Source organism: Metapseudomonas cellulosilytica, assembly GCF_049334135.1.
Classification (GTDB): domain Bacteria; phylum Pseudomonadota; class Gammaproteobacteria; order Pseudomonadales; family Pseudomonadaceae; genus Metapseudomonas.
The window spans coordinates 111,264-166,253 of the sequence record NZ_JBHZGN010000008.1 but is presented as its reverse complement, the minus strand read 5'-3'; the positions used below and the strand labels follow the sequence as shown (position 1 = coordinate 166,253).

Annotated in this window: 55 protein-coding genes (2 of these 55 running past the window's edge); 33 read left to right on the top strand and 22 right to left on the bottom strand. The window is 63.9% G+C overall.

Annotated elements, in window-relative coordinates; all coding sequences use genetic code 11:
- Both capA and ACFW0H_RS12680 read left to right on the top strand, forming a co-directional pair.
- On the top strand, positions 1-103 hold the 3' portion of the coding sequence (gene capA / locus ACFW0H_RS12685; protein ID WP_422914254.1) for a caprolactamase subunit alpha. The gene continues 1,982 nt to the left of window position 1, outside the view; the window shows 103 of its 2,085 coding nt (coding positions 1,983-2,085); its start codon lies beyond the left edge, outside the window; its stop codon occupies positions 101-103.
- Positions 104-249: 146 nt separating this feature from the next.
- Complete coding sequence (locus ACFW0H_RS12680; protein WP_422914253.1) at positions 250-1,206, top strand: AraC-like ligand-binding domain-containing protein; 957 nt, start codon at positions 250-252, stop codon at positions 1,204-1,206.
- A 93-nt stretch (positions 1,207-1,299) separates the two neighbouring features.
- Here the strand turns inward: ACFW0H_RS12680 and hisN are convergent, their stop codons facing one another.
- Both hisN and ACFW0H_RS12670 read right to left on the bottom strand, forming a co-directional pair.
- Positions 1,300-2,085 (bottom strand): histidinol-phosphatase, encoded by a 786-nt coding sequence (hisN, locus tag ACFW0H_RS12675; protein WP_422914252.1) that lies wholly within the window; start codon positions 2,083-2,085, stop codon positions 1,300-1,302.
- A gap of 367 nt (positions 2,086-2,452) precedes the next feature.
- A complete protein-coding gene (locus tag ACFW0H_RS12670) occupies positions 2,453-3,010 on the bottom strand; it encodes a cysteine hydrolase family protein (RefSeq protein WP_422914251.1) in 558 nt (185 codons plus the stop codon).
- Between the two features lie 105 nt (positions 3,011-3,115).
- Here ACFW0H_RS12670 and ACFW0H_RS12665 point away from each other — a divergent pair, with 105 nt between their 5' ends.
- A complete protein-coding gene (locus tag ACFW0H_RS12665; RefSeq protein WP_422914250.1) occupies positions 3,116-4,096 on the top strand; it encodes a GlxA family transcriptional regulator in 981 nt (326 codons plus the stop codon).
- Between the two features lie 116 nt (positions 4,097-4,212).
- On the opposite strand, the gene ACFW0H_RS12660 is transcribed toward ACFW0H_RS12665, so the two are convergent.
- On the bottom strand, positions 4,213-4,674 hold the full coding sequence (locus tag ACFW0H_RS12660; protein WP_422914249.1) for a hypothetical protein: 462 nt from the start codon (positions 4,672-4,674) through the stop codon (positions 4,213-4,215).
- 117 nt (positions 4,675-4,791) lie between these two features.
- Between ACFW0H_RS12660 and ACFW0H_RS12655 the strand changes: the two genes are divergently transcribed.
- Positions 4,792-5,448, top strand: coding sequence for a methyltransferase family protein (locus ACFW0H_RS12655; RefSeq protein WP_422914248.1), 657 nt, complete (start codon positions 4,792-4,794; stop codon positions 5,446-5,448).
- Between the two features lie 4 nt (positions 5,449-5,452).
- Here ACFW0H_RS12655 and ACFW0H_RS12650 read toward each other — a convergent pair whose 3' ends face one another.
- Together ACFW0H_RS12650 and ACFW0H_RS12645 are read right to left on the bottom strand one after the other, a co-directional pair.
- A complete protein-coding gene (locus tag ACFW0H_RS12650) occupies positions 5,453-7,123 on the bottom strand; it encodes a sensor domain-containing diguanylate cyclase (RefSeq protein WP_422914247.1) in 1,671 nt (556 codons plus the stop codon).
- A 96-nt stretch (positions 7,124-7,219) separates the two neighbouring features.
- The gene (locus ACFW0H_RS12645; protein WP_422914246.1) at positions 7,220-8,179 is read right to left on the bottom strand and encodes a GlxA family transcriptional regulator; all 960 of its coding nucleotides are present in this window, start codon (positions 8,177-8,179) and stop codon (positions 7,220-7,222) included.
- Between the two features lie 118 nt (positions 8,180-8,297).
- Between ACFW0H_RS12645 and ACFW0H_RS12640 the strand changes: the two genes are divergently transcribed.
- Together ACFW0H_RS12640 and ACFW0H_RS12635 are read left to right on the top strand one after the other, a co-directional pair.
- Positions 8,298-9,296, top strand: coding sequence for an SLAC1 anion channel family protein (locus ACFW0H_RS12640; RefSeq protein ID WP_422914245.1), 999 nt, complete (start codon positions 8,298-8,300; stop codon positions 9,294-9,296).
- A gap of 68 nt (positions 9,297-9,364) precedes the next feature.
- Positions 9,365-9,691, top strand: a complete 327-nt coding sequence (locus tag ACFW0H_RS12635) for a DMT family transporter (RefSeq protein ID WP_422914244.1) — start codon at positions 9,365-9,367, stop codon at positions 9,689-9,691.
- Between the two features lie 29 nt (positions 9,692-9,720).
- Here ACFW0H_RS12635 and ACFW0H_RS12630 read toward each other — a convergent pair whose 3' ends face one another.
- Both ACFW0H_RS12630 and ACFW0H_RS12625 read right to left on the bottom strand, forming a co-directional pair.
- Positions 9,721-10,041: a DUF2025 family protein gene (locus tag ACFW0H_RS12630; RefSeq protein ID WP_422914243.1), complete on the bottom strand. Its 321-nt coding sequence runs from the start codon at positions 10,039-10,041 to the stop codon at positions 9,721-9,723.
- A gap of 175 nt (positions 10,042-10,216) precedes the next feature.
- Positions 10,217-11,539: an MFS transporter gene (locus ACFW0H_RS12625; RefSeq protein WP_422914242.1), complete on the bottom strand. Its 1,323-nt coding sequence runs from the start codon at positions 11,537-11,539 to the stop codon at positions 10,217-10,219.
- Positions 11,540-11,711: 172 nt separating this feature from the next.
- On the opposite strand from ACFW0H_RS12625, the gene ACFW0H_RS12620 reads away from it, so the two are divergent.
- The 14 genes from ACFW0H_RS12620 (at position 11,712) to ACFW0H_RS12555 (ending at position 28,035) form a co-directional block, all read left to right on the top strand.
- The gene (locus ACFW0H_RS12620) at positions 11,712-12,623 is read left to right on the top strand and encodes a LysR substrate-binding domain-containing protein (protein WP_422914241.1); all 912 of its coding nucleotides are present in this window, start codon (positions 11,712-11,714) and stop codon (positions 12,621-12,623) included.
- Between the two features lie 280 nt (positions 12,624-12,903).
- Positions 12,904-14,337: a catalase gene (locus tag ACFW0H_RS12615; protein WP_422914240.1), complete on the top strand. Its 1,434-nt coding sequence runs from the start codon at positions 12,904-12,906 to the stop codon at positions 14,335-14,337.
- Positions 14,338-14,639: 302 nt separating this feature from the next.
- Positions 14,640-16,724, top strand: a complete 2,085-nt coding sequence (locus tag ACFW0H_RS12610) for an LTA synthase family protein (protein WP_422914239.1) — start codon at positions 14,640-14,642, stop codon at positions 16,722-16,724.
- 283 nt (positions 16,725-17,007) lie between these two features.
- Positions 17,008-17,640, top strand: coding sequence for a maleylacetoacetate isomerase (gene maiA / locus ACFW0H_RS12605; RefSeq protein ID WP_422914238.1), 633 nt, complete (start codon positions 17,008-17,010; stop codon positions 17,638-17,640).
- A gap of 142 nt (positions 17,641-17,782) precedes the next feature.
- Complete coding sequence (hppD, locus tag ACFW0H_RS12600; RefSeq protein WP_422914237.1) at positions 17,783-18,862, top strand: 4-hydroxyphenylpyruvate dioxygenase; 1,080 nt, start codon at positions 17,783-17,785, stop codon at positions 18,860-18,862.
- Between the two features lie 178 nt (positions 18,863-19,040).
- Positions 19,041-19,526 carry an adenosine-specific kinase gene (locus ACFW0H_RS12595; protein ID WP_422914236.1) on the top strand — a complete coding sequence of 162 codons (486 nt, stop codon included), beginning with the start codon at positions 19,041-19,043 and terminating at the stop codon, positions 19,524-19,526.
- A gap of 444 nt (positions 19,527-19,970) precedes the next feature.
- Positions 19,971-20,645 carry a thermostable hemolysin gene (locus tag ACFW0H_RS12590; protein WP_422914235.1) on the top strand — a complete coding sequence of 225 codons (675 nt, stop codon included), beginning with the start codon at positions 19,971-19,973 and terminating at the stop codon, positions 20,643-20,645.
- Complete coding sequence (locus ACFW0H_RS12585; protein WP_422914234.1) at positions 20,635-22,104, top strand: AMP-binding protein; 1,470 nt, start codon at positions 20,635-20,637, stop codon at positions 22,102-22,104. Before ACFW0H_RS12590 ends, ACFW0H_RS12585 begins: the two co-directional genes overlap by 11 nt.
- Positions 22,101-22,775 (top strand): TenA family transcriptional regulator, encoded by a 675-nt coding sequence (locus ACFW0H_RS12580; protein ID WP_422914233.1) that lies wholly within the window; start codon positions 22,101-22,103, stop codon positions 22,773-22,775. The genes ACFW0H_RS12585 and ACFW0H_RS12580 overlap by 4 nt, the downstream gene beginning before the upstream one ends.
- On the top strand, positions 22,762-23,568 hold the full coding sequence (locus ACFW0H_RS12575; protein WP_422914232.1) for an SDR family oxidoreductase: 807 nt from the start codon (positions 22,762-22,764) through the stop codon (positions 23,566-23,568). The genes ACFW0H_RS12580 and ACFW0H_RS12575 overlap by 14 nt, the downstream gene beginning before the upstream one ends.
- A complete protein-coding gene (locus ACFW0H_RS12570; RefSeq protein ID WP_422914231.1) occupies positions 23,565-24,209 on the top strand; it encodes a tetratricopeptide repeat protein in 645 nt (214 codons plus the stop codon). The genes ACFW0H_RS12575 and ACFW0H_RS12570 overlap by 4 nt, the downstream gene beginning before the upstream one ends.
- An 8-nt stretch (positions 24,210-24,217) precedes the next feature.
- Positions 24,218-24,880, top strand: coding sequence for a response regulator (locus ACFW0H_RS12565; protein WP_422914230.1), 663 nt, complete (start codon positions 24,218-24,220; stop codon positions 24,878-24,880).
- A complete protein-coding gene (locus tag ACFW0H_RS12560; RefSeq protein ID WP_422914229.1) occupies positions 24,877-26,253 on the top strand; it encodes an ATP-binding protein in 1,377 nt (458 codons plus the stop codon). The genes ACFW0H_RS12565 and ACFW0H_RS12560 overlap by 4 nt, the downstream gene beginning before the upstream one ends.
- 216 nt (positions 26,254-26,469) lie before the next feature.
- Positions 26,470-28,035, top strand: coding sequence for a BCCT family transporter (locus ACFW0H_RS12555; protein WP_422914228.1), 1,566 nt, complete (start codon positions 26,470-26,472; stop codon positions 28,033-28,035).
- A 148-nt stretch (positions 28,036-28,183) separates the two neighbouring features.
- Here ACFW0H_RS12555 and ACFW0H_RS12550 read toward each other — a convergent pair whose 3' ends face one another.
- The gene (locus tag ACFW0H_RS12550; RefSeq protein ID WP_422914227.1) at positions 28,184-28,669 is read right to left on the bottom strand and encodes an SgcJ/EcaC family oxidoreductase; all 486 of its coding nucleotides are present in this window, start codon (positions 28,667-28,669) and stop codon (positions 28,184-28,186) included.
- Between the two features lie 263 nt (positions 28,670-28,932).
- A complete protein-coding gene (locus tag ACFW0H_RS12545) occupies positions 28,933-29,547 on the bottom strand; it encodes a LysE family translocator (protein WP_422914226.1) in 615 nt (204 codons plus the stop codon).
- 68 nt (positions 29,548-29,615) lie between these two features.
- On the opposite strand from ACFW0H_RS12545, the gene ACFW0H_RS12540 reads away from it, so the two are divergent.
- Positions 29,616-30,533, top strand: coding sequence for a LysR family transcriptional regulator (locus tag ACFW0H_RS12540; protein WP_422914225.1), 918 nt, complete (start codon positions 29,616-29,618; stop codon positions 30,531-30,533).
- A gap of 233 nt (positions 30,534-30,766) precedes the next feature.
- Here the strand turns inward: ACFW0H_RS12540 and choX are convergent, their stop codons facing one another.
- From choX to betI, 4 genes are all read right to left on the bottom strand, one after another.
- Positions 30,767-31,708 carry a choline ABC transporter substrate-binding protein gene (gene choX, locus ACFW0H_RS12535; protein ID WP_422914224.1) on the bottom strand — a complete coding sequence of 314 codons (942 nt, stop codon included), beginning with the start codon at positions 31,706-31,708 and terminating at the stop codon, positions 30,767-30,769.
- Between the two features lie 18 nt (positions 31,709-31,726).
- Positions 31,727-33,157, bottom strand: coding sequence for a purine-cytosine permease family protein (locus tag ACFW0H_RS12530; protein WP_422914223.1), 1,431 nt, complete (start codon positions 33,155-33,157; stop codon positions 31,727-31,729).
- 450 nt (positions 33,158-33,607) lie between these two features.
- Positions 33,608-35,026 carry an amidase gene (locus ACFW0H_RS12525; RefSeq protein ID WP_422914222.1) on the bottom strand — a complete coding sequence of 473 codons (1,419 nt, stop codon included), beginning with the start codon at positions 35,024-35,026 and terminating at the stop codon, positions 33,608-33,610.
- Positions 35,027-35,028: 2 nt separating this feature from the next.
- A complete protein-coding gene (gene betI, locus ACFW0H_RS12520; RefSeq protein WP_422914221.1) occupies positions 35,029-35,619 on the bottom strand; it encodes a transcriptional regulator BetI in 591 nt (196 codons plus the stop codon).
- A 552-nt stretch (positions 35,620-36,171) separates the two neighbouring features.
- On the opposite strand from betI, the gene ACFW0H_RS12515 reads away from it, so the two are divergent.
- The 4 genes from ACFW0H_RS12515 (at position 36,172) to ACFW0H_RS12500 (ending at position 39,740) form a co-directional block, all read left to right on the top strand.
- A complete protein-coding gene (locus ACFW0H_RS12515; protein ID WP_422914220.1) occupies positions 36,172-37,386 on the top strand; it encodes a patatin-like phospholipase family protein in 1,215 nt (404 codons plus the stop codon).
- A gap of 352 nt (positions 37,387-37,738) precedes the next feature.
- Entirely contained in the window at positions 37,739-38,131 is a 393-nt protein-coding gene (locus ACFW0H_RS12510; protein WP_422914219.1) for a GFA family protein, read from the top strand.
- Between the two features lie 145 nt (positions 38,132-38,276).
- Positions 38,277-39,110, top strand: a complete 834-nt coding sequence (locus ACFW0H_RS12505) for a tyrosine-protein phosphatase (RefSeq protein WP_422914218.1) — start codon at positions 38,277-38,279, stop codon at positions 39,108-39,110.
- Between the two features lie 138 nt (positions 39,111-39,248).
- Positions 39,249-39,740 carry a GNAT family N-acetyltransferase gene (locus ACFW0H_RS12500; protein ID WP_422914329.1) on the top strand — a complete coding sequence of 164 codons (492 nt, stop codon included), beginning with the start codon at positions 39,249-39,251 and terminating at the stop codon, positions 39,738-39,740.
- Between the two features lie 86 nt (positions 39,741-39,826).
- Here ACFW0H_RS12500 and ACFW0H_RS12495 read toward each other — a convergent pair whose 3' ends face one another.
- The 4 genes from ACFW0H_RS12495 to ACFW0H_RS12480 all read right to left on the bottom strand — a co-directional run bounded on the left by ACFW0H_RS12495 (position 39,827) and on the right by ACFW0H_RS12480 (position 43,545).
- Complete coding sequence (locus ACFW0H_RS12495) at positions 39,827-40,558, bottom strand: TrmH family RNA methyltransferase (RefSeq protein WP_422914217.1); 732 nt, start codon at positions 40,556-40,558, stop codon at positions 39,827-39,829.
- Positions 40,559-40,569: 11 nt separating this feature from the next.
- A complete protein-coding gene (locus ACFW0H_RS12490) occupies positions 40,570-42,192 on the bottom strand; it encodes an NAD(P)/FAD-dependent oxidoreductase (RefSeq protein ID WP_422914216.1) in 1,623 nt (540 codons plus the stop codon).
- Positions 42,193-42,491: 299 nt separating this feature from the next.
- Positions 42,492-43,094 (bottom strand): TetR/AcrR family transcriptional regulator, encoded by a 603-nt coding sequence (locus tag ACFW0H_RS12485; RefSeq protein WP_422914215.1) that lies wholly within the window; start codon positions 43,092-43,094, stop codon positions 42,492-42,494.
- A 4-nt stretch (positions 43,095-43,098) separates the two neighbouring features.
- Complete coding sequence (locus tag ACFW0H_RS12480; RefSeq protein WP_422914214.1) at positions 43,099-43,545, bottom strand: MaoC family dehydratase; 447 nt, start codon at positions 43,543-43,545, stop codon at positions 43,099-43,101.
- Between the two features lie 186 nt (positions 43,546-43,731).
- Between ACFW0H_RS12480 and ACFW0H_RS12475 the strand changes: the two genes are divergently transcribed.
- The 4 genes from ACFW0H_RS12475 to ACFW0H_RS12460 all read left to right on the top strand — a co-directional run bounded on the left by ACFW0H_RS12475 (position 43,732) and on the right by ACFW0H_RS12460 (position 45,933).
- Complete coding sequence (locus ACFW0H_RS12475) at positions 43,732-44,115, top strand: tautomerase family protein (protein WP_422914328.1); 384 nt, start codon at positions 43,732-43,734, stop codon at positions 44,113-44,115.
- Positions 44,116-44,484: 369 nt separating this feature from the next.
- Positions 44,485-44,865 carry a hypothetical protein gene (locus tag ACFW0H_RS12470; RefSeq protein ID WP_422914213.1) on the top strand — a complete coding sequence of 127 codons (381 nt, stop codon included), beginning with the start codon at positions 44,485-44,487 and terminating at the stop codon, positions 44,863-44,865.
- A gap of 11 nt (positions 44,866-44,876) precedes the next feature.
- The gene (locus ACFW0H_RS12465) at positions 44,877-45,104 is read left to right on the top strand and encodes a YMGG-like glycine zipper-containing protein (protein ID WP_422914212.1); all 228 of its coding nucleotides are present in this window, start codon (positions 44,877-44,879) and stop codon (positions 45,102-45,104) included.
- 319 nt (positions 45,105-45,423) lie between these two features.
- Positions 45,424-45,933: a BRO-N domain-containing protein gene (locus tag ACFW0H_RS12460; RefSeq protein WP_422914211.1), complete on the top strand. Its 510-nt coding sequence runs from the start codon at positions 45,424-45,426 to the stop codon at positions 45,931-45,933.
- Positions 45,934-46,200: 267 nt separating this feature from the next.
- Here the strand turns inward: ACFW0H_RS12460 and ACFW0H_RS12455 are convergent, their stop codons facing one another.
- Both ACFW0H_RS12455 and ACFW0H_RS12450 read right to left on the bottom strand, forming a co-directional pair.
- The gene (locus ACFW0H_RS12455; protein WP_422914210.1) at positions 46,201-47,115 is read right to left on the bottom strand and encodes a response regulator; all 915 of its coding nucleotides are present in this window, start codon (positions 47,113-47,115) and stop codon (positions 46,201-46,203) included.
- 4 nt (positions 47,116-47,119) lie between these two features.
- Positions 47,120-48,424: an ATP-binding protein gene (locus tag ACFW0H_RS12450; protein ID WP_422914209.1), complete on the bottom strand. Its 1,305-nt coding sequence runs from the start codon at positions 48,422-48,424 to the stop codon at positions 47,120-47,122.
- Positions 48,425-48,574: 150 nt separating this feature from the next.
- Between ACFW0H_RS12450 and ACFW0H_RS12445 the strand changes: the two genes are divergently transcribed.
- On the top strand, positions 48,575-49,456 hold the full coding sequence (locus ACFW0H_RS12445; RefSeq protein WP_422914208.1) for a neutral zinc metallopeptidase: 882 nt from the start codon (positions 48,575-48,577) through the stop codon (positions 49,454-49,456).
- A 24-nt stretch (positions 49,457-49,480) separates the two neighbouring features.
- On the opposite strand, the gene ACFW0H_RS12440 is transcribed toward ACFW0H_RS12445, so the two are convergent.
- Complete coding sequence (locus ACFW0H_RS12440) at positions 49,481-50,269, bottom strand: IclR family transcriptional regulator (protein ID WP_422914207.1); 789 nt, start codon at positions 50,267-50,269, stop codon at positions 49,481-49,483.
- Between the two features lie 102 nt (positions 50,270-50,371).
- On the opposite strand from ACFW0H_RS12440, the gene hmgA reads away from it, so the two are divergent.
- The gene (hmgA, locus tag ACFW0H_RS12435; protein WP_422914206.1) at positions 50,372-51,667 is read left to right on the top strand and encodes a homogentisate 1,2-dioxygenase; all 1,296 of its coding nucleotides are present in this window, start codon (positions 50,372-50,374) and stop codon (positions 51,665-51,667) included.
- Between the two features lies 1 nt (position 51,668).
- Positions 51,669-52,973: a fumarylacetoacetase gene (gene fahA / locus ACFW0H_RS12430; RefSeq protein ID WP_422914205.1), complete on the top strand. Its 1,305-nt coding sequence runs from the start codon at positions 51,669-51,671 to the stop codon at positions 52,971-52,973.
- 53 nt (positions 52,974-53,026) lie between these two features.
- Here fahA and ACFW0H_RS12425 read toward each other — a convergent pair whose 3' ends face one another.
- Entirely contained in the window at positions 53,027-53,551 is a 525-nt protein-coding gene (locus ACFW0H_RS12425) for a hypothetical protein (RefSeq protein WP_422914204.1), read from the bottom strand.
- A gap of 234 nt (positions 53,552-53,785) precedes the next feature.
- On the opposite strand from ACFW0H_RS12425, the gene ACFW0H_RS12420 reads away from it, so the two are divergent.
- Positions 53,786-54,199: an anti-virulence regulator CigR family protein gene (locus ACFW0H_RS12420; protein WP_422914203.1), complete on the top strand. Its 414-nt coding sequence runs from the start codon at positions 53,786-53,788 to the stop codon at positions 54,197-54,199.
- Positions 54,200-54,406: 207 nt separating this feature from the next.
- Here the strand turns inward: ACFW0H_RS12420 and ACFW0H_RS12415 are convergent, their stop codons facing one another.
- A protein-coding gene (locus ACFW0H_RS12415; RefSeq protein ID WP_422914202.1) for a methionine ABC transporter permease crosses the window boundary here: on the bottom strand, positions 54,407-54,990 show its 3' portion. Its footprint extends 70 nt past the window's final position; the window shows 584 of its 654 coding nt (coding positions 71-654); its start codon lies beyond the right edge, outside the window; its stop codon occupies positions 54,407-54,409.

The window sequence follows — 54,990 nt, the reverse complement described above, 5'->3', positions numbered from 1 at the left end:
CCCCTGCGTGATCGAGGAAGACACCACCAATATCGTGGTGCCCCCGGGCTGGCAGGCGACCCTGGAGCCGTCTGCCACCTACCGGGTGACGCGCGGCGCTTGATGTTACGCAGCACCACGTCGATCATCGGCGTGTTCCCAGCCCGGCAGCCCTTCGCTGCCGGGCTGCTCGACAATAACAAGAGCTGCTTGAGTAGCTTGCTTGCAGTTCCTTTTTTCAATGCTGCCCTCTTTGAAAAAGGACGATCCATGCCCACCGAACTATCGACCCACGGCTGGTCGCAGCCTGAACGCCAGGCGCGCTGGGCCGAGGCCATCAGCGATACCTATTTCGCGCTGAGCCTCGAATTCGCCCCCGAACAGCCCTTCGATGGCCACCTGCAGCGCTGGAGCACCCCCAGTACCGCCCTCAGCCTGTCGCGCCTGCGCTCCAGCCAGCTGGGCTATTCCCGCAGCAAGGCGCAGATCGGCCAGGACCATGACGCCTTCTATCTGGTGACGGTGCCCCGCCGCGCCGACGTGCACTTCGAGCAGGACGGCCGCGAGCTGAGCTGCAGCCCCGGCGGATTCATCATCGAACGGGGCGACGCCCCCTACCGCTTCCACTACGGCGCCGACAACGACCTCTGGGTGCTCAAGCTGCCCGAGCGCGCCCTCAAGGGTCACCTGCGCGGCCCCGAGCGCTATACCCGCTATTGCTTCGACGCGACCCAGGGCCTGGGCCGCATCTTCGTCGAGCAGCTCGACCTCTGCGCCCGGCATTTCGACCAGTGCCCCGAGTCGGCCCGTCACCTGCTGCTGGAGCAGGCTCTCGCCACGCTGACGCTGGCCCTGCAACAGGACGAACGCGTGCTCGGCAGCGAAGGCTCCAACCTGGGCACCCTGCACCTTTCCCGGGTGGAGCGGTACGTGCGGCAGAACCTCGGCGACCCGGACCTCTCGCCGCAGTCCATCGCCAGCGCCTGCGGTCTGTCCCTGCGCTACCTGCACAAGCTGTTTGCCAGCACGCCCTACACCCTGGGCGAATGGGTGCGCCAGCAGCGCCTGGAGGCGGTGCACCGCCAGCTGCGCGACCCGCATTGCCACCTGTCCATCGGCGAACTGGCTTTTCGCTGGGGCTTCGGCGACCAGGCCCAGTTCACCCGCGCCTTCCGCCAGCAGTTCGGCTGCACCGCCCGCGAAGTCCGCGCCGCCCGCCCCCACTGAGCCCGCGCCCCCGATGCCGGCAGTGCATCGGGGGCCTCGCTTCCACCCTGATCGATATCCCGTGTGTCGAGCGTACGTGCATGGCCGCGCGGATCAGCCCGCGCGCAGCACTTCCAGCAGTTGCGCATGCAGGCGCGGATCGCCGCAGGCGATCACGTCGCCGCCGTGCTGCGCATCGCCGCCGTCCCAGCGGGTGACCACGCCGCCGGCGCCCTGGATGATCGGCATCAGCGCCTGGATGTCGTAGGGCTTGAGGCCCGGATCGAGCACCACGTCCACCAGCCCCAGGGCCAACATGCAGTAGGCGTAGCAATCGCCGCTGTAGCGCACCAGCCGCGCCTCGCTCGACAGTTTCTCGAACAGCTCGCTGTAGGGCGGCTGCTGGAAGTGTTCGGGACTGGTGACCATCAGGGTGGCGTCGGAGAGCTTGCCGCAGGCGCGGGTCTGGATCGGCCGGCCGTTGAGGGAGGCGCTGGCGCCATCGCCGATGAAACGCTCGCGGGTGAAGGGCTGGTCCATGAGGCCCAGGGCCGGGCGGGTGCCATCGTTGAGGGCGATCAGGGTGCCCCAGAGGGGAATGCCGCTGATGAAGGAACGGGTGCCATCCACCGGGTCCAGCACCCAGGTCCAGGCCTCCTCGCCCTTAATGTTCTCTTCTTCCTCGCCGAGCACGCCGTGGCCCGGGTAACGCTCGCCGATCAGCGCGCGCATGGCCCGCTCTGCGCCCTTGTCCGCCAGGGTCACGGGGTCGAAGCGCTCCGCCTCCTTGTTCTCCACCTCCAGGGGCAGGCGGAAGTAGGTCAGGGTCACCCGGGCGGCCGCGTCAGCGAGTTCTTCGGCGAACTCCAGGTATTCGGGGGGGAGGGCTTGGTCGTTCATGGGGGCTCCGGTTCACAGGCCAATCAGCAGAATTCCAGCATAGGTCAGGCATATTGTGGGCCTGGATTTGCGGCGAAGCTCCGGTCCAGTCGCTCGCGCCGGAATTGTCCAAGGCGCGGGGCTTGGCCGGCAGCAGGCTGCGGCTGGGGCAAAAGAGGGGGAATGGTACCGGTATCGGCGTTCCACCGGGGCAACAGGCGCCTGCTCGGTGCTCAGCCGGCCGAAATGGCGTGATCGCCGGGGTGCCGGCACGGGTCGTCAAGCAGGGCATCCGCTGGGACCGGGCGCTGCTCTGAGCGACCGGGAATCCTGAAGCCCGACGGGAGCGCGGATACCTTCGCGCCCCACGTCGGGATATCGCCAGGGCTTACCGACCCTGCTGTGCGAGATACTCGTCCGTGGAAACCACCTTGGCGTAGGCGAAGGCCAGGGCGGCCATGAAGGCGGCGTGGACCTGGTCGGCCGGGACGACCCTGCCATTGAACTCCAGGTCCCGCGTGGCGCAGGCATCGTGGATCACGGTGGCCTGGTAACCGTAGTCCGCCGCGGCCCGGGTAATGCCATCCACGCACATGTGGCTCATGTTGCCGACTATGGTCACCTTTTCCACGCCATTGCGGTCGAGCACGGCCTTGAGCTCGGTCTCGCGGAAGGCGTTGACGAAGTTCTTCAGCACCACGTGCTCGTCGGGGTTGTTCTGCACCTTCGGGTGGATCTGCGCACCCTCGGAGCCGGGCCTGAAGAAAGGCGCCTCCTGGCTGGTGAATTCGTGGCGGATATGCACCACCAGGTCACCCGCCTTGCGCGCGCCCTCGATGACCCGCGCGGCATTGTCCGCAGCGCCCTGTACGCCGTTCAGCGTCCAGAGTCCGCCAGGGAAATAGTCGTTCTGGATGTCGACTACGATAACGGCTTGCTTGCTCATGATGTTCACCTTGGGTTGTGGAGGTGGAGACGTGGAGTCAAAAATGCGCTTCCGCGCGCCGGTTGAGGATCGGCGCGACCGACAAATTCGCAGGAAAAACTGACAATGAAGACCCTGCTGGAGATCGGCATCCTGCTCTACCCCGGCGCTCAGCTGGCGGCGGCCCACGGCCTGTCCGACCTGTTTGCGGTGGCCAATCGCATGGCCGCCGGGCGCGCCGACGCCAACCTGCCGGTCCTGCGGGTTCGCCACTGGACGACGGGTGAAGACGGCGGATTCCGCTGCGCCCTCGACAGCCATCCGGAGGCCGACAGCCGCCCAACCGTGGTGGTGGTGCCGCCTTGCCTGGGCACCCTGCCCCCGGCCGAGGTCCTGCAGCCCTTCGCCAACTGGCTCAACCTCCAGCACGCGGCCGGCGTCACCCTGGGTTCGGTGTGCGCCGGGGCCTTCGTGCTGGCCCAGACCGGGCTGCTCGCCGGCCGCGCCCTGACCACCCACTGGAGCCTGGCCAAGGACCTTGGCGAGCGTTTTCCCGAGGTGAAGGTGGACGCCGACAAGCTGGTCCTGGACGACGGCGACATCATCACCGCCGGTGGCGTGATGGCCTGGACCGATCTGGGCCTGGCCCTGGTCGATCGCCTGCTGGGCCCGACCATCGCCGCGGACACCGCGCGCTTCCTGGCGCTCGACCTCACCCGTCATTCCCAGCAGTACTTCCGCCGCTTCACCCCGCAGCTCAACCATGGCGACGAGGCCGTGCTCAAGGTCCAGCACTGGCTGCAACGCCAGGACATCCGCAATGCGAGCCTGTCGGACATGGCCGCCCGTGCCGGGCTCGGCGAACGCACCTTCCTGCGCCGCTTCCAGCAGGCCACCGGCATGCGCCCCACCGAGTACTGCCAGCAACTGCGCGCCGCCAAGGCCCGCGAGCTGCTGGAACTCACCAATCGCACGGTGGACCAGATCGCCTGGGAAGTCGGCTACCAGGACCCGGCAGCCTTTCGCAAGGTGTTCAACAAGATGGTCGGGCTCTCGCCCACGGACTATCGGCGACGCTTCGGACGAAGGAGCAAGGCAGAGGGGTAGAGCCATCTCGTTGCAGAGTGGGTTTTTCTGACCGCCGATGGTGGGCTGAAGCCCACCCTACGGGGCTGCACGTGCCGCGCCCTGCCTTTTGGCCGTGTAGGGTGGATAGCGCTTTTCTATCCACCAGCAAGGCCATGCAAGACACCGATGGTGGAAATCCCCAAAGGGATTTCCACCCTTGCACTCGCTCGGCGCATGTACAGGTAGCCATCGCCACAGCCGATCCCGACGCAGGGCGCTTCCTCCTCCACGCCCTCCCCGTCTCGCACGTCCTCATCCCGATAGACCCCGAGCGCCGGATCGAAGGTACGGATCAGGACCTGCGGCCGTTCGGTGCTGACGCGCGGCAGCTGGGCGTCGTGAAACTGGTGGTACTCCGGCACCACCACGAAAGGCTGCGGCGGCAGGTCGGCGAAGGGTTGCGGCGGTGGCGAGACGTAGGGTTGCAGGGGGCTGCTGCGGTAATAGGTGGTGCCGAGGTAGGGCCCGAGGCCGTAGTACATGCTGCCGTCGCCATAGCCGCCGGCCCAGGCGCCCGGCATGGCCAGGGCCATGAGCAGGATTCCGAAGCGTCCCATGAAGGCACCCTCCGCGATGAATCCCCCAAGGTCTTCAGTTATAGCACCGCCATTCGCACGCGCCGCGGCGCCCGCGGTCAAATGCCTAGTCGATGCCCATCGAGGAGGTGACCCGCCATGTTCCGCACCAACCTGCTGGTCGCCACGCTTGCCGGCACCCTCGCCTACCTGGGCCTGAGCATTCTCGGCTGGGGCGGGTTCGGTGCCTTCTTCGACGAGCCGCCCCTGGTGGCCCTGACCCTGGTGCTCTTCGTCCTCGCCGGCCTGGCGCCCTTCTCCGGTGGGAACCTCAGCAGCGGTGTGCGGGAAGACCGGCGCAACCGCTGGGTACTGCCGGTGTTCGGGGTCATCGCCCTGCTCAGCGCCTTCCTCCCGGCCTATACCGATCGCCTCGACATCTGGACCTTCGGTGGCGACGGTGTGCGCTGGCTGGGCGTGTTCCTCTTCGCCGTCGGCGGCGCCCTGCGGATATGGCCGGTGTTCGTGCTGGGCAACCGCTTCAGCGGCCTGGTGGCGATCCAGCCGGGCCATCGCCTGGTGACCGATGGCATCTACGGACTCATCCGCCACCCCAGCTACCTGGGCCTGATGATCGCCTCCATCGGCTGGGCCCTGGCCTTCCGCTCCGGAGCCGGCCTGGTGCTGGTGGCGCTGACCCTGCCGCCCCTGCTCGCCCGCATCCACGCGGAAGAAGCGCTGCTGCGCACCGAGTTCGGCGAGGCATACGAGGCGTACTGCGCACGCACGTCGCGGCTGATCCCGGGGATCTACTGAGCCCTCAGTCCACGCAGGCCTTGATGCAGTTGCGCCCAGCACCCTTGGCTTCGTAGAGGCCCTGATCGGCGCGCTTCACCGCGCTCTCGGCGTTGCGATCGGACGGTCGCGCCTGGGCACTGCCGATGCTGACGGTGATGCGGTTGACCACCGGCGCCGGGGTGCCCTCGATGGTGGCACGAATCTTCTCCGCCACCAGCAGGGCATCGTCCTGCTGGGTGGCGGGCAGCAGCACCAGGAACTCTTCGCCCCCCACCCGGTAGAGGAAGTCGGTGCCGCGAATGCTGGCGCGGATCAGCAACGCGGTGAACTGCAACGCCTGGTCCCCCACGTCATGGCCGTGGGTGTCGTTGATCCGCTTGAAGTAGTCGATGTCCAGCAGGAGCACCGAATAGGGCGTGCCGGTGCGCTGCAGGCGCCGGAATTCCTCGTCCAGCCGTTCGCTGGAAGCCAGCCGGTTGAGCACGCCGGTGAGGGCATCCTTGCGCGCCAGCACTTCCAGCTGGGCATTCGCTTCGGCCAGTTGGCGGGTGCGCTCGGCCACCTTTTCCTCCAGCAGTTCGTTGGCCTGGGCCAGCTCTGCCTTGCGGGCGATCAGGGTCTCGGCCATGCCGGCAATGGAGCGGCAGAGTATGTCCATCTCCCGGGTGCTGGCGTGGATATCCAGCTGCGCACTCTCGTCGCCCTTCTGGATGCGCCTGACCAGTTGCGCCAGTTGTTCGATGGGCCGGCTGGTGCGCCGGGCGCTGAGCCAGGCGAGGGTCAGCAGGATCAGGGTGGCGCTTGCGCCGAACAGCAGCAGCACGCGTTGCAACTGGTCGACATCCTGGCGCACCACGGCGATCGGCTGGCGCACCAGCACGCTCCATTTCAGCGGCCGGTCGGGGAACACGTCCGGCACAGCGTGCAGGGCGGCCAGGAATTCGCCGTCCTGCGCCCAGCCGGTACGGGCCAGGCGCTTGAGGTCGAGCGGGGCCAGGTGCTTGCCTGAACCCTCGGGATAGATGATTTCCTGCCGCGAATTGAGGATGAACAGCTCCACTTCCTTGTGGTCCTGGCGCACCGCCTTGAGCCGGCCGAGTATCGCGTCCGCCCAGCTCCAGTGGGCATGGGACGCGACCACGCCGATCTGCTGGCCGGCGGCATCGAACACCGGCGCGGCGAAATCGATGAAGCGCAGGGGACCGCCGCCCGACTGCGTCGGCAGCAGCTTGGCCAGCAGCACCGCTTCATGCAGGTCACCGATGAAGGAGCCCACTCGGCCCTGCTGATACCAGGGGCGCTGGGAAACGTCCTGCCCCACCAGCAGGTCACCGCTGGCGGCCTTCACGGTGCCCCGCATGTCCGCGAAACCGATCCAGGAGTAGTAGGCGTAGGACTCCTTGAGGTGGTCGAGCATGGCGGTCAGCTCCTCACTGTCCACCCTGCCGTCCTTGCCCTGGTAGATCGGAGTCCTGGCCAGCAGGTCGATTTCCCGCTGGCGCTCCCGCAGGTTCTCCGACAGCACCGTGGTCACCGCGGTGGCCAGGCCCTTGAGGGCATTGCCACGGTCGGCCACCAGTTGCCCGGCGTAGAAATAGTCGATGTAGAAGTAAAGCGGCAGCCCCACTACCAGGCTGATGCTGCCGATAAGGAGGGCGAGACGGTTCCTGAATGTTCCGGGCAGAAGGGGCATCGATAAGCTTCCTGGCTACGACTGACCAACATGCTCTAGGCAATGATGGCCAATCTAGCACGCCCCGCAAGCCAGTACCGGCGCTTGCCCAGCAACTCAGCCATCCACCTTGAATCGCGACCGGTAGTCGCTCGGCGTCACCCCCAGGCGGCGCTGGAAGGCGCGGCGGAAGCCGTCGATATTGGCGTAGCCCACCTCGTCGGCCAGGCGCTTCAAGGGAATATCCGACTCCTCGGCCAAGCGCCGGGCGGCGTCGATGCGCGCCAGTTCGACGAACTCGGCCGGCGTGGAGCCGGCTTCCTGCTTGAACACCCGCGCGAAGTTGCGCTCGCTCATGCCGGCGCGAGCGGCCAGGGCCGGGACGCTGAGGTCGTCCTTCAGGTGCGCCAGCACATGGTCCTGGATGGCACGGATGACTGAACGCTCGGCGGTCTGCGCCGCCAGGTGGGCGCTGAACTGGGACTGTCCGCCAGGACGCTTGAAGAACATCACCATCTCCCGCGCCACCCGCAACGCCAACTCGCGGCCGTGGTCCTCCTCCACCATGGCCAGGGCCAGGTCCATGCCCGCGGTGACGCCGGCGGAGGTGTAGAGGTTGCCGTCCTTGACATAGATGCTGTCGCACTCGACCCGGGTCTCGGGATTCTCCTCCGCCAGGCGCACGCTGCTGTTCCAGTGGGTGGTCACCCGGCGCCCGCGCAGCATGCCGGCCGCAGCCAGGGCGAAAGCGCCGGTGCAGACTGAACCGATCCGTCGCACCGAGTCGGCCTGCTGCCGCAACCACTGCTGCAATGCCGGATTGCCGGCGATGTCGTCGACGAAGGGGCTACCCGCCACCAGCAGGGTGTCGAGCTTGCCTTTATGGGTCTCCACCGTGGAGTCCACCGCCAGGCGAATGCCGCTGCTGCCCTTGAGCAGTCCGGGCTCGGTACCTATCACCTCCACGCGATAGGCGCGGGGGTTGCCCAGTTGCTTCGCCGCCTCGGCGAAGACGTCGGCCGGGCCGACGATGTCCAGCAATTGCACACGGGGAAAGGCCAGCAGGGCGATGCGCATGGAAGGTGTCCGTCAGTGTCGAAAGGTTGGCCGTAAACGTCGTTACGCGACCATTCAAGCCAAAGCAATCATGGCGGAAACTACCTCCAACGACAAATCCAGCCCACCGGAGTCCGCCATGAACACCGCAACCATTTCTCCGCTCGAACAGGCCCAGGCCAAGCCGACCAGCGGTGCCTCGATCAAGCATCTGCCCGTCAACCTGTTCGGCGCCGTGATGGGCCTGGCCGGACTCGGCCTGGCCTGGCGCATGGCCCACCAGAACTTCGGCGTCAGCCCGCTGGTCGGCGAAGCCATCGGCCTGTTCGCCAGCCTGGTGTTCGCGGTCCTCGGTGTTGGCTACCTGACCAAACTGGTACGCCATCGCCAGGCCGTGGCCAATGAATTCACCCACCCCATCGCCGGCAACTTCTTCGGCACCATCGTCATCGCCATCCTGCTGCTGTCGGTGGTCGCCGCCCCCTACAGCGAGCTGCTGGGCCAGGGCCTGTGGACTATCGGCAGCGTGCTGACGGTGATCCTCGGCGGGCTGGTGCTGTCGCGCCTGTTCAAGGGCAAGCAGGACCTGCAGCACGCGGTGCCGGCCTGGCTGATCCCCGGCGTCGCCACCCTGGACATCGCCGTTACCGGCGGCCAGATGCCCATGGCCTGGGCGGCCGAGCTCAACCTCTTCGCGATGGCGGTGGGCGCGGCCCTGGCGCTGATCTTCCTCACCAGCATCTTCCCGCGCCTGGTGCACCAGGAGCCGCTGGCCAAGGCCATGGTGCCCTCGCTGATGATCCTGGTGGCGCCGTTCGAGGTGGGCTTCCTGGCCTACGCCAACCTGTTCGGGATCGACCGATTCGCCGCCCTGCTCTTCTATTTCGGCCTGTTCCTGGCCGTGGTCCTGGGCTTCAAGGTGTTCCGCCGCGACGTGCCGTTCGCCCCGTCCTGGTGGGCCATCAGCTTCCCCCTGGCCGCACTCGCCAACGCTGCGCTGAAGTACGCCCATGCGCAGGGTGGCCTGCCGCTGCAGCTGATCGCCTGGGCCATCCTGCTGTTCCTCAGCGTTGCCCTGGCGGTGCTGACCTGGAAGACCCTGGCCAGCCTGGTACGCGGCAAGCTGCTCGCCGGTTGAGTTTCCTCCCCGTCTTGCGAGCCCTTCGGGGCTCGTTTTTTTTCCCGCCTCATGCAAGGGATGACCCAATGACTCCGACAAACTCCTGGCTGCTGCTGGTCGTCGCCGGCCTGCTGGAAGTGGCCTTCGCCCTCGGCCTGAAAACCGCCAACGGCCTGCAGCGCCCCTGGATGCTGGCAGGCACCCTGCTGGTACTCGCCGGCAGCCTGGGCCTGCTGACCCTGGCCCTGCGCCACCTGCCGGTGGGCACCGCCTACGCGGTGTGGACCGGCATAGGCGCGGCGGGTACGGCCCTGGCGGGTGTGCTCTGGATGGGGGATTCCGCCTCCATCGGCCGGCTGGCCTGCCTGGGGCTGATCCTGGGCGGAGTGATGGGGCTGCGCTGGTTGCCCTGAGCGAAGAGCCCGGGGCCGCCGCCCCCTTTTCAGAGCCGGCGGCGCTCGGCGCTGATTTCCGGCAGGTCGGTCCGGCGCAGGTAGACCTGCAGGACTTCGGAAAAATTGAGGCGGTCGTTGATGTTCTGTTCCAGCAGGATCTGCAGGCATTCGCGGCTCAAGGTCATCACCTGGCCGGTTTTCGCCGCCCAGACGAACTCGCAGGCCGGGGTGATGCTGTCGTCCGGCACGTCCATGCCGAACGAGTCCTCGCTGAAGCGCACGATGTACTTGCCCAGCTTGCGGTTGAATCCGACGAATCCCTCGAGGGCGTCGGCGGCGTTGCAGATATCGGCGGAGGTGATGCTCATGCTGTACTTCCCGGTCTGGATGGAGAGGGTTGCGCACGCATGGAAGGCAGGAATGCCCCACTCTGGCCGGTGGGTAGGCGAGTCATTCTGCCAGCACCGCCCCTTGCCTGGGATAGTGCGACGAGGGACAGGTTGTCGCACCTCCGGCAGCCGGGCCGGAGGTGCGCATCCGCACTCAGTGCGCCGGCTGGACGATGGCGTTGCCGGGCAGCGCCGGCAACCGCGCCAGGTGCAGGGCCACGGCCACCGCCACCGCCAGCAGGGTGCCGACGAACAGGCCGATGCCTTCCCAGCCATAGTTGTGCCAGAACAGACCACCCAGGGTACCGGCCAGGCTGGAGCCGACGTAGTAGCTGAACACGTACAGGGACGTGGCCTGGCCCTTGGCGCGCTGGGCGCGGCGGCCGATCCAGCTGCTGGCCACCGAGTGGGCGCCGAAGAAGCCGAAGGTGAAGATCGCCATGCCGGCCAGGATCACCCCCAGGTTGCTGAACAGGGTCAGCAGCAGACCGCCCAGCGTCAGCAGGATGGTCGCCCAGAGCACCTTGCGCCGACCCAGCTTGTCGGCCAGGGAACCGACCCAGGCCGAGCTGTAGATGCCCGACAGGTAGACCACCGAGAGCACGCCCACCAGGGTCTGGCTCATCTGGAACGGCGCGGCCAGCAGGCGGTAGCCGATGTAGTTGAACAGGGTGACGAAGGCGCCCATCAGCAGGAAGCCGATGAGGAACAGCCAGGGCAGGCCGGCGTCGCGAAAATGCAGGCGATAGCCTTCCACCAGGGTCGCGGGCTTGAGCGGCGTCGGACGGAAATGCTTCGACTCCGGCAATGCCCGCCAGAACACCAGGCCGGCCACCAGGCCCATGCCGCCCAGCACCGCCAAGACCACGTGCCAGGAGACGAAGTCCACCAGCACGCCGCTGAGCAGACGCCCGCTCATGCCGCCGATGGCGTTGCCGCTGATGTAGAGCCCCATGGACAGACCCAGGTGCTGCGGATGGATTTCCTCACTCAGGTAGGTCATCGCCACGGCGGCCAGGCCGCTCAGGGACAGGCCCACCAGGGCCCGCATCACCAGCACGCCTTCCCAGGTCGGCATGGCCGCGCTGGCCAGGGTCAGCAGGGCAGCGGCGATCAGGGAAACCACCATCATCGGCTTGCGGCCAACGGCATCGGACAGCGGGCCGGTCACCAGCAGGCCGAGGGCGAGCATGGCGGTAGACACCGAGAGCGCCAGGCTGCTCTGGGCGGCGCTGATGGAAAAGGCCTTGGACAGCACCGGCATCATCGGCTGGATGCAGTACAGCAGGGCGAAAGTGGCGAAACCGCCGGAGAACAGCGCCAGCGAGGTGCGCATGAACTGGGGCGTGCCTTTGCGGATGTAGGTGGGGAGTTCCGGGTCGTTGGCGGCGCCGGGCAGCTCGGCGGCTGCGTCACGGGCCGCCTCGCTAAGCGCGGGTTCGTCTTCGGTCTTGAGTACTGCCTGGGATTTGCTCACGGGGCACCTTCGGGAGTTTGCGGCGAGCAGGCACAACGATGCCGTGCCGCCTGAATCTGGGGCTGGGAATTCGTTGTTGGGGTTATGGGGCAAAGGATATAGAGCGGTTTACATTATCTCCAATATATTGTTCGACACATTTGATACTCAAAACATATCAATAGGCCGCCCCATGGAACTAAGACACCTGCGCTACTTCATTGCCGTCGCCGAGGAGCTGCACTTCGGCCGGGCGGCCGAACAGCTGGGCATCTCCCAGCCGCCCCTGAGCCAGCAGATCCAGGCCCTGGAGGACGAGATCGGCGCCCGCCTGCTGGAGCGCACCAACCGCAGGGTGGAGCTGACCGAGGCCGGCCGCCGCTTCCTCGACGAGGCCCGCCAGGTGCTGGCGCAGGTGGACAAGGCGGTGCAACTGGCGCGCCGCGCCCATCGCGGCGAACTGGGGGAACTGAAGGTGGGCTTCACCTCTTCGGCGCCCTTCACCTCCACCATTCCCCGCAGCATCCACGCCTTCCGCCAGGCCTATCCGGAGGTGCACCTGGAGCTTCACGAGATGAGTAGCGCCGAAACGGTCAAGGCTCTGCTGGCGGACAGCCTGCAGGTCGGGGTGATCCGCCCCCTCGCCCTACCGGAGAACCTGGTGGCGGTAGAACTGTTCAACGAACCCCTGGTGGCGGTGCTGCGGGCCGATCACCCCCTGGCCCAGGGCAGCGAAGAAGGCATCGCCATCGCCGCCCTGGCCGAGGAACCCTTCGTGTTCTTCCCCCGCACCTTCGGCACCGGCCTCTACGACCAGTTGCTCGCCCTCGCCCGCGAGGCCGGCTACACCCCGCGCATCGCCCAGGAGGCCAGCGAGGCCATGACCATCATCGGCCTGGTATCCGCAGGGCTGGGGGTTTCGGTGCTGCCAGCCTCGTTCCGACGCACACGGGTGGACGGCGTGGTCCACCGCACCCTGCTGGACCCGGGCGCCACCACCGCCGTTTGGCTGGTGCGCAAGCGCGCCGAACGCTCGCCCCTGGCGCTGGCTTTCGTCGACCTGGTGACCCGCGAGGCCGCCGCTCTCCGCGACCGCAAACCGTAGGGTGGATAGCGCTTTTCTATCCACCTTCCCGGTGGAAATCCGCCTTGCGGATTTTCACCCTACGAAAGTCTCCAGCCCTTTCCGACGACGACGGCAGGGTCAGCTACCTCGCCATCGTGCGCAATCCGGAGGCTGGCGCTGCCCCGCTGAGTCCGGGGCCGACGGTCGGCCAGGCGGTCGCGAAGGCCTCGTCTAAGCTTTTCGCACGTTTGCGTTGCGAGTCCCGAGCGGGGCTGTCGTCGCCCGTCGCGAACCCTTGCAACCCATGGAGAGGCCCGAGATGACCAAGAAACTGACCAATGCCACCGGCGCGCCGGTGGTGGACAACCTCAATATCCAGACCGCCGGCCCGCGCGGCCCGGCGCTGTTGCAGGACATCTGGCTGATCGAGAAACTCGCGCACTTCGACCGCGAAGTGATCCCCGAACGGCGCATGCATGCCAAGGGTGCCGGCGCCTACGGCACCTTCACCGTCACCCACGACATCACCGGTTACACGCGCGCCAGCATCTTCTCCAAGGTGGGCAAGCAAACCCCGCTCTTCCTGCGCTTCTCCACCGTCGCCGGCGAACGCGGCGCAGCCGACGCCGAACGCGACATCCGTGGCTTCGCGGTGAAGTTCTACACCGACGAAGGCAACTGGGACATCGTCGGCAACAACACCCCGGTGTTCTTCTTCCGCGACCCGCTGCGGTTTCCCGACCTCAACCATGCGGTCAAGCGCGACCCGCGCACCGGCCTGCGCAGCGCGGCCAATAACTGGGACTTCTGGACCCTGCTGCCCGAAGCCCTGCACCAGATCACCATCGTCATGAGCGACCGTGGCATTCCGAAGACCTACCGGCACATGCACGGTTTCGGCAGCCACACCTTCAGCCTGCTCAACGCGAAGAACGAGCGGGTCTGGGTCAAGTTCCACTTCAAGACCCAGCAAGGCATCGAGAACCTCAGCGACAGCGAAGCCGCCCAGGTGATAGGCGGCGACCGCGAGAGCCACCTGCGTGACCTCTACGACAGCATCGAGAAGGGCGACTTCCCGCGCTGGACCCTGCACATCCAGGTGATGACCGAGGAGCAGGCGCGCAAGCACAAGCACAACCCCTTCGACCTCACCAAGGTCTGGCCCCATGGTGACTACCCCTTGATCGAAGTGGGCGTGATGGAGCTGAACAAGAACCCGGAAAACCACTTCGCCGAAGTGGAACAGGCGGCCTTCTCCCCGGCCAACATAGTCCCCGGCATCGGCTTCTCGCCGGACAAGATGCTCCAGGCGCGGCTCTTCTCCTACGGCGACGCCCAGCGCTACCGCCTGGGGGTGAACTTCAACCTGATCCCGGTGAATGCCCCGCGCTGCCCGTACAACAGCTACCACCGCGACGGTTTCATGCGCACCGACAGCAACGCCGGCTCCACCATCGCCCACTACCCCAACAGCCAGGGCATCTGGGAGGACAGTCAGGCGCTGGCCGAACCGCCGCTGCCGCTGGACGGCGATGCCGCCAACTGGGACCACCGGGTCGACGTGGACCACTTCGAGCAGCCCGGCAACCTGTTCCGTCTGATGTCGCCGGCGCAGCAACAACTGCTGTTCGAGAACACCGCGCGCGGCATGGGTGACGCGCCGCTGGAGGTGAAGCGGCGCCATGTCGCCAACTGCACCAAGGCCGACCCGGCCTACGGCGCTGGCGTAGCCAAGGCGCTCGGCCTGGGTTGACGCCCGGGAGAACCTCGTAGGAGCGAGCTCTGCTCGCGAACTGAAGCACTTCGCGAGCAGAGCTCGCTCCTACAGGGATACACAGAGCCGCCCCCATCGCTCTGCGCAGCATTGAAACAGTCCGACACACCTTGGCGTCGCCCTCCTCCCCCGTTCGACGTTTTCTTCACACTTTTTCTGGCAAAGTCCGTCGGCTTCGGCGGGTCTTGCTGGAACCAATGTGCCATCAGGTGGTCTACTTGCCCCCGGCCTCCCCCAGAAGTGCCGCCCCGTCTTGAGTAGATCTATGGATGCTTGATCGCATGACCGCACAGGAACCCGTAACCACCCGGCAGGCCTCGTTCAGCCTGGACAGACCCACCGTCAAGAGCCACCTGGCCTTCACCTTGCTCAGTGCGTGCGCGCTGCTGGTGATGTACAGCCTGTTACGGGTGGCGCTGCTGGCGTACAACAGCGACCAGATTGGCGACAGCCCAGCCTCGGTCTTCGTCGAAGCCTTCTACAACGGCCTGCGCTTCGACGCCCGGGTGGTTGTATTCGCCTGCGTCCCCCTGCTGCTGTCCCTGCTCAGCGTTCGCGCCATGGCCGCCCGTGGCCTGCACCGGCTCTGGCTGACCGCCTTCGCCAGCCTGACCCTGTTCCTCGGCATCAGCGAGCTGGACTTCTATCGCGAATTCCACCAGCGCCTGAACAGCCTGGTGTTCCAGTACCTGCAGGAAGACCTGGGTACAGTCGCCAGCATGATCTGGAACGGCTTCCCGGTTGGCCGCTACCTGATCGCCTGGGCCCTGGCCACCGCCCTGCTCTACCTGATGTTCCGCGGCCTGGACCTGGCGAGCCGCCCGCGCGCCCGCGCCATCGCCCAATCCGCCGCGACCAGCGCCTCGCCCTGGTTCGGCCGCCTGGCGATCTTCATGATCTGCCTGGTGGTAGCCGTGGTCGCCGCGCGCGGCCACCTGCGCCAGGGCCCGCCGCTGCGCTGGGGCGACGCCTTCACCACCGACTCCATGTTCGCCAACCAGTTGGGCCTGAACGGCACCCTGACCCTGGTGGACGCCGCCAAGGCCAACTTCTCCTCCCACCGCGACAACGCCTGGAAGGCCACCCTGCCCGAGGATGAGGCCCTGGCGAGCGTGCGCGAAATGCTGCTGACCCCCAACGACAAGCTGGTGGACGCCGACAAGGCCGCCATCCGTCGTGACTTCACCCCGCCGGCCGAAGGCACCCTGCCGATCCGCAACGTGGTGGTGATCCTCATGGAAAGCTTCGCCGGCCGCTACGTCGGCGCCCTGGGCAACCAGGACGGCATCACCCCCTACTTCGACAAACTGGCCAAGGAGGGTCTGCTGTTCGACCGCTTCTTCTCCAACGGCACCCATACCCACCAGGGGATGTTCGCCACCATGGCCTGCTTCCCCAACCTGCCGAGCTTCGAGTACCTGATGCGCACCCCGGAGGGCGCGCACCAGTTCTCCGGCCTGCCGCAACTGCTCAGCACCCGCGACTACAACGACCTGTACGTCTACAACGGCAACTTCCAGTGGGATAACCAGTCCGGCTTCTTCAGCAACCAGGGCATGACCCGCTTCATCGGCCGCGAGGACTTCGTCAACCCGGTGTTCATGGACAAGACCTGGGGCGTGTCCGACCAGGACATGTTCGACCGTGGCGCCGCCGAACTGGCCAAGATGCCCACCGACAAGCCCTTCTACGCCCTGCTGCAGACGCTCTCCAACCACACGCCCTATGCCTTGCCGACCGACCTGCCGGTGGAAAAGGTCACCGGCCACGGCGCCCATGACGAACACCTGACCGCCATGCGCTACGCCGACTGGGCCCTGGGCCAGTTCTTCGAGAAGGCCCGCAAGGAGCCCTACTTCAAGGACACCCTGTTCGTGGTGGTGGGCGACCATGGCTTCGGCAGCGACAAGCAGCTCACCGAAATGGACCTGTTCCGCTTCAACGTACCGCTGCTGCTGATCGGTCCGGGCGTGCAGGAGAAGTTCGGCACCCTCAACCACAACGTCGCCACCCAGATCGACATCGTGCCCACCATCATGGGCCGCCTGGGCGGCGAAGTGCGCCACCAGTGCTGGGGCCGCGACCTGCTCAACCTGCCGGAGGGCGACCCGGGCATCGGCGTGATCAAGCCTTCGGGCGGCGAGCAGACCGTCGCCATCGTCAGCAGTGACCGCATCCTGATCCAGCCGAAGGACTTCCCGCCGCGTCTGTACCAGTACCAGCTGGGCGCCGACGCCAAGGCCGAACGCGTCCCCGGCGACAGCGATCCGCGTCTGCACAAATACCTGGAAGCCTTCCTCCAGACCGCCACCGGCAGCCTGCTGAACAACACCGCGGGCGTCCGCGACGCCAAGCAGAACCAGTGATGACAAGGCCCCCGCAAATGCGGGGGCCTTTCATTTTGTAGGGGCGAGTTCATTCGCCAAGGGCTGCGCAGCGGCCCCGTGCAGCTCCACTGGGCAGACCTACGGTCTGCTTGGCGAATGAATTCGCCCCTACACTTTTTCCCCACGCCATCCGCCCCCGCCCTTCGTTCGCCGCTTGACAGCCCCAGCCTCAACCCGCAAATTACGCAAAGTGTAAATTGATTACGAAAATAACAACGCCGGCTTCCGGACCCTCCCGGACCGCCTGCCGCCGAGTGATGCCATGGATCTCTACACCTATTACCGCTCCACCTCCTCCTACCGGGTGCGCATCGCCCTGGCCCTGAAGGGGCTGGAAGCCCGGCACATCCCGGTGAACCTGATCCAGGACGGCGGCCAGCAGCACAAGCCGGAATACCAGGCGATCAACCCCCAAGGCCGCGTGCCCAGCCTGCGCACCGACGAAGGCCAGGTGTTGATCCAGTCCCCCGCCATCATCGAATACCTCGAAGAACGCTATCCCCAGCCCGCCCTGCTCCCCCAGGACCTGGACGCCCGCGCCCGCCAGCGTGCGGTGGCGGCGATCATCGGCTGCGATATCCACCCCCTGCACAACGTCGCGGTCCTCAACCGCCTGCGCGGCCTGAAGGTGGAGGAAGCGGAGGTGATGAACTGGATTCGTCACTGGATCGCGGAGGGCTTCAACGCGGTCGAAGCCTTGATAGGCGATGAAGGCTTCTGTTTCGGCGAGCCGGGCCTGGCCGACGTTTACCTGCTACCGCAGGTCTATGCCGCCCGACGCTTCGAGCTGGACCTGTCACACTATCCGAAGATCGCCCGGGTCGAACGCCTCGCCCTCGAGCATCCGGCCTTCATCCAGGCGCACCCCGATCAGCAAGCCGATAAACCGGCCTGAGGCCACGCCCATGAAAAGCCTCGGATTCAAAGTCACCATTGGCGACTACCTCGCCCGCAGCGTACGCGGCATATCCTGCGCGCCACCAACTGCCACCTCGCATTGAACCCATACTTCCAATACATGCTTGAGGTGCAAAAAAATGGCTGACATCTTCGAAAACCCCATGGGCCTGTGCGGCTTCGAATTCATCGAGTTCGCCTCCCCCACCCCGAACACCCTGGAACCCATCTTCGCCATGATGGGCTTCACCAAGGTCGCCACCCACCGCTCCAAGGACGTGCACCTGTATCGCCAGGGCGAGATCAACCTGATCCTCAACAACGAGCCGAAGAGCCAGGCCGCCTATTTCGCCGCCGAGCACGGCCCGTCCGTCTGCGGCATGGCCTTCCGCGTGAAGAACTCGCACCAGGCCTACGCCCGCGCCCTGGAATTGGGCGCCCAGCCCATCGACATCCCCACCGGCCCGATGGAACTGCGCTTGCCGGCGATCAAAGGCATCGGCGGCGCGCCGCTGTACCTGATCGACCGCTTCGGCGAAGGCTCCTCGATCTATGACATCGACTTCGAATTCATCGAAGGCGTCGACCGCCACCCGAAAGGCGCCGGCCTGAAGCTCATCGACCACCTGACCCACAACGTCTACCGCGGCCGCATGGCCTACTGGGCGGACTTCTACGAGAAACTGTTCAACTTCCGCGAGATCCGCTACTTCGACATCAAGGGCGAGTACACCGGCCTGACCTCCAAGGCCATGACCGCGCCGGACGGCAAGATCCGCATCCCGCTGAACGAGGAGTCCTCCAAGGGCTCGGGGCAGATCGAAGAGTTCCTGATGCAGTTCAACGGCGAAGGCATCCAGCACGTGGCCTTCTTCACCGATGACCTGGTCAAGACCTGGGACGAGCTGAAGGCCCTGGGCATGCGCTTCATGACCCCGCCGCCGGGCACCTACTACGAAATGCTCCCGGGCCGCCTGCCGGAGCATGGCGAACCCACCGAGGAGCTGCAGGCGCGCGGCATCCTGCTGGACGGCACCACCGAAGGCGGCAACAAGCGCCTGCTGCTGCAGATCTTCTCGGAAACCCTGATGGGCCCGGTGTTCTTCGAGTTCATCCAGCGCAAGGGCGACGACGGCTTCGGCGAAGGCAACTTCAAGGCCCTGTTCGAATCCATCGAACGCGACCAGATCCGCCGTGGCGTGCTGAGCACCGACGAATAAGGCGCGATCGTCCAGGAAAGACCCGGCTTGCGCCGGGTTTTTCTTTTCTGCCGGAATGGCAGACAAAACCGCGTAGGGTGCGCTGCGCGCACCAGAATCTTCGCGCGAGACAGCCGGTGCGCGCGGCGCACCCTACGGAAGCGCCCTATGCTTTCCATGGGGGTTGGAGGCGCTTCACATGCAACTCATCAGCGTGCCCATCGAAAAGCCGGACGCCATCAACTTCATCTTCGGCCAGACCCACTTCATCAAGTCAGTCGAGGATATCCACGAAACCCTGGTGGGCGCCGTGCCCGGCATCCGCTTCGGGCTGGCCTTCTGCGAGGCCTCGGGCAAGTGCCTGGTGCGCTGCTCGGGCACCGACGAGGCCATGCTCGACCTGGCCCGCAGGAACGCCCTGGCCATTGGCGCCGGGCACAGCTTCATCGTCTTCCTCGGCGAAGGCTTCTACCCGGTCAATGTGCTCAACGCCCTGAAACTGGTGCCGGAGGTTTGCCGTATCTTCTGCGCCACCGCCAATCCGACCCAGGTGATCCTCGCCAAGACCGAGCAGGGCTGTGGTGTGCTCGGCGTGGTGGATGGTTTCTCACCCCAGGGCGTCGAGAACGAGGAAGACGTCGCCTGGCGCAAGGGGCTGTTGCGGCAGATCGGCTACAAGCTATAGGCGAGACTCTTGCCTTTCCTGTAGGAGCGAATTCATTCGCGAATGACCATGGGCACCCGGCCAGCCCCAACCTCCCTCTCCCCCGGCCCCTCTCCCTGAAGAGGAGAGGGGTGACTCGCGCCAGCGAGTGCAGAGCCATCCTGAAGGCCCGCAGGATGGGTTGAGCTTGCGATACCCATCGATTCCTGGCTCATGGGTATGGCACGACCAACTCCGCCGCACTTCCGAGGAGGCAAAAAAAAAGCTGCCATCGCCGGCAGCTTCAGTTTGCACCCTGGCACGTCCTGTGCCCTTTCTGTTCCTGCATGCAGATTGCCCCACCAGCATGACGCCCGCGTGTCCGCGGAATGACCGATTGACGACAGGCGCGCGGACCATCTTCAGGGTCCCTTAAGACTTCCGCCGGATACTCCCTCCATACACCAATTCGCCTGGAGGGCACCGATGAACAGCGCCGAGTGGAATGCCCTGTTCCCATTGGGTTTCGGTCAAAAATCGCAGCAACACTACCTGTCCCTGTTGCTGGCGGGCGATCCCGGGCGCCCCCAGGTCGAAGACTTCGTGCACCGCCGTTTTCTCAGCGCCCATGGCGCCGACATCCGCCAGTTCATGCCCGAACTGCTCGGCATGCGCAATTACCACGGTGCCCTGAGCGCCGCAGCCGGCATTCGCCTGGCCGAGCAAGGACCGCTGTTTCTCGAGCAGTACCTGGCGGCACCGGCGCAGTCCCTGATCTCCAGCCTGACCGCACGCCCGGTCACGCGCAGCGAAGTGGTGGAAGTGGGCAACCTGGCCTCGATCAATGCCGGCAATGCACGGCTGATCATCGTTGCCGTCACCTGGCTGCTGAACCTGCGTGGCCTTGAATGGGTGGTGTTCACCGGCGCACCGGCACTTATCAACAGTTTCCGCCGCCTGGGGCTGTCCCCCCTGCACCTCGGGGATGCCGACCCCACCCGCCTGGGCGAGGAACAACAGCAATGGGGCACCTACTACGAGCAGAAACCCCAGGTGTTCACAGGCAATATCCGCTATGGCTTCGAACAGCTGCAGCGCGCCGGTATCTTCACCCGCCTGGGTTTTCCTGAAGCGGTGGGGGCGACCAACCATGCAGCCTGAAGCGTTGCGCACCACCCTGCGCGAATACGCCAGCCGGCTGCCGCAGCCCCTGGCCCTGCGCGGCGACACCCGGCGTTACACCTACGCCCAGCTGCTGGCCGAAGTGGAGCGGCGCGAGGAGCTGCTGCGCGCCGAACCCGAGGGCGTACTCGCCCTGGGCCTGGACAACGGCCCCGAAGCGCTGCTCTGGGACCTGGCGGCGCTCTTTGCCGGGCGCCCCAGCCTGACCCTGCCACCCTTTTTCAGCCCGCAGCAGCGCGCCCATTGCCTGGCGCAATGCCAGGTAGGCCTGGCCGTGGCCGACGCCGGTTTCTCCACAGAACTGGAGGCCGCCGGCTTCCAGGCCGACGGCACCTTCTGGCGCAAGGCTGTCAGCAGCCGCGCGTCCCTGCCCGCCGGAACCGCCAAGATCACCTACACCTCCGGCACCACCGGCCAGCCGAAGGGCGTTTGCCTGGGTGCCGAAACCCTGCTGCGGGTCGCCCACGAACTGGAAATCGCCAGCCGTAGCACCGCCCCGGCCCATTACCTGGCCGTCCTGCCCCTGGCAGTACTGCTGGAAAACCTCGGCGTCTTCGCCGCGCTGCTGGCGGGCGCCTGCGTCACCCTGCTGCCGCAGCGGCAGATGGGCATACAGGGCGCCAGCGGGGTGGACTGGCCGAAGCTGCTCGCCACCCTCGTCCTCAGCGGTGCGCAGAGCCTGATCCTGGTACCGCAACTGCTCCTGGGCCTGGTCACCGCCATCGAACGCGGGCACCTGGGCGCAGGGCAGTTTCGTTTCGTCGCCGTGGGCGGCGCGCGGGTGTCCCAGGACCTGCTGGCCCGCGCGGGCAAGGTCGGCCTGCCGGTCTTCGAAGGCTACGGGCTCTCCGAGTGCGCGTCGGTGGTCTGCCTCAACCGTCCTGGCGCCAACCGCCCCGGTAGCGTCGGCCAACCCTTGCCCCACGTGCGAGTACGCCTGGCGGAAGACGGCGAAGTGCTGGTCAGCGGCTCCGCCCTGCTCGGCTACCTGGGCGAGCCGCCCTATGCCGGCGACTGGTGGCCCACGGGCGACCTGGGCGAGTTCGACACCGACGGTTACCTGCACCTCAAGGGCCGCAAGAAGCACCAGTTCATCACCAGTTTCGGCCGCAACGTGAATCCGGACTGGGTCGAGGCCGAACTGACCCAGCGCGGCGTGATCGCCCAGGCCTTCGTCCATGGCGAGGGCCTGCCGGGCAACCTGGCCCTGCTCTGGCCGCTGGACCCGGCCTGCACCGAGCAGGAGCTGGCCGATGCCGTGGCCCATGCCAATTCCGCCCTCCCCGACTACGCGCGGATAAGGGCCTGGTGCCGCCTGGCGGCACCCTTCAGCAGCGCCGACGGACTGCTCACCAGCAATGGCCGACTGCGCCGCGAGGCCATCCTCGCGCATTACCGCACCACCCTGCTCGAACTCGAGAACGAGGTAGAACCATGAGTTTCTTCGACCAGCTGCAAGCCGCCACCGCCCGCGAACGGGAAGCGCTGTTCAGCGTTCCGGTGATTCGCGAGGCCCTGGAGGGCCAGGTCAGCCTGGAGGGCTATCGCGCCTTTCTCGGCCAGGCCTATCACCACGTGCGCCACACGGTGCCGCTGATGATGGCTTGCGGCGCACGCCTGCCGGCACGCCTTGAATGGCTGCGCGGCGCCGTCTGCGAATACATAGACGAGGAATACGGCCACGAGCGCTGGATCCTCAATGACATCACCGCCTGTGGCGGCGATGCCGAGGCCGCGAGCCGCAGCCGCCCGTCCCTGCCCATCGAGCTGATGGTGGCCTACCTCTACGATCTGATCGCCCGCGGCAACCCGGTGGGCCTGTTCGGCATGGTCAACGTGCTCGAAGGCACCAGCATCGCCCTGGCCACCCAGGCCGCCGGCGCCATTCGCGAGGGCCTCGGCCTGCCCGCGGAAGCCTTCAGCTACCTGTCCTCCCACGGCGCGCTGGACCAGGACCACATGGTCACCTACCGCCGCCTGATGGACCGGCTGGAAGACGAAGACGACCAGCAGGCGGTGATCCACGCTGCCAAGGTGGTCTACCAGCTCTATGCCGAAATGTTCCGTGGCCTGCCCCGGGCCGGCGAGGTGAACCATGCGTCTCACTGATTGCCGCGTCCTGCTCACCGGTGCCAGCGGCGGCATCGGCCTGGCCCTGGCCGAGCAACTCTGCGCCCGCGGCGCCCAGGTCCTGGCGGTAAGCCGCCAGCGCGATGCCCTGGCCGCGCTGAGCCAGCGTTATCCACAGCGGTTGTCGTGGGTGGGCGCCGACCTGCGCCGTGCCCAGGAGCGCCAGCGCGTGCTGGAAGCCGCCCGCGACCTGGGCGGGGTCAATCTGCTGGTGAATGCCGCCGGAGTGAACCGCTTCGCCATGCTGGAACAGATGGACGACCAGCAGATCGAGGACATGCTCACCCTCAATGTCACCGCCAGCCTGCAACTGACCCGCGGCCTCCTGCCGCTACTGCGCCAGCAGAGCCACGCCCTGGTGGTCAACGTCGGCTCCACCTACGGCTCCATCGGTTACCCCGGCTACGCGGCCTACTGCGCGAGCAAGTTCGCCCTGCGCGGCTTTTCCGAGGCGCTGCGCCGGGAATTGGCCGATACCTCGGTGAACGTGCTCTACGTTGCCCCGCGCGCTACCCGCACCAGCATGAACAGCCAGGCGGCCATGGCCCTCAACGCCGAACTCAAGGTCGGCATGGACGAGCCGGAAACGGTGGCCGCCGCGGTGATCGCCGCCATCGAGAAAGACCTCAGCGAGCTCTACCTGGGCTGGCCGGAGAAATTCTTCGTCCGCCTCAACGGCATGCTGCCCGGCCTGGTGGACCGCGCCCTGCACAAGCAGCTGCCGATCATCCGCCGCTTCAGCACAGCCCACCACGGCAAGGACCACCCATGATGAACAAGCTCATCTGCGCCTTCGGCCTGTACCTGATCCTCAGCATTCCGGCCTGGGCCCTGGACGACGGTGGCAACCAGCGACTGGCTGCCATCCAGCAGCGCTGGGCGGAAGTCCAGTACCAGGTTCCGGAAAAACAGCGGGCTGCCGAGTTCGAGAAACTGGCCGCGCAGAGCGGCGCCTTCACCCGCAGCGCCCCCCAGGCCGCCGAGGCCTGGATCTGGCATGGCATCGTCACCAGCAGTTGGGCCGGCGCCGAAGGCGGCCTGGGCGCCCTGGGCAAGGTCAAGGACGCCCGCGCCGCCCTGGAGCGCGCCATCCAGCTCGACCCGCGTGCTCTGCAAGGCTCGGCCTACACCAGCCTGGGCGCCCTCTACGATCGGGTGCCGGGCTGGCCGGTGAGCTTCGGCGACGAGGAAAAGGCCGACCAGTTGCTGCGCAAGGCGCTGGAAATAAATCCGACGGGCATCGACAGCCTGTACTTCTGGGGTGATCACCTCTTCCGCCAAGGCCACCCCGACCAGGCCCGCGAAGCCCTGCTCAAGGCCAAGGCGGCGGCGCCGCGCCCGGGCCGCGAACTCGCCGACCAGGGTCGCCGCCAGGAAATCGATGCTTTACTGCAGGAAATCCAGAAAGACTAAGGCGGCCCATGCGACTCCTTCTCGTCGAAGACGACAATGCCCTCGGCGCGGGGATGCGCGCAGGCCTGCGCCAGGAGGGCTACACCATCGACTGGCTGACTGATGGCGTCAGCGCCCTTCACGCCCTGCAGAGCGAAGACTTCGACCTGGCCATACTCGACCTGGGCCTGCCGCGACTGGACGGCGTGCAGGTGCTGCAGCAGCTGCGCGCCGGCGGCTCCACCCTGCCGGTGCTGGTGCTGACCGCCCGCGACACCACCGAAGACCGCATCCTCGGCCTGGATGCCGGCGCCGACGACTACCTGGTCAAACCCTTCGACCTCAACGAACTCAAGGCTCGCCTGCGCGCCCTGCTGCGGCGCAGCGCCGGCCGGCCGCAGATGCTGATCGAATACGCCGGCGTGGTGCTCGACCCGGCCAGCCAGCAGGTCAGCTACCAGGGCAACCCGGTGGCCCTGACGCCCAAGGAATACCAGCTGCTCCACGAACTGCTCTCGCAACCGGGCAAGGTACTGACCCGCGAGCGCCTGGTGCAGACCCTCTACGGCTGGGACGAGGAAGCCGAAAGCAACACGCTGGAGGTGCACATCCACCACCTGCGCAAGAAACTCTCCAGCGACCTCATACGCACCGTGCGCGGAATCGGCTACCTGGTGGACGGACGCCCATGACCTCACTGCGCCGCCGCACCCTGTGGCTGGTGATGGTTCTGCTGCTGATCGGCACCCTGCTCATCGTCTATCTCAACTACCGCGACAGCAGCCACGAAATCGAGGAAATCTACGACGCCCAGCTGGCGCAGAACGCCCGCCTGCTGCTGGGGGTGATGCGCATGCCCCTGGCCAGCGCCGAACGGGACGCGCTCTACCGCGCCTTCAACGACGCCCTGAGCCGCGCCGAGCCGCGCAAGGTCGGCCATCCCTACGAAAGCAAGCTGGCTTTCCATGTCTGGAACCGCGAGGGCCACAACCTGGTGCATTCGGCAAGCGCACCGCCCTTCGACCACGCCCCCATCCGCACCGGGTTCCACAGCCTCCATCTCGCCGGCCACCACTGGCGCGGTTTCGTCCTGCCGGACCCGGAACAGGGCCTGCTGATCTGGGTGGGCGAGCGCGACGACGTGCGCCAGGACCTGGTGCAGCGCATCGTCCGCCATACCCTATGGCCGAACCTGATGGGCATCCTGATCCTCGCCACCCTGGTCTGGCTGGCCATCGGCTGGGGTTTGCGCCCCTTGCAGAATATGGCGCGGGTGATCCGCAGCCGCCACGCCGATTCCCTGGCACCCCTGCAGATCGTTCCCCTGCCCCGGGAACTGGAACCCATGCAGGCGGCGATCAACCGCCTGCTCGGGCAGATCGAACAGTTGCTCCAGCGCGAGCGTCGCTTCATCGGCGACGCCGCCCACGAGATGCGCACGCCGCTGGCGGTGCTGCGCCTGCACGCGCAGAACGCCCTGGAAGCCGACAGCGAGGAACAGCGTGCCGAGGCCTTGCGCTTCCTGACCCTGGGCGTCGACCGGCTGACGCGGGTGGTCCAGCAGTTGCTGACCATGGCGCGCATGGAGCCGGAACTGGCACGGCAGAAATGGCAGCCCCTGGACCTGGAGTCACGGGTCTGCGAGCACCTGGCGGAGCTCACGCCGCTGCTGCTGGACAGGGGCCTGGAGTTGGCCCTCGAGGTGGCCGAGGGTGATTACCACACCACCAGCGACGCCGCCGCCATCGGCATCGCCCTGCAGAACCTGGTCACCAATGCCGCCAACTTCTCCCCCCAGGGCGGCGAAGTGAAGGTCAGCCTGCGCGAAGACGGCGATGACTTCTTCCTGCTGCGGGTGGAAGACCAGGGCCCGGGCATCGACGAAGCCAAGCTGTCGCGTCTGTTCGAGCGCTTCTACAGCGAGGACAACCCCCAAGGCGCCGGCCTCGGCCTGGCCATCGTGCAGATGGTCGCCAGCCGCCTGGGCGGGAGCATCGCCCTGCGCAACCGCGAAGGCGGCGGCCTCTGCGCCGACCTGCGGCTACCCCGCCTGGCGCCACAGTGATTCCGGGCGGGCCGAGGCTCGGCCCGGAGTCGCTGGTCACTGTCCCACGCAGAGACCGGTCAGGCAGCAGCCCGGTCGCAATTGGATCTGCCAGCATCGTTCACGCATAAGACTCAGGCCACCTGGCGCGCGACCATTGAGGGGCACTAATTATTGCCCGCTGCGGCAGGCTCCACACCTCAATAGAACAAAAGTACCAAGGGCTTGAGGAGGCTTATGCAAAAAACACCTGATTCACCCGTCGACAAAGTCGTCTTCTGGGTGGCTGTCATGATTTCGGCCTCGCTGGTCGCAGGGGGATCGCTCTGGCCCGAGGCTATGACGAAGGCGTCGCAGGCGGTGCTGAACAAAATCATCGACTGGTTCGGTTGGAGTTTCGTCTTCTCTACCGCGTTCTTCCTGGGCTTCGCGCTGTTCCTGGCCTTCAGCCGTTTCGGCCGAATCAAGCTGGGCAAGGACGAGGAGCAACCCGAGTTCAGTACGTCGTCGTGGATCGCGATGATGTTCAGCGTCGGCATGGGCATCGGGCTGATGTTCTGGGGCGTGGCCGAACCGATCACTCACTTTGCGACGCTACCCCACGGACTGGCGGAGCCGCACTCCAGGGAAGCGGCCAAGCTGGCAATGGGGTACGCCTACTTCCACTGGGCGTTCCACCCCTGGGCGATCTACGCCATCGTCGGCCTGGTGATTGCCTACTTCTCGTTCCGCAAAGGGTTGCCGAACCTGATCTCCAGCGCCTTTACGCCGCTGATCGGTGAAGCGGGCGTGCGCGGGCCGCTGGGCAAGTCGATCGACGTGCTGGCGGTACTGGCCACTCTTTTCGGCACCGCCACCTCGCTCGGCCTGGGCGCGCAGCAGATCAACAGCGGCTTGAACTACCTCTGGCACACCGGAGAATCCACTGGCATCTCGCTGACGATCATCGTGGTGATGACGGTGCTCTTCATCCTCTCCGCGGTATCCGGCGTGGGCAAGGGGGTGCAGTTCCTGAGCAACCTCAACATGGTGGTCGCGGTGCTCTTGCTGCTGTTCCTGGCGGCGGTGGGCCCCACTGTGTTCATCATGAACACGCTGGTCGCCTCGATAGGGGAATACCTCCAGGAACTGATACCGATGTCGTTTCGCACCGCGGCCTTCAGCGATGGCAAGTGGCTCGCTGGCTGGACCATCTTCTACTGGGCCTGGTGGATCTCCTGGGCACCGTTCGTGGGCACCTTCATCGCGCGGATCTCGCGGGGTCGCACCATTCGCGAGTTCGTCATCGGCGTCATCTTCATTCCCAGTGGGGTGACGATGGTGTGGTTCGCGATCATGGGCGGCTCGGCCCTGTACTCCGAGCTGGCTGGCGCCGGCGGCATCGCCGCAGCCGTGAACGACCAGGGACCGGCAGTCGCGCTGTTCACCCTGCTGGCTCAGTATCCCGCCGCCGCGCTGACCTCGTTTGTGGCCTGCGTGCTGGTCGGCGTGTTCTTCATCTCGGGGGCCGACGCCGGCGCCATCGTCATGGGCATGCTGTGTGCCCGCGGCGACCTGGACCCGCCGAAGAGGCTGGTGGTGCTGTGGGGCGCGCTGACCAGTGCGGCGGCCTCGGTGCTGCTGGTGATGGGCGGCCTGGCTGCGTTGCAGACCGCAGCCATCATCTTCGCCGCACCGTTCCTGGCGGTGATGGTGGGGCTGTGCGTGTCGCTGTGGAAGTCTCTGCTGAATGAGCGCAAGCCCGGCGCGGAGCACGACTCGCTCGCCGCCCTCCACGATCCAATGCGCGCCGTTTCGGATTAAGGGCTCACACCGGAATCAGGCGCTGCATCGATTCGGATGCCCGCCTGGTGCCAACCGGGCTCGGACAGGGATTGGCCGGAAGCAGCCCAAGCTGCTGCTTCCGGCCAGAAGTGGTCGTTCTGGTGAAGTGTCATGCGCCTTCGGCGCCTCAATTCTTCTCTGGCATGGCGGACGAGTGATGGCTGGTGATCAGCCACTGCTGTCCGTCCCACTTGTAGGTGTACGTGTAGCGAGCTTTTACCTCGGTGCCAGTAGCGCCGAATGTGAATGTATAGAGCCCGGCGTCAATCGCCGTATTGCAGTCGATCTCTATCATTCTCCAGTCGATCCGACCCACCGGCTTGTTTGCCAGGAAGTGATGGAAGTAGTCCTCCTTTTCGGATGGGGTCAGTCGCGGCTTGTTCGACACGGTAGGAAGCAGGATGGAGCGCTCGGCATAGTTGGCGACAACCTTGTGCGGATCGCCGGTTTGCAGTGAGCGATTCCACCGATCAAACAAGGCCGAGATTTCTTGCTCACTGGTTGCCTTGCAGACTTCCGTGTTTCCAGTGCCGGACTCCAGTTTCGACGAGCCTGAAGTACAGCCTGCAAGAACGAGGACCAGCGCCGCTGGCACGATAGTTGAGTTTTTCATTGTTGGTCTTCTGAGAGGCGAAAACAGTGGGGATTGACTGCTGGTTATGCGACAGGGTTCCACGAGAGGTACGACACGGATAGCAAACCCGGGCGGTCAAAGCAGTATAGGCAGCAAATCGAATCAGGCTGCCGGCATGCCAGCAGCGTCCACAACTCCCGCTATTGGCCGCTAGCAAAAGACAGCAAGGGGCCAGATGCGCAAACAGCCTCTCCGCTCCTGCTCCTCCTTCAATGGCCCGACGCCCCATGATCCAAAGCCTGTCAATGCGTGCCGCGCAGCGCCAACAAAGCCCCGAAACCTACCAACAGGCCTCCGAAGACCCGGTCGATCCAATGCCGCCCAGCCAGCAGCATCTCGCGCACCCGGCCAGCCGAGAAGCACAGCGCCACCAGGCTGAACCAGCCAACGTGCGCTGCTGCGATGAAACCGCCATAGGCAACCTGCGTCGCTAATGCCGTGTCCGACCTCACCACCTGCATGAACAAACTGACGATGAACACGGAAGTCTTGGGATTGAGTGCGTTCGTGAGCAAGCCTGTACGCAGCGCCGCGATGTCCGAGAGAGCCGCCAGCGGAGTGTCCACTTGGTCGGTCGCGGGTTTGGCACGAAGCATTTTCACGCCCAGATGAACCAGGTAGGCGGCTCCGGCCAGCTTCAGCGCGTCGAACAACCACAGCGACTGCTGAAGCAGCAAGCCCAAGCCGAGCAGCGTGTAGCTGACATGGACCAGCACTCCCAGGCCAATACCAACGGCCGTAAGCACTCCGGCGCGCCGGGACAGGAGCAGACCATTGCGGGAGACCATGGCGAAATCCGGTCCCGGACTGATGCAGGCAAGTAGGGTTATGCTGATTACAGCTATCCATTCGCTCATGGACGCACCTTGTTGTAGAGGGGTGATGACCTGGCGATTATCCTGGGCTTTGACGTAGGCTGCTAACGATGAATTCTGAGAATATTAGTGAGCTGGACTCACCAACTCGCAATGCCCGTATGCCTTCGCTGCTAGCCCTGCGCTGTTTCGAGGCAGCCGCACGCCTGGGGAGTTTCAGTCGCGCGGCTACGGAGCTGCACCTGACTCCAAGCGCCATCAGCCGCTCAGTGCGCTTGCTTGAGGATGACTTGGAGATTGCACTGTTCGAGCGCCGACGCCAGCGCGTGTTTTTGACGCAAGCAGGCGAGCGGCTGGCACAAGCGGTCGGTGACGGCCTCGGCCTGATGGCTCAGGCCGTCAAGGAATTGAGGGAAAGCAGCCGGCGTTCTCGTCAGCTCGTGCTCTCGTGCGAGCCGACGTTGTTGATGCGCTGGCTTATCCCCCGATGGGGTGAGTTTCAGGCGCGCCATCCAGGGCACGAGATCCACTTGGTAGCGGGTGGAGGGATGTTCTCCTTCGACCAGGGCATTGATCTAGCCATCCGCCGCGACGACTTCCCTTGGCCCGAGCACTACCATGCCGAGGCCCTGTTTGCAGAGCGAGTCGGCCCAGTGTGTCGTCCGGATAAAGTCGCCGATTGGTTCACCAGCCGCGGCGGACGCCTTCGCTCCAAGGCCCCTGTACTGGACACCAGGACCAGACTCCGGGCCTGGCGGGAATGGGCTGATGCTGCTGGCCAGCCACCGCCGACACAAACAGCACAAGCCTTCGAGCACTTCTACTTCAGCCTGCAAGCCGCTGTCGCCGGCCTGGGTGTGGCGATAGGCCCTTGGCACCAGGTATGCGACGACCTGCAGAGCGGCATCCTGGCAGCTCCCCTTGGTTTCGTTGAAGACGGCTCTCGCTATTGCCTGCTTTTCCCTGAAGCGCCCCAATCAGGCAGTCTGGAAATGGACTTGCTGGAATGGTTACGAATGACAGGCTGAGGTGGATCCGCAGGGCGTGCATCACGATGATCCCGGTCATCAATGAAATATCATCGCCCATGGCACGAACGAGCCAGTGAATGGAGCCGCTAGGGAAATGGCTTCGAACCGGCCATCACGAAGACTAAAAAAGCCCGGAGAATCCGGGCCAAGGGTTGCGCTAAAAGTTGGACCTTCCTTTGACAGCGTGACGCAGGCATCCATCTCGAAAGATCCACGCGAGGAAATCGGGCTTAGCGCCCCAGATATGCCATGACCTCCCGCTGGGCTGACTCGCCATTGAATGTAGTGACGCCATCCAGCCACTTCGCCACTACCTCTGGATGATCCTTCAACCAAGCCTTCGTGACCTCCATTGGGTCTTCCTTCTTGACGACCCTGGCCATGATCTCGTCTTCCATGGAAACGTCGAACTTCAGATTGTCGAGCAGTTTCGCGACATTCGGGCAACGCTCCTGATAGCCGTTTGCAACGACGGTATAGACTTCGGCAGAACCATAATCGGGGCCGAATGTCTTATCGCCTCCGGACAGGTATTGGATCTTGTAGGCCAGGTTCATTGGATGTGGTTCCCAGCCAAGAAACACAATCCACTCCTTGCGGGAAACTGCACGTTGAATCGAAACCAGCATGCCGGCCTCGCTGGACTCAATCAGTTTGAAGTCACCTAGTTTGTGCTCATTGTCCTTGATCATCTTCTGAATGACCACGTTCGCATCGTCACCTGGCTCAATACCGTAAATCCTTCCGCCAAGTCTATCTTTGAACTTTGCGATGTCATCGAAACTGCGCAAGCCGCCTTCATATGCGTAATCCGGCACGGCCAGTGTGAATTTGGCTCCTGTCAAATTCGGTGCCGGCAGTTGCGTAACCGACTTCGAATCGAGATAAGGCTTGGCATTCGCATCCTGCGACGGTTTCCAATAACCAAGGTAAATATCAACATTCTTGCGTTTCAGGCCGGCCCAGGCGAGAGGAATCGAGAGCGTAACATCGGTGGGTTTATAGCCGAGCCCTACGAGTATGTTCTTTGCAAGTGCCGTCGTTGATTCGAGATCCGCCCATCCAATCTTTGCGAATCGAGGCGACATGCAACTCTCCGGCTCTTTTGCTTGAACGGCAAAAGACATGATTGCTGCGAACGCACAAGCACAACGAAATCCAAGCTTCATCATCGGAAACTCCAGCTGATCTCAAACATGTTGGACAGAGTCAAAGGACGGTACGTTGCTCAACTCCTTCTGGATGTCCTGCGAACGACAGAGCCACCAGTAGACCAGTGCCGATGCGGCCAGCCCGATTGGCATGCTGATATCAGCGCCATCCAACTTTTCAGACACATACCCCATGTAGAGACCGGTATTGGAAAAAGGCAGCATGACCACGAACCCGACAAGGTAAGCACCCATTCCACGCCAATTCCATTTCCCGTAAATGCCGCTCGGGTTGAATATTTCCTTGATCGAATATTTCCCATGGCGAACGCCATAGAAATCAACCAGATTGATTGCAGTCCACGGGGTGAACAAATAAAGCAGGATCGCCAGGAAGTCACCAAATTCCTTAACAAAGTCGGCGGACGCGGTTAATGCAATGAACATTGCGGAACCACCTACAACCAACATCGTGACGATACGTTTGAGAAGTGTGGATTTCTGGGTTTTTATCGTATCGATGATGCTAAGCAAGGTAATTGAAGCGCCATAGAAGTTTTGCGCTGCGCTGGTAATCAGAATCAGCACCGAGATGATCACGAGAGTCTCGCCGAACCCCGAAAAAACCATGTTTCCCAGCATGACCAGGCCCGCGGCCAGATTCTGGCCAGGGCTGAGCGCCGCGGCTATGGCACCGATCAGCATCATCCAAACGCCGCCAATCATGGCGCCCATGTATGTCCACCAGAACGAGGCACGCACACTGACGTTGGCGGGCAAGTAGCGGGAATAGTCGGAGACGTAGATGGCCCAGCTCAGTTGATAGGCGGCTGCAACGAAGAACTGGGCCAGAAAGGCATTGCGTTTGAACTCGCCAAAGGACAGCTGATTGGCCGGAAGCTCCATGGACAGGACCAGACCGAAGGTCAGCACCAGCATCAGTGCGACCATCAGGAAAGCCAGGCCGCGCTGGACCTTATGGAAGGAGTTGTATCCGGCGACTGCCATGATGATCGCCAGCAGGGAAAAGACCATCGCCGACCCGCTTTCGGAGACACCGAGCAGTTCATGCAAGGTTTGCCCTACTAGTAGCTGGTTGAAGGCGTTGTATCCGACATAGGTAACGATGGCCACCAGGTATACGAGCAGCGCACCGAGATAGCCAAATTGGGGGCGGGACTGAATGAGTTGGGGCAGCCCCATTTGCGGCCCCTGAGTGGAGTGCCCGGCCATGAACAAGGTGCCGAACGCGCAACCGAGAATGATGGCGATGGCGGACCACAATAGATTGGCGCCCATGCCGATCCCGATGATACCCACAGCCAGGGTCGTCAGTTGCGCTCCACCGCAGAACCAGATCGGCCACAGGTGCCAGGCCTTGCCATGGCGCTCCGATAAAGGAACGTGGTCAATGGAACGTACTTCCAGATTAAAGCGTCCAGCCGGTGAGGAGTTTTCTTTCGCTAACATGATCGTCGTACCTATATTTCTTGTCGTAGTACAGTTGTTAGGCAGAAGAGCAAATAAGTTAAGTGGTGTTCAGGCCGCAGGCTTTTCAATTACCGGTGGCAAATTGAATTTCCATTTCAAGGTGAACTCCTCATGCCTCTGGCGATTGGACCCCACTTTTTGGGCTTGTTTGCCGATTTGGAAGCTCGTACAGGCACGCCAACGTCTCCACATATCTTTATGCAAAGCTTCCGCTGTCGAATCCTGAGCTTCATGAGTGCCTATTCATTTCATCGGCTTTATCCCTCTCTAATTTTTGCAATCTATTTGACGCAGGTGCAGCGTAGCGCTATTGGCGAATAAGCCTTGAGCCTATTCATTCCATTAGTCAGTTGCGTCCTGCGTATGGTTTGGTGACTAGTTCTCGCCGAACTGTCCGGGCCGGAAGATCAGATTCTGAATATCAGTTTTTCACTGGAACAGAAGTTTTGAGGAGAAGCTTTTTTCAATCTCATTGGCCAATCTGAGAATTGTTTCTTCATCGCCAAATCGACCAACTATTTGCAATCCGATCGGCAGCCCATCAGCCATGATGCCGACCGGCAAACTAATGGCCGGTTGTCCCGTCAGGTTGAAGATCTCGGTGAAGGGGGAGAAGGCATATGCATTCTCGTACCAGACATCCAGCTTCTTCTCTCCGGATGCCGTGAATCCACCGATCAAGGGTGGCGCAAGGGCCACGGTAGGCGTGATCAGCACATCGATCTCTTCGAACCAGCTCGCAATACGACGTGAGACGCGGTTTTGCACCGATCTCGCGTTATGCACATCGAGAGCGGAGCGGCGGGTCGACTGCTTGTACATTTCGTAGGTGATCCATTCGACATCACCTTCGGCTATGGGACGGCCCAGAGCGGCGGCCTGCTGGGTCATCAGTGCTTCGATCTCAAGCTGCCAGAACACGGCTGCGGCATCGCCTGCGCCGGTAAGGTCCGGCCAGTCGAAATCCCGCAGCTTGTGGCCTTCCGAACCAAGGTAGTCCACGACTTTGAGCACTGCGTTACGGATGGACTCGTCTATATCCGTTCCGTCGGGACGGTTGCAGCTGAAGGCTATTTTCAACTTGGGAGACGCCTTGCTCAGGCTCTCGAGCCAGGAGGCCGGCGCAGGCGGAGCCGCGTAAGGTGCGCCGGACTCATAGCCGGCCAGTACGTCCAGCAACAAGGCAGTGTCGCGGACAGTCCTGGTCAGCACGTGTTCGCTATCAAGCCCACCGACGAACTCCCCCACGTGGGGACCGACCGGGTTGCGTCCACGACTGGGTTTGAGTCCCACCACGCCGCAGACGGATGCTGGAACGCGGATCGAGCCGCCACAGTCGGTACCGTGAGCCACGGGCACCATGCCGGCTCCTACTGCGCAGGCCGAGCCGCCACTGGAACCGCCGGAGGCGTACTTGGGGTTCCTGGGGTTTCGACAGGGACCGAAGTATTCGGGCTCGGTGACAAAATCCCCCGCAAATTCCGGCGTCTTGGCCTTTCCAAGAATGATCGCGCCGGCATTGCGCATACGACTGACGAGTTCGCTATCAGCCTCCGCCGCAGGAGCATCCTTGTACAAGCGAGAACCGTGTCTGGTGGCGAAGCCACGGACATCGATATTGGTGTCCTTTATCAATACAGGCAGTCCCGCCAGTGCGCCTTGTCCATGGTTTCTGGCAGCCTGGCGGGCGCTTTCGGCATTGATGGACACGACTGCCCCCAGTTCGTGGTCCTGGGCTTCGATTTCGCTGATCGCCAGGTCGACCAGTTCCAGGGCGGTGACTTCTCCAGCCTCTACCAGTTGAACGAGGCTTACCGCATCGAAGCTCTTATATTCATCGCTATTCATAGCTACACCTTCAGGTCATAACCAAGGAGGTTGTTGAGGAACTCATAAGCCAGGCGTCGGGAATCGCCGATTGTTTCCGGGGTTGGGTCCACCGCTGCCCGCAGCCACAGGCCGTCGATGAACACTGCGATCATCTGTGCCTTATATCGAGCGGTTGTCTTGTCCATGCTTTTCGCCAGGGCGTGGAAAAGCAGCGAGTGGCTGCGGCGCGCCACAATGTTCTGAATTCGCTGGAACTGTTGCGATTGCGGGACCTGGGCCCAGAAGGCCAGCCAGGCGGCGACGTTCTCGCGTGTCAGGTTCAATGCACTGACGTTGCCTTCGACGAAGGCCTGCACCCGTTCGGAAGGCGTTTGGGATTGACGAAGGTGATTGAAGATCTCGGCGTTGATCCGCTTGTTCAGCTCCCGCAGGGTCGCTTCAAGCAGGGCGTTCTTGTCCGAGAAATAGTGATGCACTATCCCGTTGGACATCCCCGATCTCGCGCTCACTTGCGCCATGCTCGTGCCGGCAAGGCCCTGCTCGCCGATTAGCGAGAGCGTGGCCTCCACCAACTGCTTCTTGCGTATTTCCTGCATTCCTACCTTAGGCATGGCTCGGTCTCTTTTTTCATTGGTCACTCAATGAAAAAAAATTAGCATCCGTTTTGCCACTGATGCAAGGAAAAATCTGCGTGTCGGCAACCGCCTTGGACAGAGGGGAGGTATCGCGGTCGGCAGAAGGCCGGACTAGAGCGGATCAGATGGGAAGGCCGGGCAAGCCAGCAGATGAAAGGCATGCGAGTAGTTGCCGAGCTGCCCATGGAGCAGCCCTTGCCCGAAGGAGCTCGATGCTGTGACTCGGAGGCGCGAGTCGCCGCGCCCGTTGCATTGCTTGCAGTTCGAACTCCAGCACGCATGTGTCGTCGGGCTCCAGGTTTCTGAGCGCAGCAACGTGAAGCGTCTTTAATGAGGTAACCGGAGCCAAAGCTGTCATTACCCCACCACCCCGCGCAGTTGCCACAGATGAACAATCCGCACCCTGGCATGCAATTTGTTGAGCAATGATCCGCGCGAACATGTGCGGCGTCGCTATCACAGCCTTCGTGCGGCGGGATATTCAAACAACGCGGCTCATACGACACAGGCACAGCGAGAGAGTCGACTATGAAAGCCACCAACCTGATCGTGGCCCTGTTGCTACTGTTACAGGGCTGCACCATGTCGCCGACACGCCTGCCGGCGGTGCCGGACGACCTGACGGCGAGAGCGGAAATTCCAGGCATGCCTGGGGTGCGTTATGTCGGCGGCGGCGACATGACAGAATTCACACGAATCGGCATTCAAGCGCTGCAGCGGGAGCAGGCTTACCTTGCCAAGCAAGGGCACAAAGGGCCCCTGCCGCCAGCGGTATATCTGGCCATTTCGGGCGGCGGTGACAACGGGGCGTTCGCCGTAGGCGTGCTGAATGGCTGGACGGCTAAAGGCACGCGCCCGGAATTCAAGCTCGTTACCGGCATCAGCACGGGCGCGCTGATCGCGCCTTTCGCATTTCTGGGGCCGAAGTACGACGCGACACTGAAAAGGTTCTACACCACGCTGTCACCGAAAGACGTCCTCAAGCCGCGCAGTTTTCTCGAAGGCGTTTTGGGTGATGCAATGTCAGATAACGCACCGCTGTTGAAGCTGACACGCGAATCGTTGAATGAGCAGATACTCAAGGAAATCGCCGCGGAGTACGCCAAGGGCCGCTTTCTGTTAGTTGCCACGGCGGACCTCGATGCGCGCCGCCCAATAATCTGGGACATGGGAAAAATCGCGACCTATGGCGGTCCTGAGGCATTGGATCTGTTCGTGAGAGTCATGATTGCATCTGCCTCCATTCCGGGAGGATTTCCGCCCATGATGATCGACGTGGAAGTCGATGGTAAGGCCTATCAGGAAATGCACGTGGACGGCGGCATCATGGCACAGGTGTTCGCTTATCCGGCGTCGGTTCGCGTCGATGAGGAAGCAAAAGCAATTGGAGTGACCCGCGAGCGCAAACTGTACGTGATACGCAATTCACGACTCGACCCGGACTGGGCGGACGTCGAGCGCAAAACCATGAGCATCGCCGGTCGCGCGGTCACCTCGTTGATCCACAGCCAGGGTATCGGCGACCTTTACCGGATCTATTCCACCACCCAGCGTGATGGTGTGGATTTCAACCTCGGGTTCATACCCTCGAGCTTCAACGCTCCGCACAAGGAAGAGTTCGATAACGAATACATGCGCAGCCTCTACACCACCGGCTATGACATGGCGGTGCAGGGTTTCCCGTGGCTCAAAACCCCTCCCGGATTCACTGCTGCCGGTGTAACAGCAGCAGGGAAACAGTGAGCGTGCGTTGTGCCCAACGGCTGGTTTTTACGCTGCACTGGCTGCTGGAACCTGCCGAGAAGCGCCTGTACGGTTGCACCCACAAGGCAGTAGAAGCGCACCTTGGCTTGTTGCGTCCGGTTGGTCGTACGCTCAAGGCATTTGGAGCAAGCGAATTGCTCACGTTTCGGTAGCGGACCTTGAACGGCCGCTCCTGGAAACGGCTGCCTTCGGTCCTTTGCAATCGTTTGGCTGCTATTTTCACAACCACCGATAAAGGCCGTCTGCGAGGTCGCGCTGGCGCATCGATCATGGGCGCCCGACGGGGTGCGTTGTGACCATTCCGGCCGCTTGATTCCAGAGGAGACGCAGCATGGAGCGATTCACCGGCGGTTGCCTTTGCGGCAACGTTCGAATTGTGGCGTCGGGACTCCCCTACCGGGTCGGCATTTGTCACTGCCTCGACTGCCGCAAGCATCATGGGGCCCTGTTCAACGCTTGCGCGGTGTTCCCTCAGGATGCGGTGACGATCGATGGCGAGACACGCGACTACGCCGGGCGTTTTTTCTGTCCCCGCTGCGGCTCGTCCGTTTTCGCCCGCACCGCAGACGAAATCGAAGTGCACCTGGGATCCCTGGATGCCCCTGACCAACTGATGCCCACCTACGAAAGCTGGATTGTCCGGCGCGAGTCCTGGTTGCCTCCGTTTCCGCTCACGAGGCGATACGAGCGCGATCGTGACCCCACGAGTCGCTCTGAAGAGTAAGTCGCACGAAGGGTGCCAAGGCGCCGCTGCGCGCGCCTCTCCCGATTCCCGACACAGTCGGAACCCGACCGCGAAGACACAGTTCGCAATACGGGTCGCGCTGGATTACCTTCGATGCAACATAACAACAAGACCGAGAATACGTATGGCCGGCAAGATCGCGTCACTGCTTTCAGGGGTCACTCCGCAAACGCCCCTGGAAACAAGCCCCACTACGGACGTCGCACTGACCGGCACAGCGCTGTCGTTCGAGAACATCCACAACCTGCGCGACCTCGGTGGCCTGTACAGTCGCGACGGTAGGCGTTTACGCAAGGGCCGACTGTTCCGCGGTGGCAACCCGGGCCTGGCAAGCCCTGCCGACCTCGCCCAACTGCGAACCCTTGGCCTGGACAGGGTCATCGACTTTCGCGCCGCTGAAGAGAAGTCGGTGGAAGAACGCGGATTTGCCAATGCCTTTGAATGGATCGCCCTTCCCGTGCTGGAGGGCAGCATGGGCATGAGCGAGCTGGTGACGAGACTGCGAGCCTCCACGCGGCAGGAGATGGACGACTTCATGCTGCAGACGTATCGCGATTTCCCCGTCAAGCACCAGGCTGCCTTCGGCAGGTTCATGAGAGAAGCTGAAACAGGCCGAACGCTGCTGTATCACTGCACCACCGGCAAAGACCGGACCGGCTTCGCCACCCTGCTGCTGTTGTCGGCGCTTGACGTGGTGCCGGAAACGATCCTGGCCAACTATCTGGAATCCAACCATTGGAACCAGCGCCTCATCCAGGGCCTGTTGACGCGCCTTGCACCACTGGGTGTCTCACCCGAAGTGGCCATGCCGTTGCTTGAAGTCCGGGCCGGTTATCTGCAGGAGTCACTGCAGACAATCGAGCAGGAATGGGGCAGCACTGCCCGCTTCCTGAGCGATGCCCTGTCGGTGGATGTGCAGGGCTTGCAGACTCACTACCTTGCAGAACGGTCCGACTGAACCGTTTTCGCTGTCGCCGCCCTACTCCGGCTGGTTTTGCGGGCAAGCGATCGCTGTATGGAGCATTTGCTGTCGATCTGCACCTATCACTCAGCTTGCCGCCGCCCTAGCATCGACCACTCCGTAGAGGTCCATGCGATGAAAGAGATTCCCGGCGAAATCGACTTTTCAGGTTTGCAGGCACGCAGGCTGGAGCTTAATGACCTGCAGATGATTTGTGTTCATCGCGAAACCATGTTCCTCGAGGCAGGCGGCGTTCCATCGGAATTGCGGGTGATGACCGAGCACTTCCGGCCCTGGTTGCATCAGCGCCTGGTCGATGGCCGTTACTACGGGTTTGCTCTGCTGGACGACGGACAGCCTGTGGCGGCGATCGGCCTTATGAGTATCGACTGGCCGCCTCATCCATCCCATCCGAACCTCGACCAGCGCGGCTATGTGCTGAACGTTTTCGTCGAACCCGCCTATCGGCGTCGGGGCCTTGCTTCGGCCCTGATGAAGCTGGCCGAAGCCGAGTTTGCCCAGCGCGGATTGAGCTTTGCCGTGCTGCACGCGACCCAGGCCGGCCAGCCGGTGTATGAAGCCTCGGGCTGGGCAGCCACCACTGAAATGGCCAAGGCGATCGGCTGACTCCAAGGGTCGCCTCAGCTCCCCCGGCTTTCCTTTGCACCCGATGCTCGGGAGGTTCTGCGGATCGAAAGCAGCCCTTGTCGATCCTATCTGTTCAATTCGTAAGCGCACATATTGACCGTCGCGGCCAGGTTCAGCGATTCGATGGTCCCACAACCGGGAATCGTGAAAGGTTGGGCGTTGAGTGCGATCAGTTGCTCGCGGGGCACGCCGCGTGCCTCGTTGCCGAACAGATAACAATCGAACGCCTTGAAACTGGCGGATTGCAAGCTGTCGCCATTCATATCCAGGCAGGCGATGCGCTCGAAGCGCGTGCGCAAGGAATCCAATTCCACATCCAACTCCATGGGCGCATGAAAAATGGCGCCCATGCTGGAGCGCACGACCTTGGGGTTATACGGATCAACGCTGCCGGGACTGAGCAGGCAGCGAAAATTACCGAACCACGCCAGCGTGCGCAGGATGGTGCCGAGATTGCCCGGGTCCTGGATTTCATGCAGGTAAATGGCGCGCTCATTGTTGGCGGGTGCAGCAACCGGCGCGGCTGCCGGCGGCATTGGCACCAGCGCAATGATTCCCTGCGGTGTCTTGGTGTCGGCGATCTGCGCCATCTGGCGGTCGCTGATCACGTGGGTTTCAAACGGGCTTTGCCAGTGCTCGTAGGCACCGGTCACATACAGCTGACTGCGCTTTAGCAGCGGATTCTTCAAGGCCGCTTTCTGCAGTTCCAGCAACAGATGTTCGCCCTCCACCAGGAAATGACCGAACTCGGCCCGGTATTTCTTCTGGTGGAGCTTTTTAATGTCATCGAACTTCATCAATGCGGCGCTCAGTTGCTCTGTATTTCAGACAGTAGCGACTTGGCCACCGCCTCGGCGACTTTGATGCCATCCACGCCCGCCGACAGAATGCCACCCGCATAACCGGCGCCTTCACCGGCCGGATACAGGCCACGCAGATTGAGGCTTTGCAATGTCTCGTGGTCGCGGGTGATACGGACCGGGGAGGAAGTGCGGGTTTCGATACCGGTGAGCACCGCGTCATCGCGATCGAAACCGCGGATCTGCTTGCCAAATGCCGGCAGCGCCTCGCGGATGGCCTCGATCACATATTCCGGCAGCGAGGGCGCAAGGTCGCCCAGGCGCACGCCGGGTTTGTAGGAGGGTTCCACCTCGCCAAATTCGCTCGACGGCACCCCGCGAATGAAGTCGCCCACCAATTGCGCAGGCGCGCAGTAATCGCTGCCGCCCAATTCATAGGCGCGGGATTCCAGGCGCTCCTGCAACTCCACTCCCGCCAGCGGGCCGCCCGGGAAATCCTGCTCCGGGTTGATGCCCACGACTATGCCGGCATTCGCATTGCGCTCGTTGCGCGAGTACTGGCTCATGCCGTTGGTAACGACGCGCTCCGGCTCGGAAGTGGCCGCAACCACAGTGCCGCCGGGGCACATGCAGAAGCTGTAGACGGCGCGGCCATTCCTGGCGTGATACACCAGCTTGTAGTCGGCGGCGCCGAGCTCCGGATGGCCGGCGTATTTGCCCAGGCGGGCCTGGTCGATCATGCCTTGCGGGTGTTCGATACGGAAACCCACGGCAAAGGGTTTGGGCTCGATGAACACGCCCTGACGGTGCAGCATGCGGAAGGTATCGCGGGAACTGTGGCCCAGCGCCAGTACGACATGGCGGCTGCGGATCGTTTCGCCACTGGCCAGCACCACGCCCTCGAGCTGGCCATCGTCGATCAGCAGATCGGACACCTTGCTTTCAAATCGCACCTCGCCGCCGAGGGCGATAATCTCCTCGCGCATGGCCGCTACCACGCCAGTGAGACGGAAGGTGCCGATATGCGGCTTGCTCACGTACATGATCTCTTCCGGAGCGCCGGCGCGAACGAACTCCTGCATCACCTTGCGGGCGTAGAACTTGGGGTCCTTGATCTGGCTGTAGAGCTTGCCGTCGGAGAACAGGCCGGCACCGCCCTCGCCGAATTGCACGTTGGACTCCGGGGTCAGGACCTTCTTGCGCCACAGTGCCCAGGTATCCTTGGTGCGGCGACGCACATCCTTGCCGCGCTCCAGCACAATGGGTTTGAACCCCATCTGCGCGAGCAGCAGCGCCGCGAACAATCCACAGGGGCCAAAGCCCACGACCAGCGGCCGCTCGCTCAGATTGGCCGGCGCCTGTCCTACTGGGTAGTAGTGGGTGTCCGGGGCTGGACGTACATTGTTGTCATCGGCAAAGCGCGCCAGAATCGCCGCCTCGTCGCGGGCCTCCAGATCGATGATGTAGATGAACAGAATGACGCTGCTTTTCTTGCGGGCATCGTAGCTGCGCTTGAACACGGTGAAGTTCAGCAGATCGGCGTCGCTGATACCGAGGCGTTTGACGATGGCCTTGCGCAATTCATCGGCAGAATGATCGAGGGGCAGAGACAGTTCGTTGATGCGAATCATGGCGGTAATCCTGGCCGGTGAATCCGGCAAAGGAAGCAACAGAGGGATGAGGTAAGGCGCGAATTGTACCCGCCGCCGCCCGCCGCTGTCAGGCCTGGCCTGATGGCTCTGCGGAACGCGCCGTGCGGGTCGGCGCTGTGCGTTCGAGCTCGCTTCGATGGTGACGCAGGCTCGACCCGGGCGATCTCAGTGAAGAACGCTGGAAGCAGTATGGGTCGGAGGCGAAATAGCGTGCAGGTTTTCGCCGACCGGGCCCTTGCGCCGACCGGTTGAATCCACATCCCAAAGTGGACGACGGCCTACCGATGCCCCTGCTGTTTGGCGGCCTGGTTCACAGCAGCTTCAATCGCCTCCACCCAAGGCGCATTGCCAATTGCCTGCGCAATCGCACGGGCACCCACCATCGCCGCAAACAGGACCATCGAGTCGCGCTCGGCAGCGTCTGGAGTGGCATGGCCGCCAGTTGCTCCCTTCATCTCGCTGATGAACTTGTCGAACAGGTCCTTGGTGCCCGCCTTGTAGGCTTCTACAGAAGCTTGGTCGGCGCCTCCGTTGATGACATGTGGCGCGAATGCCAATACCGGGCAGCGGCGCTTCGCCGCGGTGTTTCGAAGGTACTGGCGGACCAGTGCGCTGGCTCGATTCTCGGCTTTGGCATCTGCTTGCTGATACACGTCGTCCCAGGCGTCGAGCGACTGATCGAACGCCAGCGAGAAAGCTTCGGCCACAAGCGCATCCTTGGAGTCGAACTGCTTGTAGAAGCCGCCAACAGTCATTCCGTTGGCAGCCATCACGTCAGACACCGATACATTCTCGACGCCTAGCTCGCGAAACATCCTGCTCGCAGTCTCAACGATCTTCGCCCGATTCTCCGAGGCCTGCTGTTGTGATGAGCGTCCCATGAGGTCACCTTTCCTTCTTGAAGCCCACGACCTTGGTTATCAGTTTTTGCAGTACCTCGTCATTCTGATTCGAGGTGACGCACTCGAAAACGACGATGGCCCGATCAGGCCTGGATCGAGACGGAGTAATGCTGACGACCTTGCTGGTGACCTGAAGGACGTCACCAGGGCGGGTTGCCTGTGGCCAACTGATCTCTGCGCCTGCGCCGATTACGCCATGGGCGAAGGGCAGGCTCTGCACCAGGAGCCGCATCGTGATGGCCGCGGTGTGCCATCCGCTGGCAGCCAGGCCCTGGAAGAACGTATCTGTCGCTGCGTCTTCGTCGAGATGGAATGGCTGTGGGTCGAATTGGGTTGCGAACTGGATGATCTGCTCGGCGTCCAGCTCATGTTGGCCGCTTACAAAAACGTCATCCACGGCTATGTCATCCAGATAGATGTGTTCCGGCATTGTCTCGACTCCATCGCAAGCCCATTGGGCGCTATTCGGGGTGTTGGTCGCACTCGCTTGTCAAAATAGATTATGGCCATTATCTTTTTGACGCAAGGACAGCTGGCGACCGAACCGACCAGCTTCTTGGATGGCGCCCAAGCCAGCGTGGCTGAAGGTTTTCCCGAATACGTCAAGGAGAAATCCATGCCTCTCGTTCGTATCGACATCAAAAGGAACCCTGACGCTTCCTACGCCAAGAGGCTGGGCAAGGTCGTCTATGACTCAATGAGGAGCACGATCAATGTGCCGGATCACGACAATTTCCAGGTCCTGACCGAGCACGATGACACCCACTTCGTCTATGACCGGGAGTACCTCGGGATTGAGCGAACGGATGGGCTGGTGTTTATCCAGATCACCCTCAACGAGGGACGCACGACGGATCAGAAGAAGCTTCTCTACAAGACGATTGCCGATGGGCTCAACAAGGAAGCAGGTGTTCGCCTGGAGGACGTTTTCGTCAGCCTGGTCGAAGTCAAAAAGGAAAACTGGTCCTTCGGTAACGGACTCGCCCAATACGTGACCTGACCGTTGGCGCCAACCTGACCTTGCGAGCGCGGCCAGGTGCTGCTCGGCTCGTCGGACGACTGTCTGGCTGCGTGATGCTGCTTGCCGTCCTTCTCTTGTACAGAGAAGTTCCTCTCCATCAGGAAATCCGGGCTATGCGAACGCGGACCTGAGAACAAGCGTTATCGACACGATTGAAACGAGCGTAGTAAGGGCATGGAGGTGCTACGTATCGCCATTGGCGGAGCATTGACATTCGGGACCGGCGAGAGTCCGATGAATCTCCGGTGCGTTCGACCGGTTCGAGAGTCGATCCGGCGAAGCGACCCAGGGCCGCCGGTGCAGGCCGCGCCACCGAGTTGAGGTTCAGCCTAGCGAGGAGGGAAGACGATGAGGACATTGCGAATGGGCATGCTCGCATTGGCAGCATGCGTGACCCTGGCGGCGGCATCGGACATGGCCCGCGCCGACGAGGTGCCCATGATCACCGGCGAGCAATGGATGCAATCGTCGGAGCAACTCAAGAAGGTCTATCTCATCGGTATCGCCAACGCCTACCAGGTGGAAGCGGCCTACTATGGGTCGAAGCCGCCGTCCGATGAGCACAGCCTGATTCCGCGCTTCGGCAGGGGTCTGAAAGGACACACACTCGACAGCGTGCGCGAAGGGCTCAACCAGTGGTACGCCGCCAATCCCGACCGCGTGAAACGGCCCGTCATCGAGACCATCTGGTTCGAGATGGTCGTGCCAGGTCTCCAGCAGAACCAGTAGCGGAGATGAACATGAAGCGGATCCTAGTGTTTGCCGCAGCCCTCACCGCAGCGAGCGTGATCGGCTGCACCTCGATGACACCCCAGCAGCAGGGGACCGTGAGCGGCGCGGCCATCGGTGCCGCGGCCGGTGCCGGCATTGCCGCAATAGCCGGCGGCAGTGGATGGACCGGCGCGGCAGTTGGCGCCGTCGCCGGCGGGGTTGCCGGCAACATCAGAGGCAGCAAGCAGCAGAAATAGGCGGGCCAGTTCGTGCTGTCATCGCTTGCCCTTGCGCCCTCCCCTCCCTATCCTGCGCCGGTCGCGGTCAATCCCGTGGCCGGGTTTGGCGACCCGACTTTAGTAGGCGCGATAGCGCCATACGGTGTTTGCGAGAACAGCGAATGTTCTTGCAGGCCCCCGCACGCATGCAGTTTCTGCTGCACTGCTTTATGGCAGATCGCGCGGGGAGACCTTCGGGTCTGCCGGGTCCTACTAACCGGTTCGCCAACCCCGCGCGGTCTGCCACCCTCGTTTGGCGACGTAGGTGGCAGCTCTTCCAGCTAGTAGGACAACCACCATGCAAGACGCATATACCCCCCTCGTGTTCCAACGCCATACCCAACATCTACGCGCCGTGATGATCGACAACCGGCCCTGGTTCGTCGCCTACGACTTCGCCCGCCTGATCGCTGCGCCACGCGCCCACCTGCTGGCCCGGCGCATGGCCACGCACCAGCGGCGCACGGTGCGGCTGAAGTACGCCTCCGAGATGCTGGAAGAACTGGAAGTGATCAGCGATGAGGGGGCCTATCACGCCCTCTATCGCTTCGGGCATCCGGATAACCGTCGCATCGCCCGGTGGCTCAGCGAAGAGGTGCTGCCGACGCTGCATGATCAGCACCGGGAGATGGAGGTCTCGCCCCGGCGGGCCTTCATGAGTTGGGCCAATCAGCGCATCGGGGTGGTGCAGTGGCAGGGGGAGCTGTGGATCGCGCGACGGGATCTGCCGGTGTTCATGGCGGCCCATGATGATCCGGCACTGAGTGATGAGCCGAGTTGGAAGCGGATGTCGTTCGGCGATTGGTAAGGCCCCATAACTAAAGCCCCATCCCGTCGGTAGATCCTATGTCCGAGTGCAAGTCTGTCGTGCGAGCACCAGGCTTGCCGCTTTTCTGTGGGGGCGAATTCATTCGCAAACCGGACCGCAGGTTCGGCCTGGAAGTCAGCTTGGGGCTGCTGCGCAGCCCTTGGCGAATGAATTCGCCCCCACAACAAAAGTCCCGCCGCACTCCGAAGCCCGGATGGGGCAATGAGTTCGTGAGAACAGGGCCGCTACGCGGCCCCCTTCCCCGCCTCAGGCAATCATCCGTTCGCGCAACCGCGCCAGCATCCCCAGGAGGCTGCCGACCCGCTGGTTTTCGCCGGCTTCCTTCGGGGCATCGGCCACGCGCGGAATCACCTGCAAGGGTTGAGCGCGCCAGAGGAAGGCCTGTTCAGCTGCGGCCTTCAGGCCTTTCTCGAACAGGCCGCGGCGAATCGGCTTGGGCAGGTAGCGGAAGATCTGCGCTTCGTTGATCAGCTTGAGCAGCGCCTGGGTGTCACGGAAGGGGGTAACCACCAGGCTCAGCAGGCGCGGGTGGGCCTGGGCCAGGGATTTCAGCAGCGGCGCCAGGTCCTCGCCGCCCAGTCGCAGGTCGCTGACCAGCAGGTCCACCGCTTCCATATTGAGTGTCACCAGGGCCTCGCTCAGGCTGTGGGCCCGCAGCAGGCGGTGACCGCCGGCCTGGCAGAACGCCTCGACGCAGTGCAGGGTTTCCGGGTCGTCGTCCAGTAGCAGCACGGAAAGCGGCGCGGCCAGTTCGCGGGGGGCAGCGCTGATCGGCGCAGCGGCCTGGCGCGTGGCGATCTCCGCCGCCTGGCGCAGGGTGAAGGCCATTTCCTGCGGGTCCCAGGGCTTGGTCAGGTAGCGGAAGATGCCGCCACTGTTCAGGGCCTCCACCGCCGCATCCAGGTCGGAATAGCCAGTGAGCAGAATGCGCAGGCAGTCCGGGGCGATCTCCCGGGAGCGTGCGAGCATCTCCGCGCCACTCATCCCTGGCATGCGCTGGTCGCTGACGATGATCTGCACCGATTGTTCCTTCAAACGCTGCAGCGCCCGCAGCGGGTCGCTTTCGGTGATCACCTCGTACTGGCGGCGGAATTGCAGCGCCAGGCTGCGCAGGATGCGTTCCTCGTCATCGACGAAGAGGATGCGGACAGGAGTGGTCATGGGCTCAGGCGCTCCGTTTCAGTTCGACGGCCTGGCTACGCGGCAGGCTGATGAGAAAACGCGTTCCGCGCCCCGGCTCCGAGGCCACGCGGATGCTGCCACCGTGGTCGCGGATGATCTTGTAGCTGATGGACAAGCCCAGCCCGGTGCCCTCGCCCACCGGCTTGGTGGTGAAGAAGGGATCGAAAATGCGCCGCATGACCTCGGGCGGCATGCCGCGGCCGTTGTCCTGCACCGAGATGAACAGCTGCACGTCATCGGCCCAGCTCTTGATCTGGATGCGCCCAGGCCCGTCCATGGCCTGGGCGGCGTTGGTGAACAGGTTGAGCAGCACCTGGTTGATCTGCGACGGCGCGCAGGCGATGCGTGGCAGTTCCCCCAGCGACTGCAAGACCTCGGCCTTGTCCCTGATGTGGTTGCGGGCAATCAGCAGGGCGCTGCGGATGCAGTCGTTGAGGTCGACCTCCTCGCTCATGGCGCGGTCCAGGCGGGCGAAATCCTTCAGACCGGAAACCAGTTCGGTGATCTGGCCGAGGCCGTAGAGGGTGTCACCGAACAACTGGCGCAGATCGCCGGCCAGCAATTCGGGAGCGACTTCTTCGCGCATGGCGGCGGCACGCTCCAGGGCATCGGCCAGGCGCTGCTCGTCGCAGTCCGGGTCGTCCAGGCAGTCGGCCAGTGCGGCCTGGCTGTCGGCGAGAGCGAACAGCGGCGCGGTCAGCTCTTCCAGCAGCTGCACATTGTTCTTCACGTAGCCCAGGGGCGTATTCAACTCGTGGGCGACCCCGGCGACCATCTGGCCGAGGGAGGCCATCTTCTCCGACTGCACCAGTTGCGCCTGGGATTCCTTCAGGTCCACCAGTGCCTTGCGCAGCACCTGGTTGCGCTGGGCGATGCGCAACTCCATGGCCTTGAGCAGGTCCAGCACCGTACCGAGCCCCAGGTAGCGTCCCTGCTCGTCCACCAGGATGAAATCTTCGGTAATGGGGTACTGCAATTGCGCCGTGACCTGCTTGGCCGCCAGCTCCAGGCCCGAAGCCAGGGCGACGGTGAGCGGTGCCGGGTTCATCACGTCGGCCACCGGCCGGCGCCCCCAGAGGTCGCGGCCGAAACGCTGCATGAAGATGTCCTGCAAGGTGTAGCGGCTGACCAGGCCCTGGGGCATCCCCTGCCCGTCGACCACGGGCAGGGAGAGGAAGGCCTTGTGTTCATGGGTCAGCAGACGATCGGCCACATCACTGATGCTCATGTCCGGGGCCAGCGGCTCCACGGCCTTGAGCAGGCGAGCCAGACTGCTTTCGGCTGCCATGATCGGTACTCCGGCGACTGATGGGTGCCGCGCATTCAAGCAGCATCAGGTTGCCATCATGTGACAGGCGTCTCATCCGCACGGGCGACGTGGCGAGTCGGCGCGGAACGGACGACACTGAATCTCGATGCCCCCCCGGAGCCTACCGTCATGCCCGAAAAAGCCGCCGCCCCGAAGCCCCGCTTCGGATTGCTGCTCCGCCTGCTGCGCATCCTGTCCTGGCTGCTGATCATCATTGCGCTGGGCGGTGTGGCCCTCTACCTGGCCTTCGGTCCGGCGCATCTGATCGACCAGTTGAGGCCGCCGGAGCCAGCGTTTCCCGAGCATGTCACCGTATCCCCGGAACCGGTCGCAGCGGCACCGGTGCCGGCCGCGACGAGCGCACCCGCCGACTCGAAGGAACTGGTGAACCTGATGCTGGACAGCATCGAGGACATCTGGGGCGAGTTCCTCGCCCGTGGCGACTACTCCTACAAGCGGCCGAAGGTGGTGCTCTACGAGAACCGGATCGAGGCGCCCTGCAAGCTCACCGGTTTCATCAGTGGGCCCTACTACTGTACGAGCGATATGCACCTGTACCTCGACCTGGCCTATCTGGACGAACTGCAGAAGCGCGCCCCACAGGTGGGCAACCTCGCTCGCAGCTATGTGATCGCTCACGCCGCCGCTCACCACATCCAGAACATCGTGGGGGTAGCGGGCTGGTTCAAGGAATTCAATGTCGACCTTGGCAAGGCGAAAGATGATGGGACTCTGCAGCTGGGCCAGGAACTGGTGGCGGATTGCCTGGTGGGCAGCTGGATCAGCTACGCCCAGCACAAATATGCCTGGCTGAAGCCGCAGGATATGGGCGAAGCGTTGAAGGCGGTGGTTGCCCTGGGCGAGGAACGCACCAAGGCGAAGGGCCAACCGACCGTGCCCGATCCGATGACCCTGGGGCGCCTGGAGACGCGCCTGCACTGGCTGGAGATGGGGGTGGAAACCGGTGACCCGCGAGAATGCAGCCAACTGTTCACCGGGGCGGAGGAATGATCCACCCCAGAGCGGCGGCCAACCCTATTCCGGCGGCCGTCCGCCCATCCGCAAGCTGATGGTTTCAGCCGCCTGGTGCAGGCGTTCGGCGGCGGAACCTTCGGTGTCGGCGCTGAACACGCTGGCCGCCCCCACCACCGTGATCACCCCGGCGAGCTTGCTGCCCGTGGCGAACAGCGGCGCCGAAAGCGCATTCACCCCCGGCATCAGCAGGCCGTGCACGGGGTGCAGGCCGGTGGCGCGGATCTGCGTCATCTGGGCCTGGAGCTCGGCGGCATCGGGAGCACCCGGCTGCGCCAGTTCCTCATCGCGCAGGAAGGCGGTCTCGGTCTCGGGCAGGTAGGTGTTGAACACCAGGCCGGTGGATGAGCCTAGCAGCGGCAGCACCGAGCCCACCTGGGTCACCAGGGTCACCGCGCGCAGGGCCTGTTCCACATGGACCACGGTCGGGCCCTTGTTGCCCCACACGGCGAGGAAGCAGGTTTCGTTCAGCGCGTCGCGCAACTCCGCCAGATGCGGCATGGACACCTTCACCACATCCAGCCGCCCAATGGCAGCCAAGCCCACCAGCAGCGCCTCGCGGCCGAGACCATAGTGATTGGTAGTGGCGTCCTGTTCGGCGAAGCCGCTGGCGATCAGCGCCTGGAGGTAACGGTGCACCTTGCTCGCCGGCATGCCGACGTGCTCGGCCAGCCTCGACAGCGAGGTGGCCGGCGCCAGCTCCGCCAGCCCCTTGAGGATGTCGGTGCCCACTTCCGCGGCCTGCACCTTCTGCCGCCGCGGTGCGCCCGCGCTGTCGTTCTCGCTCGTCATGTCCTGGCCTTGGTTGCTGTATTGGGCGCTGTTATAGCTTGACCCCTTTTGGCTTTCAAATTACGTTATGCGTAATTCGATTACAAAAACAGAGAGGTCGCCATGGTCTCCCCCACGCAGCTCACTTACCAATCCGGTTTCGATAACGAGTTCAGCAGCGAAGCGCTGCCCGGCGCCCTGCCCGTCGGCCAGAACTCCCCGCAGAAAGTGCCCTACGGCCTCTATACCGAACTGCTCTCCGGCACCGCGTTCACCGTACCGCGCAGCGAGGCCCGGCGGACCTGGATGTACCGCATCAAACCCTCGGCCAACCATCCGCAGTACCAGCGCCTGGAACGCCAGATCGCCGGCAACCGCCTGGGCCCGGTGACCCCCAACCGCCTGCGCTGGAATCCCCAGGACATCCCCGCCGAGCGCACCGACTTCATCGACGGGCTGCTGACCATCGCCGCCACCGCGGACGCCGAGCAGGCCTCGGGGGTTAGCGTGCACCTCTTCCGTGCCAACGCCTCGATGCAGCGGGTGTTCTTCAACGCCGATGGCGAGCTGTTGATCGTTCCCGAGCAGGGCCGCCTGCGCATCGCCACCGAACTGGGCCTGCTGGACGTGGAGCCCCTGGAAATCGCGGTGATTCCGCGCGGCATGAAGTTCCGCGTCGAACTGCTGGACGCCAGCGCGCGCGGCTATATCTGCGAGAACCACGGCGCCGCCCTGCGCCTGCCGGACCTCGGTCCCATCGGCAGCAACGGCCTGGCCAACCCGCGCGACTTCCTCGCCCCGGTGGCCCATTACGAAGACAGCGATGCGCCGGTCACCCTGGTGCAGAAGTTCCTCGGCGAACTCTGGGCGACCACGCTCGACCACTCGCCCCTGGACGTGGTCGCCTGGCACGGCAACAACGTGCCCTACAAGTACGACCTGCGCCGCTTCAACACCATCGGCACCGTGAGCTTCGACCACCCGGACCCGTCCATCTTCACCGTGCTCACCTCGCCCGGCGAAACTCACGGCCAGGCCAACGTCGACTTCGTGATCTTCCCGCCACGCTGGATGGTGGCCGAGAACACCTTCCGTCCGCCGTGGTTCCACCGCAACCTGATGAACGAGTTCATGGGCCTGCTCCAGGGGGCCTATGATGCCAAGGCCGAGGGGTTCTCCCCTGGCGGCGCTTCGCTGCACAACTGCATGAGCGCCCACGGCCCGGACAACGCCACCAACACCGCCGCCATCGCCGCCGATCTCAAGCCGCACAAGATCGACAACACCATGGCCTTCATGTTCGAGACCAGCCGTGTGCTGCGCCCCAGCCAATACGCGCTGGAATGCCCGCAGCTGCAGAGCGACTACGATGCATGCTGGGCCGGCATGGCCAAGACATTCGACAAGGGCAGGATCTGACATGACCCAACCAGACAACCGCCGTAGCTGGATCGCTTCCGCCAACGGCCACCCCGACTTCCCCCTGCAGAACCTCCCGCTGGGCATCTTCAGCCCATCCGGCGCCTCGCCCCGTGGAGGCGTGGCCATCGGCGACGCCATCTTCGACCTGAAGGCCGCTGCCGATGCCGGCCTGTTCAGCGGTGAAGCGGCCGACGCTGCGAGCGCAGCCTGCCACGACAACCTGAACGCCTTCTTCGCCCTCGGCGCCTCCGCCCGCCGTGCCCTGCGCGCCCAGTTGCAGGACCTGCTGGCCGAAGGCAGCGCCGCCCAGGCACGCCTGGAAGCCATGGGCCAGGCCCTGCTGCCGACCGCCACCACCTGCCAGCTGCACCTGCCGGCGAAAGTGGGCGACTACACCGACTTCTATGTGGGCATCCACCACGCCAACAACGTCGGCCGCCTGTTCCGCCCGGACAATCCGCTGCTGCCCAACTACAAGTACGTGCCCATCGGCTACCACGGCCGCGCGTCCACCGTCTGCGTCTCCGGCACTCCGGTGCGCCGCCCCATCGGCCAGACCATGCCGCCGGGCCAGGAAGTGCCGAACTTCGGCCCCAGCAAGCGCCTGGACTACGAACTGGAACTGGGTATCTGGATCGGCCAGGGCAACGAGATGGGCGAGTCCATCGCCATCGGCCGGGCCCAGGACCATATTGCCGGCTACTGCCTGCTCAACGACTGGTCGGCCCGCGACGTGCAGGCCTGGGAATACCAGCCGCTCGGCCCCTTCCTGGCGAAGAACTTCGGCACCACGGTGTCGCCCTGGGTGGTGACCGCCGAAGCCCTGGAACCCTTCCGCGCCGCCCAGCCGGCACGCCCGGAAGGCGACCCGCAGCCCCTGCCCTACCTGCTGGACGAAGCCGACCAGGCCAAGGGCGCCTTCGATATCGAACTGGAAGTGCTGATTCTCACCGCCGCCATGCGCGAGCAAGGCCTGGCGCCCCACCGCCTGGCGCTGAGCAACACCCTGAACATGTACTGGACCGTGGCGCAGATGGTGGCCCACCACAGCGTCGGCGGCTGCAAGCTGCAGGCCGGCGACCTGTTCGGTTCCGGCACCCTCTCGGGTCCGCAATCGGAAGCCTTTGGCAGCCTGCTGGAAAGCACCTTCGGCGGCAAGCAGGCCATCAGCCTGCCGAACGGCGAGCAGCGCACCTTCCTGGAGGACGGGGATGAAGTGATTCTGCGCGCCCGATGCCAGCGGGAGGGTTACCCCAGCATCGGCTTCGGTGAATGCCGTGGGGTATTGCTGGCCGCGCGCTAATTAACAGGAAGCGCGAAGAGTGGGGGCAACCAGCAGGTTGCCCCCAGTCGTTTCTAGCGGTCGTTCTTGCTCGAGGACGATTCGGCCTGGGAGCGACCGTGGGCGTTGTGATCGCCGGGCGTCGTCTCGGACACGGCACGGGCGTTCGCCAGGCCGCGGCTGTCCTTGTCGCGGGCGACAGCGGAGGTCGCTTTCCCGTGGCCCTTGTCCTCGCCATTGCGGGTGGCCTTGCCGGTGTGGTCGGCGTCCTGGCCGAACTTGTTGCCCAGGCCGGTATGGTCGGCGTCACGGCCGTAGGCGTTGCCGGTATGGTCGCTGTCACGGCCATAACCATTACCCTTGCTATCGTGGCTGGCGGAGTGACCACCACCCATGCCGCCACCGAATCCGCCGCCATGGCCACCGCCGTGACCACCACCATGGCCACCACCACCGCCGGCACCACCACCGCCACCGCCGCCACCATTGCCACGGGCGTAGGCGGAGTCGACCAGGGATGCGCCGCCGGGAAGGACGGTGCCCGCCGCGAAGACCATCGCACAGGTGGCCGCGGCCAACAGGGTTTTCTTATTGATCAATTTGGAGCCTCCACAGGCATGTTTCACAGTTAGCCGTGAGACTCTCGCCGCCGGCTCCGGTTCAGTGCCGGGGACGAGCGGACAGCTTTCGACGACGCCTGGTTCAACGGATTTTGAACGCGATCATGTTTCGGTCCCATCCGGCCTGCCTTTTTTTGCGATAGTTGCCGCGTTACCCCCGCGTTATCGCAGTCAATCGGCAAGGGAAAACAGTCCCTCACGGAGGCCAAGGACATGACCAGAACCCGTACCCTCATCGCAGCATTCACCAGCCTCGCCCTCATCACCGGCTCGCCAGCCCTGCTGGCCGACCCCGGCAAGGGCAAAGGCCACGACAAGGGCAACGCCAGCGCCCCGGCCAACAACTGGTCCGGCGGCCCGCAGGTGGATATCGGCGGCATCCGCATCGTCCTCGACGACAACCGCGAATACTGGGGAACTGCGCAGGCGCTGCCGCCGGGCATCCAGAAGAACCTGGCGCGCGGCAAGCCGCTGCCGCCGGGGATCGCCAAGAAGCTCGACGGGCGCCTGGTCAGCCGCCTGCCCCACTACGAAGGCTACGACTGGGTGCGCGCCGGCACCGACCTGATCCTGGTGGCCGTGGCCACCGGGATCATCTACGAAGTGCTGCAGGATGTGATGGACTGAGGGGGCGGGATCGTTCACCAAGGGCGGCAAAGCCGCCCCGTAGGTTGGTGCGGGCCACGCTGGTCTGAGGAACGAAGCCCAACGAATCCAAAGCGAAGCGGTCCGTTGGGCCGCGCTCCGCTTGGCACCAACCTACGGAAGTTCAGATCCCGCTGATGGGTATCGCTTCGCTCCACCGCATCCTACGGAGCGTTCGCGCGTACAGGATCACACCCGCTTGTTCAGCAACCGCGCCAGCCGGTCCCCGCCGAACTGGATCAGGGTCACCAGCACCACCAGCAGGATGATCACCGTCAGCATGATCTGGGTATCGAAGCGCTGGTAGCCGTAGCGGTACGCCAGGTCGCCCAGGCCACCGGCACCTATGGCGCCGGCCATGGCCGAGGAGTTGATCATGGTCACCAGGGTGATGGTGAAGCCGCCGACGATGCCCGGCCGCGCCTCCGGCAGCAGCACGTTCCAGATGATGTGACGGCGCTGGCAGCCCATGGCCTGGGCCGCTTCCACCAGGCCGAAATCCACCTCCCGCAGGCTCACCTCGGCGATGCGCGCGAAGAAGGGCGTGGCGGCGATGGTCAGCGGCACCACTGCGGCCCAGACGCCGTAACTGGTGCCGACGATCAGACGGGTGAAGGGAATCAGCGCCACCATCAGAATCAGGAAGGGAATCGAGCGCAGCACGTTCACCACGCTGCCGAGCGCACGGTTCAGCGCGCGCGCCTCGAAGATGCCGCCGGGGCCGGTGGTGACCAGCACCAGCGCCAGGGGAATCCCCACCAGGAAAACGATCA

Excerpts from the sequence above, each read along its gene's own strand:
- ACFW0H_RS12500 (WP_422914329.1), top strand. The coding sequence starts at position 39,249 with ATGAAAGAGATTCCCGGCGAAATCGACTTTTCAGGTTTGCAGGCACGC.
- ACFW0H_RS12645 (WP_422914246.1), bottom strand. The coding sequence starts at position 8,179 with ATGCGCATCGCCCTGCTGGCCTTTCCCCGTGTGCAATTGCTGGACATC.
- ACFW0H_RS12510 (WP_422914219.1), top strand. The coding sequence starts at position 37,739 with ATGGAGCGATTCACCGGCGGTTGCCTTTGCGGCAACGTTCGAATTGTG.
- ACFW0H_RS12485 (WP_422914215.1), bottom strand. The coding sequence starts at position 43,094 with ATGGGACGCTCATCACAACAGCAGGCCTCGGAGAATCGGGCGAAGATC.
- ACFW0H_RS12450 (WP_422914209.1), bottom strand. The coding sequence starts at position 48,424 with ATGGCAGCCGAAAGCAGTCTGGCTCGCCTGCTCAAGGCCGTGGAGCCG.
- ACFW0H_RS12585 (WP_422914234.1), top strand. The coding sequence starts at position 20,635 with ATGCAGCCTGAAGCGTTGCGCACCACCCTGCGCGAATACGCCAGCCGG.
- ACFW0H_RS12635 (WP_422914244.1), top strand. The coding sequence starts at position 9,365 with ATGACTCCGACAAACTCCTGGCTGCTGCTGGTCGTCGCCGGCCTGCTG.
- ACFW0H_RS12540 (WP_422914225.1), top strand. The coding sequence starts at position 29,616 with ATGAATTCTGAGAATATTAGTGAGCTGGACTCACCAACTCGCAATGCC.
- ACFW0H_RS12630 (WP_422914243.1), bottom strand. The coding sequence starts at position 10,041 with ATGAGCATCACCTCCGCCGATATCTGCAACGCCGCCGACGCCCTCGAG.
- ACFW0H_RS12615 (WP_422914240.1), top strand. The coding sequence starts at position 12,904 with ATGACCAAGAAACTGACCAATGCCACCGGCGCGCCGGTGGTGGACAAC.
- ACFW0H_RS12595 (WP_422914236.1), top strand. The coding sequence starts at position 19,041 with ATGCAACTCATCAGCGTGCCCATCGAAAAGCCGGACGCCATCAACTTC.
- choX (WP_422914224.1), bottom strand. The coding sequence starts at position 31,708 with ATGATGAAGCTTGGATTTCGTTGTGCTTGTGCGTTCGCAGCAATCATG.
- ACFW0H_RS12465 (WP_422914212.1), top strand. The coding sequence starts at position 44,877 with ATGAAGCGGATCCTAGTGTTTGCCGCAGCCCTCACCGCAGCGAGCGTG.
- ACFW0H_RS12620 (WP_422914241.1), top strand. The coding sequence starts at position 11,712 with ATGGAACTAAGACACCTGCGCTACTTCATTGCCGTCGCCGAGGAGCTG.
- maiA (WP_422914238.1), top strand. The coding sequence starts at position 17,008 with ATGGATCTCTACACCTATTACCGCTCCACCTCCTCCTACCGGGTGCGC.
- ACFW0H_RS12565 (WP_422914230.1), top strand. The coding sequence starts at position 24,218 with ATGCGACTCCTTCTCGTCGAAGACGACAATGCCCTCGGCGCGGGGATG.
- ACFW0H_RS12655 (WP_422914248.1), top strand. The coding sequence starts at position 4,792 with ATGTTCCGCACCAACCTGCTGGTCGCCACGCTTGCCGGCACCCTCGCC.
- ACFW0H_RS12490 (WP_422914216.1), bottom strand. The coding sequence starts at position 42,192 with ATGATTCGCATCAACGAACTGTCTCTGCCCCTCGATCATTCTGCCGAT.
- ACFW0H_RS12525 (WP_422914222.1), bottom strand. The coding sequence starts at position 35,026 with ATGAATAGCGATGAATATAAGAGCTTCGATGCGGTAAGCCTCGTTCAA.
- ACFW0H_RS12445 (WP_422914208.1), top strand. The coding sequence starts at position 48,575 with ATGCCCGAAAAAGCCGCCGCCCCGAAGCCCCGCTTCGGATTGCTGCTC.
- ACFW0H_RS12470 (WP_422914213.1), top strand. The coding sequence starts at position 44,485 with ATGAGGACATTGCGAATGGGCATGCTCGCATTGGCAGCATGCGTGACC.
- hisN (WP_422914252.1), bottom strand. The coding sequence starts at position 2,085 with ATGAACGACCAAGCCCTCCCCCCCGAATACCTGGAGTTCGCCGAAGAA.
- ACFW0H_RS12555 (WP_422914228.1), top strand. The coding sequence starts at position 26,470 with ATGCAAAAAACACCTGATTCACCCGTCGACAAAGTCGTCTTCTGGGTG.
- ACFW0H_RS12580 (WP_422914233.1), top strand. The coding sequence starts at position 22,101 with ATGAGTTTCTTCGACCAGCTGCAAGCCGCCACCGCCCGCGAACGGGAA.
- ACFW0H_RS12460 (WP_422914211.1), top strand. The coding sequence starts at position 45,424 with ATGCAAGACGCATATACCCCCCTCGTGTTCCAACGCCATACCCAACAT.
- ACFW0H_RS12530 (WP_422914223.1), bottom strand. The coding sequence starts at position 33,157 with ATGTTAGCGAAAGAAAACTCCTCACCGGCTGGACGCTTTAATCTGGAA.
- betI (WP_422914221.1), bottom strand. The coding sequence starts at position 35,619 with ATGCCTAAGGTAGGAATGCAGGAAATACGCAAGAAGCAGTTGGTGGAG.
- fahA (WP_422914205.1), top strand. The coding sequence starts at position 51,669 with ATGACCCAACCAGACAACCGCCGTAGCTGGATCGCTTCCGCCAACGGC.
- ACFW0H_RS12420 (WP_422914203.1), top strand. The coding sequence starts at position 53,786 with ATGACCAGAACCCGTACCCTCATCGCAGCATTCACCAGCCTCGCCCTC.
- ACFW0H_RS12570 (WP_422914231.1), top strand. The coding sequence starts at position 23,565 with ATGATGAACAAGCTCATCTGCGCCTTCGGCCTGTACCTGATCCTCAGC.
- ACFW0H_RS12670 (WP_422914251.1), bottom strand. The coding sequence starts at position 3,010 with ATGAGCAAGCAAGCCGTTATCGTAGTCGACATCCAGAACGACTATTTC.
- ACFW0H_RS12575 (WP_422914232.1), top strand. The coding sequence starts at position 22,762 with ATGCGTCTCACTGATTGCCGCGTCCTGCTCACCGGTGCCAGCGGCGGC.
- ACFW0H_RS12495 (WP_422914217.1), bottom strand. The coding sequence starts at position 40,558 with ATGAAGTTCGATGACATTAAAAAGCTCCACCAGAAGAAATACCGGGCC.
- ACFW0H_RS12610 (WP_422914239.1), top strand. The coding sequence starts at position 14,640 with ATGACCGCACAGGAACCCGTAACCACCCGGCAGGCCTCGTTCAGCCTG.
- ACFW0H_RS12440 (WP_422914207.1), bottom strand. The coding sequence starts at position 50,269 with ATGACGAGCGAGAACGACAGCGCGGGCGCACCGCGGCGGCAGAAGGTG.
- ACFW0H_RS12665 (WP_422914250.1), top strand. The coding sequence starts at position 3,116 with ATGAAGACCCTGCTGGAGATCGGCATCCTGCTCTACCCCGGCGCTCAG.
- hppD (WP_422914237.1), top strand. The coding sequence starts at position 17,783 with ATGGCTGACATCTTCGAAAACCCCATGGGCCTGTGCGGCTTCGAATTC.
- ACFW0H_RS12480 (WP_422914214.1), bottom strand. The coding sequence starts at position 43,545 with ATGCCGGAACACATCTATCTGGATGACATAGCCGTGGATGACGTTTTT.
- ACFW0H_RS12680 (WP_422914253.1), top strand. The coding sequence starts at position 250 with ATGCCCACCGAACTATCGACCCACGGCTGGTCGCAGCCTGAACGCCAG.
- ACFW0H_RS12455 (WP_422914210.1), bottom strand. The coding sequence starts at position 47,115 with ATGACCACTCCTGTCCGCATCCTCTTCGTCGATGACGAGGAACGCATC.
- ACFW0H_RS12560 (WP_422914229.1), top strand. The coding sequence starts at position 24,877 with ATGACCTCACTGCGCCGCCGCACCCTGTGGCTGGTGATGGTTCTGCTG.
- ACFW0H_RS12515 (WP_422914220.1), top strand. The coding sequence starts at position 36,172 with ATGAAAGCCACCAACCTGATCGTGGCCCTGTTGCTACTGTTACAGGGC.
- ACFW0H_RS12590 (WP_422914235.1), top strand. The coding sequence starts at position 19,971 with ATGAACAGCGCCGAGTGGAATGCCCTGTTCCCATTGGGTTTCGGTCAA.
- ACFW0H_RS12660 (WP_422914249.1), bottom strand. The coding sequence starts at position 4,674 with ATGGGACGCTTCGGAATCCTGCTCATGGCCCTGGCCATGCCGGGCGCC.
- ACFW0H_RS12550 (WP_422914227.1), bottom strand. The coding sequence starts at position 28,669 with ATGAAAAACTCAACTATCGTGCCAGCGGCGCTGGTCCTCGTTCTTGCA.
- ACFW0H_RS12650 (WP_422914247.1), bottom strand. The coding sequence starts at position 7,123 with ATGCCCCTTCTGCCCGGAACATTCAGGAACCGTCTCGCCCTCCTTATC.
- ACFW0H_RS12545 (WP_422914226.1), bottom strand. The coding sequence starts at position 29,547 with ATGAGCGAATGGATAGCTGTAATCAGCATAACCCTACTTGCCTGCATC.
- ACFW0H_RS12475 (WP_422914328.1), top strand. The coding sequence starts at position 43,732 with ATGCCTCTCGTTCGTATCGACATCAAAAGGAACCCTGACGCTTCCTAC.
- hmgA (WP_422914206.1), top strand. The coding sequence starts at position 50,372 with ATGGTCTCCCCCACGCAGCTCACTTACCAATCCGGTTTCGATAACGAG.
- ACFW0H_RS12640 (WP_422914245.1), top strand. The coding sequence starts at position 8,298 with ATGAACACCGCAACCATTTCTCCGCTCGAACAGGCCCAGGCCAAGCCG.
- ACFW0H_RS12505 (WP_422914218.1), top strand. The coding sequence starts at position 38,277 with ATGGCCGGCAAGATCGCGTCACTGCTTTCAGGGGTCACTCCGCAAACG.